The following is a 57,671-nucleotide window of genomic DNA, read 5'->3' on the forward strand; positions in this document are numbered from 1 at the left end:
TCCACCGCCGGCAGGTACGCACTCAGCCATGCCATCCCGTCATCCGTGTGCTCCACCACTACCCGCCGCCGCACCACCGCGGCCTCATGCCGCTCCGCGAGGGTCACCGACCGGTGCATCTCGATCAGCCGCCTGAGCGCGCGCCGGAACGAGCCCACCGGGAGCTCCTCGGCGAGCGCGACCGCGTCACCGACCAACGCGTCACGGACGTCGGGTTCGCACTCGTCCAGCCGGTCCACCAGGTACTCCGCGTGCGCGACCGTCATCCTCGCCCTGCTCAACGACTCCAGCGCGTCCGGGTACCGGTGCACCAGCGCCTCCGCACGCCGGATCAACTCCCCGGCGGCGTGCTCGGTGATCCGCATCCCCGCCGCGATCTCGAGACGGATGCCCCGCTCCACCACCTCGGTCAGCTCACGCCCGTACCTGGCCGCATCCTCCAGCGCCTCGCGGCGGGCACGGTCCACGGTAATGAAGTACTCCGCCGCGAACATCGTCACCACATCACCCGTCTCGCGCACACGGTCCATCGCATCCGACACCGGAGTACCGGAAACGCCTTCGGCTGCGATCGACATACCCCGACTTTAGAACATAGGTACGACATTCAGGCCAGCACGAACAGCAAATGTGGAGAGCGACCGAATGGCATCGATGTGGAGGAGGCAAGAGGGAACACCCATGCACGGCCCTTCCGGATCTGCATCCGCGAGCTCTGATGCCGACCGTGTGCCCGCCTTGGCCCCGACGCGGCGCTTCACACCCGCCGATGCACCAGCGTGCGCGCGGACGGCAACGCCGCCACGGGCGCGAAACCCTCCTCCTGGAACATCGACACCGTGCCGGTCGAGAATCCGGGCGGCAGCTTTCCGCCGCGCAGCGCGGTGTCGATCGGATACCCCTCGAGCGCGGTCGCACCGTGCGCAATCGCGTGAGCAACACCGGCGCTGAGCAGCGTCGCTCCGACCCCCTGCCGCCGGCGCCGCGGTGGCACGAGGATGCAGTAGATCGACCACACGAGCGGATCATCGAGCGGCTCGGGGCTGTTCGCCACGACGAGCTTCGTCGCGAGCACGTGATGCAAGCGCACACGCGGCTCGACGCCGCACCAGCCGACGGGCTCGCCGCCGTCGAGGGCGATCAGTCCGCGTGGCGGATCGAGAGTCTCGACCTGCTCGCGCAGCAGCTCGCGACGCGACTCTCGTGTTGTCGTACGCTGCTCGGAGTTGGCGAGCACGTGGAACTGGCACCAGCAGTTGCGCGCGCCCGCCTCGCTCTGGAACACCGCTTCGACGGCCGGCCACCCGGCCTCAGCCGCCGGCACCACCGTGATCGCCATGTCCGAAAGGTAGCGATCCCCACTGACATCGGGCACGCGCCCGCGCGCACCGAGCCGGCCCCGGCGAGCGCACACCCCGCGGCATCCGTCAATTGCTCTTGCGCATCGCCCGCACGCCGACCCACAGTCCGAGAACCGCGAGCACGACGGCGGCGACCCAGCCCCACAGGATCTCGACCGCGCCGAGATCGCCCGCGAACAGCGCGCGCTCGGCCTGCACGACCCAGTTCACGGGGTTGACGGTCGCGACCGCCTGCATCCACGCCGGGCCGTCATCGAGCGGCAGGAGCATGCCCGACAGGATGAGCAACGGGAAGATCAGCGTCTGCTGCACACCCCAGAACAGCCACTCGCGATCCTTGGTCTTGAGCGCGAGCGTGTACGACAGCGCACCGAGGCCGACACCGAACACCGCGAGCAGCGCGAGTCCGGCGACGAGTCCCGCCCAATTGATCGTGAAGCCGAACGGCCACGCGATCAGCACGATGATGAGCGCCTGCACGACGATCGGGGCGATCTCTTTGAGAGCGCGCCCGATGAGCAGCGACGACCGCGAAAGCGGAGCGACGAGCGTGCGCTCGTGCGAGCCCGTCATCATCTCGTATTGCAGGTTCGAGCCGGTCGCGCCCGTCCCGAACAGCACGATCATCACGAGCACGCCCGGCACGAACCACTGCAGCGTCTCGCCCACCGGGGCTCCGGACTGGCCGATCAGCAACGGCCCGAACAGGCCGAGGAACACGAGCGGCTGCACAAGGCTGAAGATGAGCGAGAACGGATCCCGCACGACGGGCTTGAGCTCGCGCGTCAGCACGTTCCACGTGTCGCGGGCGGGGTTGGCGCGCACGACTGTGTCCGGGCGCGGATTGGTCTGCATGGTGGTCATCGGTTCGCTCCCGTCGCGGTCTTCGCTTCGTCGGTGCTTCGTCTCGTCGCTGGCGCTCCTCGCTCAGCATCCGGGGTCTCGCCCTCGTCGTCTTCGGCCGGCTCGCCCTCGCCCGCCTCGCGCAGCGTGCGGCCGGTGAGCGCGAGGAACACGTCGTCGAGCGTCGGCGGAACGCCGGTCGCCGTCCGCACCGAGAGGCCGGCGGCATCGAGAGCCCGCACTGCGGTGGGCAAGAGGGCATCGCCGTCGGGAGCGGTGAGAGTCACGGAAGCGCCGTCCCGCCGCACCTCGCGATCGGTGAGCCCCTGGATCACGGCGACGGCGGATGCGGCATCCGTCTCGTCTGCGAACCCGAACGTGAGCAGGTCGCCCGCGAGGTTCGCCTTGAGCTGCGCCGCGGTGTCGTCGGCGATGACGCGGCCTTTGTCCATGACCATGACGCGCTCGGCGTAGCGGTCGGCCTCCTCGAGGTAGTGGGTCGTGAGGAAGACCGTGGTGCCGTAGGTCGCGCGCAGGTCGAGAATGTGCTGCCACAGGTTCGCGCGGCTCTGCGGGTCGAGGCCCGTCGACGGCTCATCGAGGAACAGCAGCGGGGGCGCGTGCATGAGGCCGAGGGCGATGTCGAGGCGGCGCTTCTGTCCGCCGCTGAGCTGCTGCACCGTGCGCGTCGCGAACGGTGCGAGGTCGAGCGACTCGATGAGCTCGTCGGCGCGGCGTGCCGATTCGGCGCGCGAGAGTCCGTAGAAGGCGCCCTGGCTGAGGAGCTCGTCGCGCGTGCGCTGGGCGAAGCTGCCGCTCGTGAGCTGCCCGACGTAGCCGATGCGCGCCCGCACGTCGGCGGGGTCGCGCAGGATGTCGAAGCCCACGACGCGCGCGGTGCCCGAGGTCGGTGGGATGAGGGTCGTGAGCATGCGCAGGCTCGTGGACTTGCCTGCGCCATTGGGTCCGAGGAACGCGACGAGGGCACCTCGTTCAACGTGAAAGGTCAGGTCGGTGACCGCTTCGACGGTCTTCTTCTTTACCGTGAAGCGTTTGGTGAGGCCATCCGCTTCGATGATTTCGTTCGCCATGGGTCGAGGGTAGGAACCATTGCGGACAGGTTCCGTCCGCGATGTACGGCAATCTTGAGGCATGTCGGATACGACCTCGCGAGCGCTATCGCTGCTCAATCTGCTGCAGACCCATCGCCATTGGCCGGGGTCGGAGCTCGCCGAGCGGCTCGGCGTGACCGAGCGCACGGTGCGTCGCGACGTCGAGCGGCTGCGCGAGCTGGGGTACCGCATCGAGTCGACGCCCGGTGCTGCCGGAGGCTATCGACTCGAGGCCGGGAGTGCCGTGCCTCCTCTCCTGCTCACCGACGAGGAGGCGGTCGCGATGGCGATCGGCCTGCGCGTCGCCGCGTCGCAACGGCTCGTGGACGGACCCGACACCACGCTGACGGCACTCGCGAAGCTCGAGCAGGTCCTGCCGGGGCCGCTGCGCCGACGCGTGAACGCGTTGGCCGAGGCGGTGCGGCCCGCCGGCATCCGTTCCGGCTCGCCCGTATCGAGCGAGGTGCTCGGCGAGCTCGCCCTCGCGTGCCGCGACCACGAGCGCGTGCGCTTCACTTACACGGCGCTTTCGGGCGAGGTGACGCGGCGCCGGGTCGAGCCGCACGTGCTCGCGCCCGCCGACCGCCACTGGTACCTGCTGTGCTGGGACCTCGAGCGCGACGACTGGCGCACGTTCCGCGTCGACCGCCTGTCGGACGTCGAGCACACGCGCGTACTCTTCACGCCGCGGGAGCTGACGCCCGAGGAGATCGAGGAGTTCATCCTCGTCGCGCGGTCGTGGGCTCCGCAGAACATTGAGGCGGATGCCGTGATGGAGATGCCCCTCGACGAAATGCGCGCGTACTTCGGGCAGTGGGGTCAAGGCGCCACCGCCGACGGCGAAGGTCGCACGCGGTGGCCGATGGGCGGCGGTGACTTCCGCGAGGCGATGTACGCGCTGTCGTGGATCCCGGCGGGGGTGGAGTACACGACGTCCATGCCCTCGCCAGCGCGGGAGGAGTTGCGAGAGACGTTGGAGCGGATGCTGCGCGCGCTCGCCGCGCCGCCGCCCCCGCCGCGCCCTGCCGGTCGCTGAGCTTGCCGAAGCGTCGCAGTGTCCCGGTCGCTGAGCCTGTCGAAGCGTCGCAGTGTCCCGGTCGCTGAGCCTGTCGAAGCGTCGCCCGTTCCCCGGTCGCTGAACGAGCGAACCGAGACGAAGCGTAATCCGCCCGCTACCCCGTGTTTCGGATCGGTGAAACCTCGTGACGCACAGGGAAAACTTCAGTTACACATGGCGAACCGAAAGACCAATCGGGTTACCTTGAAGTCATCGCGGCGACCGGGCGGCTCCCGGACCTCCGGCTCATACCCAGGGGTGTCGCGGGTTCGACTCCCGCCGTCGCGTCGGAAAAATGTCCTGCGCGGCACTCATCCTGCTCTCGCGACTGGCTCTGAAACCTGCTCAACTTTGGTCATCAACCGCTCGAGGTAAGTTGCCGCTGCCCCACGGGACAGGACGTTGTGCCACTTCTGGTTTGAGTACGTCCGAAGGCACGAACTGCAACTGGTCTCCGGTCCGCACTCACAGCCAGCCGCGATGTCCATACCTCGCCGGAGAACAGACTCCATGTTCTCCGCGATCAACACGGCATACCCTGCTCCACCAGGCACCGTGTCCATCAGGACAAGTTCAGGCGTCCCGTGTGCAAGGCCGCCTACGACAGTCCCGTCAACGTTGTCCCGCGCGATCTGCAGTGACTCCGTCACACCCTGCAGTAGCGCATATAGGACAGAATGTGCCACCGCCTGGCGCGCAATCGTCGTCGCCCCCGGCCACGGTACCCCGAGCGCGACACGAACGACGTCGGTCTCGTAACGGTGCCCGAGCATCCACGGGTGGAAGTGACCACCGCACGGCTTCTGTGTACGTACGTTGACGTGAGACCTGGGCGCCTCTCCAAGTGCGGTGACGCCGGCACCGCACCACTCGCAAAGCCGGTATCCCAGCTCGCCGGGGCCGAGATTGAGCCGCACAAGGCGTGCTCGCTCCTGGACCTCGCACTCGACCGGAGCTCCTCCGAGGGTAAGCGTGCGCCTCGACGTGCTCTTGCCCGGCTCGGCCACGTGCGTTTCACCCCGCCAGGCGGTTCGTGGCGGTGCATCGCCTGGCTTGCCCGGATGGGGGGAAGTAATGAATCCGAACCGCGGCTCCATGTACTTGCGGCGCGGGCCGTCCGGCGTCACGCCGCAATCAGGGCAGCCGCCGAGATCCTCGCCAAGCTTTTCCCAATACCGGCCACAGTTGTCGCAGGTCGCGAAATAGAAGGGCTGCCACTCTCGATTGTGGCGCGTTGCAACGCCCGCTGATGTCCATAGTTGGCCGCCCGCCACGATGGCAGCGCCAGGCGCATACTCGAATATCGCCTGGGAGAGATCGCGCGCGAGATCCAGCTCGGATGCCGAGCCCGGTGCACCCAGCGGCGGCTTCATCTCGACGGTATCGACGGGGAAGCCGTACTTCGGAATCAGGTTGTGATTAGCGAGATACCCGAGGAGCGGTGTGGCCCGGATCGTGTCGAGGATTCGCCCGTATCTGTCGCCGAGCGAGCCCTTTCTCGCCTTGTACGCGGCGAGCGACTCATCCTCGTAGAACTTCGTCTCTTCGCGGTACTCCTGCTGCACGGAGTCCAGGAGGCTCGTCAAGCTCGCGGACCACCCGTCCCATCGAGTTCGCTCCGTCCCGCGGATCGATACAGGAAGAACTGCCTGGATCGCCGACTCGACGCTCTCGTCGTGTCTTTCCGCGAATGCGGCGAAGAGGTCCGCGCCCGTTGGTTGACCTGCGGGAGCGTCAAAGAAGTCACCGACGGTGCGATAGATCGTTCCGGTTGTGGCGAGTTGCTCGCGGAAGAACTGGGCGAGCGCGATCGAGTAAATATGACGCTCGGCGATCCGGTCATTGTCGATCGGCACCACGGGAGGGCGAACCGTCCCACTGATCAACTGCTCAGGGCGCGCGAATGCCGCAAGGTCATGTGGCCTGCGCTGAGCGTAAGTCACCGCTAGCGCCGCGTTGTCGGACCGACGACCGGCACGACCGGCGCGCTGCACATAATTCGAGACTGTCGGCGGAACGTTGCGAAGAACGACGGACTGCAACTCGCCCACATCGACTCCGAGTTCGAACGTCGTCGAACACGACAGCACGTTGACCCGACCATCGATGAAGTCCTGCTGGATCTCGGCCGCCCGCTCGGTGCTCCACTGGGCGGTGTGCTCCATCGCGGACAACGGGATCGGATCGAGCTCGCGGTAGATGCTGCGGTAGTGATCGTCGTCGCTCTCGTCCCTCGGCCGCCAGCGCACCAGTGACCCGGCACATCGATACGTGGGACACACCCCGCGCACGTTTTCAGCCGTCAACGCCCGGCACACCGTGCAACGCCACGCGCCGCCCTCGTCAGCCACGAGTCTCGCCTCGAGTGCCCGCGGGTTCAGCCTGAGCAGCTCCCCCATGACAGAGTCATGGGTTCTCTCGAACCACAGCGCTGTCGTGGCCGAATGGTGAGTCAGAGCGTCGAAGATGCCCTCGAGAAAGCCCTCCGCCTCGGCTGGATCGCCGCCTGCGGCTCCGAGTACGCGCGCCAGGTAGTCGGACCGGGCGTTGCGACCACGAGTCGGCACCCAACTGAGCACCTTGCGCTTCTGATCAGCGCCGTGCTTGCGAACGTAGATAGGCCCCAATCGCGGTTCGAAGATCTCGTCCTTGAGGTTGACGTACTCGAGGCCCGCTACGGCTCCTTGGTGCCGCAACGAGTCGAGGAGCACTTGACAGATCGCGCGCACCTCGTCAGCACCGAATCCCGCCGCGGTGAGCGGGGGCATCGGCGGCAGTCCGCCGAAGTCCCTCATCCGCCAGGAGACGAGCCCCACCCCCTCCAAGGACATGCGGCGGTCAACGCCGATGAGCTCGGCCTGCAGCCACGTCTCGGCCGTACGTTGACGCGTGAGTGCGGTGTCCGTCGGCGCGAAGACGCCAGCTTGCGAGGCCTCGTTACTAATGAGCGCCGCGACGTCCTCGACAGCGGCAGGCTGCCCTTCGAACTGACCTCTCTGGACAGCCCTGAAGATAAGCCGTCGCTGCAGCAGGCGGCCATATGAGTTCTCCAGGTAGGGAGCGAAGAAGGCTGCTTGCTGGCGGCTATCGCTGAACGCCAGGAGCTTCCGTCCACCCCCAGGTAGAAGCGCCTCATGCTCGGACTGTGCCGGCAACTGCGGGTACAGCGCAGTCACGAGGACGGCCACAGCGGCATCGTTGCCCGACTCGAACCGGCGGATGAGGCGAGGCCGGTTTCCTCCGCAGTGCCCGCATTTGCGAGGACTCTCCGCCGATCGACTGATCTGCACAACGGTGCGGGTGGGAGTTCCGGCGCACTCGGCGTTCGCACATGGCCGACCGACGTCCTGGCTCAGCCCACCGCATCTCGGGCAAAGGGCCAATGACGCCCCCGATCCGGCGTTGGGCGGCGACGGCTCGTCCAGGAGCACGACATCCTCGTCGTACTCCGCTGAGGCGTCCGGTTCGAGCGAGAGCCAAACGACGCGCTGGTCGTCGCCGCTTTTGGGCGACAGCCTCCGAGACCTGCCTGTGATCTCCACCGTTCCCACGATGTGAACGGCGCCGCAAAGCTGACATGCTGCCATCTCGAATGCCTGCCAATCGCAGGTCGCGCAGCGTTCATGGCGGCTCAGTGTGACATGTGGTCCGTCAGGCGACAGACACACGAATGCCCCCTCCGTTGCCCGGGCGAGGAGGTGGTATTTTGCCGAGAGAACCGGCTCACCGTCTGGCGTACGCTGGCTAGCCCCCCACGCCACGAGGCGCGTGATCTCCTCGACAGAGGGCGGCGCGACCGGATCGAGACGTTGTGCAAGATCGCCGATAGTGCGCGCACGGTCGCCAGCAATGGATCGAATGCTGGTCAGTCGCTGCTCGCCGACGAGGGCGGTCGCGATGTCATCCGCTGGGCTTCCGTGCGCGCGCGCGGCCGCCAGCAGTGCATCCGGATCGGTGAGTGAGAGTTCGTCACTTGTGAAATGTCCCCATGTCGGGGTCCCGGTCACGTCCACGCGACGAGCAGAGATCACGTCGGCAGGGCCGTCTTCTCCAGTGGCGAAAGGGAGGCCAAACAACGCCTCCGCGAACCGTGCCGCCCGCGCGATGTCGTTGCCGACTGTGGCGCTGGTCGCGATCGCTTGAAGCGCCGACCCATGGCCCACACGCTCGCGAAGCCGGCGAAGAAGAAAGCCGACCTCGGCCCCCGATGCTCCGTCGTAGACGTGTGCTTCGTCGACCACGATGAATTGCCATGTGCTGGTTCCGCGTGGCGCAGCGAAGAGCTCCATGTCCTGCGGGCGAAGCAAGAGGTATTCCAGCATCGCGTAGTTGGTGAGGAGGAGATGCGGCGACGTCGCGCGCATCTGCTCTCGGCTGAGAAGCTCGTTCGGCAACATGGGTTGACCTGGGAACTGCTTGCCGAACTTCTTGCGCGCGTTCTCCGTCGTCTGCTCTGTGTCGCCGGTGTAACGTCCGAACGTGATCTGCGGCGTCTGCGCGAGCAACGAACGAAGCCGCTTCAGTTGATCATTCGCGAGGGCGTTCATCGGGTAGAGGAGGATCGCTCGGACACCGGCACCGAGAGTTCCCGCCTCGTGCTCACGTAGGAGACGATCCAGAATGGGTAAGAGGAAGCTCTCGGTCTTGCCAGAGCCCGTACCGGTTGCGACGACGCAATTGCGCCCTGCGTGAATCGCGCGGATCGACTCTTCCTGGTGCGAGTAGAGGGGACGGTCGAGTGGAAATGCTGGCGACTCGAGCGACGCGAAGCTCGAGCACAGGATGCCTTCGGCGATGAGGTGCGCGGGTGATGCACCCTTCATGAAGGGAGGCGTCGCCTCCAAGTACGGTCCTTTGACGAGTTGCTGTGTCGCTTCTGCATCGATCGCGCGATGCAACGCAGCCGCAATGGATGGGTCATTCGGCGTCACGAGCGAGCGCAGGTAGCGCCGGTACGCGTTCGAGACCGTCGCCGCCATGGCGACAGGATCAATGGCTGTTGTCATCCTCACTCCACCTCGTAATCCAGAGTTCCGCGAGTCCGAGATCCTGTTGAACAATGGCCGGCGCCGCATCGGCCAACCGCATATATGCCGCACGAAGCCTTTCGAAGGCGCGAGCGGATGCGGCGCCGCCCCTCGCCGCGGTGCGCGCTACGAGCGCACACGCGAGCGACAGCACAGGCAGGCTCATCCAGCCGTTCTCACTTGCGCGCTTGTCCATGGGGTCGGTCGCAACAACGCCTCGATCCGCTTCGAGCGCAGCCCGCGCCTCGGAGATGAGTGTCCGCGAAACGGCAATCACCGCGTCCAACCCGCGATCACGTCGGTGGTCGAACAGCTGCTTGCTCGCCTGCGCGCGAGAATCCTTGTCGAGGAGCCCTCGCGGCAGCAGGTTGGCAACCGCCATGATGGCGTCGATCCGATCCTGCGGCATGGGATCGAGCGCTCGTTCCGTCGGGCCGAAACGTCCGACTGTCGCGAACGGATCCTCACCGTGGTCGAGGATGGAGAGCGCGGAATCCCCGACGAACTCGATCAGATTCTGACGGAATTGTTCTCGGCCACCGCCGCCGTGTTCATCGCTGTCGGCCACGATGCCTAGCGCAGGGCTGAAAGCCCACAGCAGGTCAGACGATGCCCACGACTCACACGGCACAGTGACCACGTCCGCCTCGACAAACAGTCTGAAAAGGTCGTTCGCGTCAGCGCGAGAGTGGAGCACCGCGTCCACGACGTGTACTCGGTTCGAACGCACCGCCTCGGCCAGATTCGAGCGAAGCCGATCGACGTCATGCGCCTTGGCGAACTTCGGCACGAGCGTATAAATCTTCAGGGCGGTGCTCAGAGACGTGAGCGCAGACGGACATCCACCTCGACCCGACAGCCAGGTCCGAAACCCGGCCTCAGCGTCGTCGTCCGGCTCGACCGGCGTGCCCCACTCCGCGATGAACGCGTTTCGGGTCGACCAGTCTGGAAGTTCGGGCGCCTCGAACGGCACCCACGGATTGGCGACGTATGCGACAAACGTCGCCGCACCTTCGCCGAGGAGGGACTCTGGCAGACGCGCGCTCGTCTCGCCCTCCGTGAAGTCGATCTTTATCGGCTCCTTCCATGGCGCGTACCGGGGATATGCCAGTGCCATGAGCCCCTCGACCGACTGCGAGTCCTCAAGCACGAGAATGCCGTCGCTTACGCGCACACCTGACGCGAGCTGTCGCGGCCGCACATAGGCGACAGGAATCGAGCGGTCTTCGGCAACGAGCCGAAGCTGCGCGAACCGGTGCCGCTCCAGCGTGTCGCTCAGTCGCGCGAGCGAGAACGTTCGAGAGTCCCCGGACGACTGCATCGAGTCGACCACCTGCACGAGTCGGCCTGACACAAGCGCAGCGAGCTGGGTTCGGCCCGTGCGCGACGGCACATCGATGTGCAGTGTTGCATCTCGCAGCAGTTCGAGGTCGAGTGGAATCGGGCCGCCCGACTTGGAACGTGAGATCGATCCCCCGGCACTCACAGCCATCGAGGGGAGTCGCACGGTGACGTCAAGCATTCCGGTGCGAGTGCGAAGTGTCGTGGTGCGGCGCCAATGCTTTGCGTCGAACAGAAGGCGCGACTCCGTCTGGCCACCCTCGCCGTACCGGATTCGTACCTCGGCGCCATCGAGTCCTTGCCCGTCTGCGCGCATCCAACGGAATGGTGTGGATGAGATCGCGGTAGCGCCCTGCGCGACCGCCGCCCTGAGCACCGCGCCGCGTCCCAATGGGCCGCGGACTGAAAGGACGAAATCGCCGATGACCGGGTGGATTGTCTTTGCCCACGGGTCGACGACGCGAGCCTCCGCCGCGACCGTGAACTCGCTCGTCGCAATCTCGGCGCCATCGTCACGAGCGATCGACACGTGCCATGTGAGCGTTCCTTCCCCGCTGCTGCCTGGGAGCTCCAGACGCGGCGGTTCGAATAGCACCGGCCTCCCGTCGCGCGTCGCGATAAAGGGGACACGATCCCCCTCGACCAACCTCGGGCGTCGAATCGTCGACACGTACCGCGCACGTGCTGCTTCGACCAGCGATAGCCGCTGCGCCCCGACAAGGTCGACTGCCGCAAAGGTCCACCCCTGCCAACCGCTCGGTGTGGCTGCTTCTTCGATGACGACGACTGGCGCGTCGGAAGTAAGCCGTTCGGCGACGGGCGCACCCGACTCATTCGGAAAGGCCACCCAGACTCGGCCCCGCGGAAGCGTGTTGCGCGGCGGGATGAGTACTTGGGAGTCGGCGTCGAAGACGAGGAGCGGATCCTCGACGTCGACCACCTCGAGATCCCACGTCTGCCCCGACGGCATCACCTGCACGACGGCCCTCCTCACGGGGGCACGGAGGCTCACAAACTTTGGCTCCACCGGGTCACCTGGCCAAGGCGCGTAAGAATGGACCCGCTCGCCCATCCCGTCGGCCGACACGAACCACTCGACGTCGGTCTCGGTGACGGCTTCAAGCGGCGGCAGCCGCACCTGCACACCACCCTGTGGCGAGAACGAGATGGACGGAACGACGTCAGCCGGTCCGCGGTGCCGTCCTCTCCGCTGCGCGTGCCCTCGCCGTGACCCGAGCGCGTCCGAGATCCGTTCGAGCACCGCCGGAGAGAGTCCCGCGTCGCGTAACCCTCCAGCGTCGAGCTGATCGATCGCGACCAGGCACCGCTCGACGAAGTCCTCCGCAATCTCACCCGTCTCAGTGAGGAAGAGCCATGTCGGCACGTCGATGCCCCGCGTCACCGCAACGCGCTGCGACAGACTCGAGATCCACCCGATGAAGCTGCGAGCATCGCCGGAGGGGTTCAGCTCATCCCACCGTGCCAGAACCGTAGCAAACGCGCCGACGCTGTTGAGAGGTATGCCCGCGTGCAACAGGATCTCGCCGACGTTCCGGCGCGCGGGCAGGGTGAATCGTGACAGCCCAAGCGTCGTAAGCCCGTATCGAAACGACTCCGCCAGCTCGGCTTGCTTGTTCCCATCGCCGCGCGCATCGAAGGCCGCGAAGACGTGATCCCAGTAGGTGCCCGAGTCGTAATCGCGAGCGCCGACCGCGCAGAGACCGGCGAGCAGGACGGCGCGGTATGAGCGTGCAAGGCGCGAGCGCTCATAAGCCGAAGGGCGCCGGATCCAATTCAGCCCGAAGATTCGGAACGCGGCTAGTGCCTCCGCCGTGTCGACGCCGGCTTCGGAGACCAGCGAGCACCCCACCATGCGCCTTCGCCAGTCCCGCTCCCACTGGTCGAAGAGCTCGTTTGTGACGACTACCATGTCGACTCCCCTGCCCCGCGGTCTAGTTTGTCGGACGAGTAGGTGAAGGGGAATTACCGTTCAGTACGACCACTCCCATCCCGTCGGGCCGCCACCAGGCGCGAGCACCACCACTCCGCTGGTCGCCGCGACGTCGAGCACAATCCACCCCGACACACTCTGGCCAGGCCCGATCTGCGACGGAAGCTGTTGCCCAGCGTCGACGCACGACCACGCGTTTCCGACAGGGGCGTTCAGGCGCTTGCCCTCGACGTCATACGCCTGCCAGTCGTACTCGGTGAACGAGAGCCACGGGAAGTCGTCGTCCGCCAGCTCAGGGGTCGTCTCGATGTTCAGGTGGATCCCGAGATAGTGACCGTTTGCAGGCGCCTCGGAGAAGCTGCTTGTGCACTCGAAGTCGAGCACGATGTCGGTGACGGCGAAGCGCGACGTGATGACATCGGTCGCAAGCGAGGATGTGCCGGCGAGCTGACCGACCTCCTTCACGAGGTTCCCGCGCGGGCTTGTGACCGATTCGCCGAACTCGGACTGCTCGATCGTCTCGACGGGTTCGGGCGTCGGCTCAACGACCTGCACGGGCTTCGTGTCCGGCGTCTTGCCCGAGTCGGCGGGCTGCGACGGAGAGCACGCGGTCAAGGCGATGCCAAGGGCTGCGGATGCCGCAACGATGGGAACGATCTTCTTCATGGTGGACTCCAATCGGGTCAAGAGCGAACGGGCGGGGCGGCCCCCAAAATCGCCCCGCCCGTTGCAGCGGTCTGGCACCGCCACGACCTGATCTTGGACACAGCCAGGAGCGCGTGCGCCACCGACCCCGATAACCTGCCTTATCGTCAGCAACGGGCACGCGATGTCGTCGCTGTCCACTACATTGACGCCGTGTCCACCGAGCCCTCGTTGCTTATCGACCTCGCCGGCGTCGCCCGGCTGGCCGACGTCAAGCGCCCCGTGGCATCGGTGTGGCGCACGAGGTTCGCGAGCTCGACCGACCCGTTCCCTGCTCCCGTCTCCGAGCGGGCCGGGCGTGCCTTCTTCGACGCGCTCGAGGTTGCGCAGTGGCTCGTCCGAACCGATCACGGGAACAACCCGGATGCGGTGGCTGACGCCGCGGCAGCGGCCGCTCCCGACGGGTTCGACCGCGCCGACCTTTCGCATGTCGCGGCCGTCGACGCGCTCCTCGCGCTGGCAGCGGCCAGCGGGACCCCGATCGCCGAAATGCAGGAGGGTGTCCAGACTCATGTGGCCGAGATCGATCCGTCGGACGTCTTCCTCGCGACAGAAGTCGCGGCTGCATCCCCCGAGTGGCACGCGTGGGCGGATCAGCTCGCCGACGCTGCGTACTCCCCCCTCGAAGCATCCCGACTTCTGGAGCGCGGCCATCTCACGACTCGGTCACGAGCCGGCTCGTCGGGCCCTCTGCACGGCGATGCGGAGGCGCTCACGGCGCGACTCGTGGCTGCCCTGTTCGAGGACGGCTTCGCCGAGCTCTCCGTCGCTGGAGAGATCCACCCGAGGCTCGCCGAGTTGATGTTCTCGGGTGTCGGGCAGGACGCCGATCTGCTCGTCTCTGATGACCACCTCGGCCGATGGATCCGGCGGCGACTGCTCTGCGACGGGATCGTCCTTCCCTTCCCCGTGCCCGAGCCCGACGGACCGCGCCTGTCGGTGCTTCGCCTGCCGACCGCGACGGCGACTTCCACGGCTGCGATCCTTCACATGGTCGACGAGTTGGCTCTCGACCTCAGACGCGAGGATCGAGCCGTCGTCATCGCTCCGTCGTGGGCGCTCACCGACGGCATCGTGGGAGCGGATGCTGGGCTGCGCGCAGAAGTGCTCCGGTCGGGCTTCGTGCGAGCGATCGTGAAGCTGCCCGCCGGACTGGTCGCCTCGGCGCCTCGGGAATCGCTGACACTGTGGGTCCTGGGCCGGGAGATCGGTGACGTGCCGGTTGCCGAGCGATTCACCGCGGTTGCCGACCTGTCCGACGTCGCCCCGACCGACGCGGCTGTGACCGACCTGATCAGCGATGTGCTGGCAGCGCTCGGCAGTGCCCGCGATGTCCGCGCTCATGCGTTCCGCTTCACCCGCCTGGTGCGGACGACCTCGCTCCTCGCCGCGGAAGGCGCGCTCACCTCCATCGTCCACCCGCGGGCCTCGGAGCCGAACCGCCGGGAGCTGCCCGTGCTTCTCGACCACGCCCGAGTGGCGCTCGGCGACGATGCACCCCGGCTCGAGCCGGTGCCGACGAATGAGCCGCCGCTTGCGCCCGTGCCGCTCGAACAGCTTCTCGACGCACGGCATGTCCGCCTTCTCCCTGGTACGCGTATCGGCGCCGCAGAGCTCGGCACGGAAGGTCTGGTCGTCATCCAGTCGGATGACCTCGAACGGCCGGGTCATATCGGCGAACGCCGCATCGATCCGCTGGTGTTCGCATCGTCATATCCGAACGCGCAACTCACCGCCCCTGGCGACGTGGTGTTCCGGACGGCGCCGACCGCGCGCGCATGGGTCGATCCCGACGGGGCGAAGGTCGTCTGCGCGCCGGCCCGGATCCTGCGTGTCGATGCGGCAGACCCCGGCGGACTCGTCCCCGAGGTGGTCGCCGCTGACATCGATCGCTCTCCCGCCGGCCCCGGTTCCTGGCGGCGTTGGCGCCTGCGCCGCGTCGCCGCCAAGCACGCCTCTCCGCTTCGCAGGTCACTCGAAGATCTCGCAGCTCGGCGGCAGAACCTCGAGATGCGCATCACGGCCCTCGACGCCTACGCCGACCTCCTCGTCTCCGCCGTCGCCTCCGGCACGGTGACACTCGCCGAACACTCCGTCGATGCCGCGGCCGCGGCATCCGATTCGATATGAAGGACAACATGCCTCGAACGCCGAAAGCCGCCCCGCAGGCGCCGTCGACCATGAAGGAGCTCAAAGACACGCTCTGGAAGGCCGCCGACAAACTGCGCGGTTCCATGGACGCCTCGCAGTACAAGGACGTCATCCTCGGACTGGTCTTCCTCAAGTACGTGTCCGACGCGTTCGACGAGCGCCGCGCCGGCATCCGCGCGGAGCTCACCGCCGAGGGGTATGACGAAGACCAGATCGCCGAGCTCATCGACGACACCGACGAGTACACCGGCCGTGGAGTGTTCTGGGTGCCCGCTAACGCCCGGTGGAACTTCCTTGCCGAGAATGCGAAGGGATTGGGGCCGTCGATGGATGCCCCCGAGAAGTCGATCGGTGCGCTGATCGACGAGGCGATGGATGCTGTCATGCAGGCCAACCCGCAGCTGTCGGGCACGCTGCCGCGCATCTACAACCGCGACAACGTCGACCAGCGGCGCCTGGGCGAGCTCGTCGACCTGTTCAACTCGGCCCGGTTCGCCGCGCAGGGTCAGGGCGGGTCGGACGGACGCCGCGCGCGCGACCTGCTCGGGGAGGTGTACGAGTACTTTCTCGAGAAGTTCGCGGCGGCCGAAGGCAAGCGGGGCGGAGAGTTCTACACGCCGGCCGGCGTCGTCCGCGTGCTGGTGGAGGTGCTCCAGCCCACTCGCGGACGCGTATACGACCCATGTTGCGGGTCGGGTGGCATGTTCGTGCAGGCCGAGAAGTTCATCGACGCCCACCACGGCGAGGGCAGCGACATCTCCGTCTACGGCCAGGAGCTCAACGAGCGCACGTGGCGCATGGCGAAGATGAACCTCGCCATCCACGGCCTCTCCGGCAATCTCGGACCCCGCTGGGGCGACACGTTCGCGCGCGATCTGCACCCCGATCTGCAGGCCGACTTCGTGATGGCGAACCCGCCCTTCAACATCAAGGACTGGGCGCGCAGCGAGTCCGACCCGCGGTGGCGGTTCGGCGTGCCCCCGGCGAACAACGCCAACTACGCCTGGATTCAGCACATCCTCTCCAAACTCGCCCCCGGCGGACAGGCTGGCGTGGTCATGGCCAACGGATCGATGTCGTCGAACTCCGGCGGCGAGGGGCAGATCCGCGCCGAGATCGTCGAAGCCGATCTCGTCTCGTGCATGGTCGCGCTGCCCACCCAGCTGTTCCGCTCCACCGCCATTCCGGTGTGCGTGTGGTTCTTCGCGAAGGACAAGGGCGACCGCGCCGGCCAGGTGCTGTTCATCGACGCCCGCAACCTCGGCCACATGGTCGACCGCGCCGAACGCGCCCTGAGCGACGACGACATCGCGAAGATCGCCGGCACCTTCCACGCGTGGCGAGGAATCGAATCGGATGCCTCGACCGGCGAATACGCGGACGTTCCCGGCTTCTGCTACTCGGCGACGCTCGCCGAGATCAAGGCCGCCGACTACGCGCTCACGCCTGGTCGCTACGTCGGTGCACCCGAGGCCGAAGACGACGGTGAGCCCATCGAGGAGAAGCTCATGCGCCTCCGCGCCGAGCTGGAGAAGCAGTTCGCCGAGTCGGCCAGACTCGCCGAGGTCGTCCGTGAGCAGCTCGGGAGGGTCGATGTCTAGGGATCGATGGCAACGGTGCCGCCTCGGTGATGTCACGCTGAGCTTCAACTCGCGGCGCCGCCCGGTGAAGAGCGTGGACCGAACGGCGGGTCCCTACCCGTACTACGGGGCGTCAGGGGTAATCGACTACGTTGATGACTTCCTGTTCGAGGGGTTGCATCTTCTAGTCGCCGAAGACGGGGAGAACCTTCGGTCGCGCAACACGCCTGTGGCGTTCCTCGCCGACGGGCGTTTCTGGGTCAGTAACCATGCGCACGTTCTCCGCGGAAATGATTGTGCGGACACGCGCTACCTGGCGTACGCGCTTGAGCAACTTGATCTGTCTGGATATCTGACCGGCTCGACCCAACCCAAGCTAACGAAGGCTGCGCTCGACGCCATTCAGCTGGATTTGCCCCCACAGCACGAGCAACAGGCGATCGCCGAGGTGCTGGGCGCCCTCGACGACAAGATCGCCGCCAACACCGCCCTCGCGTCAAGGTGCGATGAATTGGTTCGGGCGGAGTACCTCAGCGTCGTAGGTGAGCGCACTCCGGTGGGCAAAGTCGCGGAGTCTCCCCGATCTGGAGTCGATCCTTCTGGCGTGGACCCGCAGACTCCCTACGTCGGACTGGAACATCTTGATCGGCGCGAGATGTGGCTGGCGAGGAACGGCACCGCCGATGAGGTGTCGAGTGCCAAGTCGCGGTTTGAGCCGGGGGATGTGTTATTCGGGAAGCTTCGGCCGTACTTCCACAAGGTCGCCTCAGCCCCGGGGATCGGTATCTGCTCGACGGACATCCTCGTGGTTCGTGCTCTAGACACCCGGATGGCGACTGTTCTCTTGGCGGCCCTGTCGAGCGACGCGGTGATTGAGGCGGTAGTCGCCGCCAGCGAAGGGACCCGCATGCCGCGGACGAGCTGGAAGGACTTGGCGAGAGTGGAGATCACCTGGCCGGTTGCGGCCGATGCCGGGCGTCTCGCGCAACGGCTCGACGCGATTCGAGATGCGGCGATCGCTCATCTGGCTGAGAACCGCACGCTAGCAGAGACCCGCGACGCGCTCCTCCCACACCTGATGTCGGGCCAACTCCGCGTCCGCGACGCAGAGAAGATTGCGGCGGATGCCGGCGCATGATTGCGTTGCCGCTCGGACGGGATACATTCACATGACTGCACTGTCGCATGCACCAGGGGGATCCATCGCATGACCACGTCGGTCGCGCCGTCTTCGGCGCCCTCACCCGCACCTCGACGACGCAAGACGGCATCGCGTCTGGGGTGGGCGGTCCTCATCGTTCTGCTCGTCGTCGCAGCGGTTCTTGGAGGGTGGGCTTACGAGCGGTTCTTCGGCGCGACCGCCCACACGAGCGACACGCAGATCTACCAGTCGGTGCAGCGCGAAGAGAAGGTGTCTCTGCTGGCGCTCGGCATCCAGGGCATCGAAAAGAAGACTGCCGACGGCAAGATTCTTGGCGTGCCGGCACCCGCGGCCGACAGGACGACACTGATCCAGTACCAATTCACCGCGCGAGTGGGCATCGACGGCGAGAAAGTCACGATCGTCGCGGGCGACGCGGAGAATGCCTACGTCATCTCCATCCCAGAGTTCATCTTCATCGGGTACGACGACCCCCACTTCGAGGACGCCATCGAGAGCAACGGCCCGCTCAGCTTCCTCACCGAAGAGGTCGAGGTGACGCAGATGATCAACACCATCCTCAGCGACGAGAACCAGCAGGCCTACATCGAGGATCACGAGCAGACGCTTCGTGACCAGGCGCAGGCGTACTACACCGGCATCATCGCCAGCATCGACCCCGACGCGACGGTCACCTTCGAGTTCGCGCAGTGATACCCGGCACGACCGGAGGAAGGCATCTTCACCATGGCCAATGACCTTGAGGAACTCGGCGCACTGAGCGGCGAGCCCGGCGGCGACATCGAGCTCGTGGTCGACGGCGAGGGTCTGGCTGTCCTCGGCCAACCCGCCGCCGTCGAGCGCTTCGCCGCGTCGACAGGGCTTCCATCGCGCGAACTCGACCTGCGACGACTGACCTCGTCCGTTTCAACGGGCGGAGCGGCGTTGCAGGCGGCTTCGGAGATCTCCGCCAATGCGGGGCGATGGATGAAGCTCACGGAGGAATCCGCGCGCGCCGCGCAGATCGCATCGCGCGGCGCGAAGAACGCGAGGTTTGTAGAGCGTGGAAACGACCTCGTTCAAGCCACGACGCGTGGGGCGAACGGTCAGTTCACGAAGAACCTGCAGTTCCTCAAGCCTGGCAGCGCAGGCGCCTTGCTCACTAACCCTGCGCTCCTCGCCGGCGTCGGCGGCATCATGGCGCAGTATGCGATGCAGCAGACGATGGAGGAGATCACCGACTACCTCGCGAAGATCGATGCGAAGGTCGACGATATCCTCCGCGCGCAGAAAGACGCCGTGCTCGCCGACATGATCGGCGTCGAACTGATGCTCGACGAGGCGATGGTCGTGCGCTCGGAGGTCGGCCGGGTCTCAGAGGTGACGTGGTCGAAGGTGCAGGGCTCGGCGTCGACCATCGCTCGCACCCAGGCGTATGCGCTGCGCCAGCTGGACGGTCTCGCAGAGAAGCTCGAGCGTGAGACGAAGGTGAGTGAGCTCGCCGATCTGTCGAAGCAGGCGCAGGACACCGTGGTCGAGTGGCTCGCCGTACTCGCCCGATGCTTCCAGTTGCAGGAGGGGCTCGGCGTCTTGGAACTCGATCGCGTGCTCGACGCATCGCCCGAAGAGCTGGACCGCCATCGGGTCGCTCTGCAGACGGCGCGGCAGCGTCGACGGGAACTCATCGCGACGACCACGACGCAGCTCGTGGCGCGAATGGACGCGGCCGCGAGCCGAGCGAACGCGAAGGTGCTGCTGAACCCGGTGTCGGCGAAGGTCGTGGTGCACGCGAGCAATCACGTGGCCGCCGGCGTCGGTGACCTGCATGCGACGCTCGGAGTTGCCGACGAGCGTGCTGCGCTGGAGGCACGCCGCTGGTCGGCGGCCGCCGCAGAGGCTCGCGATGACGTCGTGGAGGCGAGCAAGGAGGGCCTGCAGACCGTGGGTCGCTTCGGAAACGAAGCCGTGGAGAACGCCCGAATGGCGACGGGCAAGCTTGCGGAGAAACTCGCGGTGCGCCTACAGCGCACCAGCTCGACGCAGGCGACCGAGGCGGAGGAGCCGGAGCACTGACGTGAGCACACTCTCCGAAGCCGATTGGGAGCAGGACGCGCTCGAGACTCTGGCGGAGCCGCTGGGGTGGCGCACGCTGCCGGGCGAGAAGATCGCGCCCGGCTCCGGGGAGCGCGATACGTGGGACGACCTGCTCATCCGTCCGCGGCTGCTCGACGCGCTGCGGCAACTCAACCCCGGTGTGCCCGGGCACTTCCTTCAGCAGGCGGCATCCGAGATCGCGTCGGCGAAGTCACAGGATGCGATCACCGAGAACCACCGCATCCACGAGTACCTCGTCGGCGGATATCCGCTGAGCTACATCGACTCAGACGGCGTGGAGCAGAATCCGCGGCTGCGCCTTCTGGGCTCGGATCCGATCGACAACGACTGGCTCGCGGTCAACCAGGTCACGCTGCGGCAGGGTGACCTGCACCGCCGGTTCGACATCGTCCTCTACGTCAACGGCATGCCCGTGAGCATCGTGGAACTCAAGCGCGCCGGCTCCGCCTCCGCCGGCGTCGCCGATGCCCACAAGCAGCTGCAGACCTACCTGCGCGAGTTCCCGATGGCTTTCCGGTTCTGCGTGTTCACTCTCGCCAGCGACGGTCTCGACGCGAAGTACGGCACGCCGTTCACTCCGGTCAACCACTTCGCACCTTGGAATGTCGACGACGACGGCGTGCCCCTGACCCAGCCGCGCGTCGAGAACGGAGTCTCGGTCGAACCCATCGACGATGCGCTCAACGGGCTCTACAACCAGGAGCGTTTCCTGCAGCTGGTGCGCAACTTCACCGCATTCGACGAGAACTCGGATGGACTCGCCAAGCGCATCGCCAAGCCGCACCAGTACTTCGCCGTGACGAAGGCCGTCGGCTCCACCGTGCAGGCGGTCGAGACCAACGGCAAGGCCGGCGTCGTGTGGCACACGCAGGGGTCCGGCAAGTCGATGGAGATGGAGCTGTACGCGAACCTCGTGTCGCGGCATCCGAAGCTCAAGAACCCCACCGTGATCGTCGTGACCGACCGCACCGAGCTCGACGGCCAGCTTTTCCAGACCTTCGAACAGAGCCTTCTTCTCGCCGAGAAGCCGGTGCAGGTGCGCGAGCGTGCACAGCTGCGCGACGAGCTGACCAATCGGGTCACCGGCGGCATCTACTTCACAACGCTGCAGAAGTTCGGACTTACCGAGGGGGAGAAGCAGTCGGGCACGCAGCATCCGCTTCTCACCGACCGCCGCAATGTGATCGTCGTCGTCGACGAGGCGCACCGTAGCCACTACGACGACCTCAACGGCTACGCGCGTCACCTGCGCGACGCGCTGCCGAATGCGACGCTCATCGCCTTCACCGGCACCCCGATCTCGTTCGCCGAGCGCGACACCCGTGCGGTCTTCGGCGACTACATCGACATCTACGACCTCACTCGGGCGGTGGAGGACGGCGCGACGGTCCCCGTGTACTTCGAGCCGCGACTCATCAAAGTGTCGTTCGCCGACGACGCCACCGAGGAGGACATCGACCGCGCTGCCGACGAGTACACCATCGGCCTCGACGACACCGAGCGTGCCCGCCTCGAGGCATCCGTCGCGGTCGTCAACGCCGTCTACGGCGCGCCGGAGCGCATCGAGACGCTCGCCGCCGACCTGGTGCAGCACTGGGAGGAGCGGCGCGAGCGCATGAAGCCGTTCCTCGAATCACCGGGCAAGGCGCTCATCGTCGGGGGCACACGGGAGATCTGCGCGCGGCTCTACTCCGCGATCATCGCGCTGCGACCCGAGTGGCACTCGGACGCGCTCGACGCCGGCCGCATCAAGGTGGTGTACTCCGGTTCCGCGTCTGATCAACCGCCGATCAGCGACCACGTGCGTCGCGAGTCGGAGAACAAGGCGATCAAGGCGCGCCTGAAGGATCCCGACGACGAACTCGAGCTGGTGATCGTCAAAGACATGATGCTCACCGGTTTCGACGCGCCGCCCCTGCACACGCTGTACCTGGATCGTCCGCTCAAGGGCGCGCTGCTCATGCAGACTCTCGCGCGCGTGAACCGCACGTTCCGGGGCAAGCAGGACGGTCTGCTCGTGGCGTACGCCCCACTGGCCGACAACCTCGCCAAAGCCCTGTCGGAGTACACGACCACCGACCAGGAAAACAAGCCGATCGGCCGTGACGTCGACGAGGCCGTCGCGATCGCAACCGAGCTCGTCGCCGAGATTCGCGAGATGCTCGCCGAGTGCGACTGGCGCACGCTGGTGCGCGAGGGTGGTTCGCGCGCGTGGCGCACCGCGGCGACGACCGTGACGAACTTCCTGCGCGATCCCACGAACCCTCTCAACGCGGAGGAACTCGGCGCTGATCGTCTGTCGATGCGATACCGCACCGCGACGGCGCGGCTCGCACGAGCGTGGGCACTCGCTTCCGGGCGGGTGGGCCTGGCCGAGTTGCACGACGAGATCGCCTTTTACGAAGAGGTGCGGGTGTGGATGGCGAAGTTCGACGCCGCCGAACGGCAGTCGCGCGACGAGCCGATCCCGGAGGAGATCTCGCGCCTGCTCGCCTCACTTGTCGCCGACTCCATCGCGCCGGGCGGCGTGGTAGACATCTACGACGCTGCGGGCCTCCCCCGGCTCGCGCTCGACGACCTCGGCCCAGACTTCCTGGCCAAAGCGCAAGCCGCCCCGAATCCGCATCTGGCGATCGAGGCGCTGCGCAAGTCTCTGACGGATGCCGGCGCAAAGGCGACCCGCGGAAACCTCGTGCGTCAGCGCGCGTTCTCGGAGCGCATCGCCGAGATCATGAACCGCTACACCAACCAGCAGCTGACGGCGGCCGAGGTGATCGCGGAGCTCGTCGAGATGGCGAAGGACGTCGCGGCAGAAGCGTCCCGCGGCGACCACTTCACGCCCCCGCTCTCGAGCGACGAGCTCGCGTTCTACGATGCGGTCGCCACGAACGAGTCGGCGCTCGACCTGCAGGGCGAGGACGTGCTCGCGCAGATCGCCCGTGAGCTCGTGGCCGTGATGCGCCGCGACGTGCGCACCGACTGGACCGTGCGCGACGACGTCCGGGCCAAGCTGCGGTCCTCCATCAAACGGCTCCTGGTGAAGTACAAGTACCCACCCGACAAGCAGCCCGAGGCCATCAAGCTCGTCATGGAGCAGATGGAGGCGATGGCGCCGCGGTATGCAGAGGAACGGGCACCACGCGGCTGACCGCGGGCCGCGATGACGATGGGGGATGTTCGATGGTGCGCATGATTCCGCCCTACCCGCGCGAGGGGGCGAACTCCTCGGAGCGCAGGATCTTCGACGCGCTCGAGGGCATCCAGGAGCGCGACGACTGGATCGCGATCCACTCGCTCGGAATCGGGCGCCACGCCTCGGCATTCCAGGGCGAGGCGGACTTCATCGTCCTCGTGCCCGGCAGAGGCATTCTCGTCATAGAGGCGAAGTCGCCGGCGTTCGTCGAGTACAAAGCGGGCGACTGGTACCTCGATCGCGTCCCCCAGCCGCAGAAGGACCCGCTCAAGCAGGTGGACGGCGTTCGGCGCAGCATCCGACGTCACCTCCGCGACCGCGACCTCCTCGCCGGTGACGAACCGATCGCTCGACTGGTCTGGTTCACCTCCATCAGCCGTCACCAGTTCGAGAACAAGACGCCGGGCGATCTGCAGTTCTTCGAGTGGGAGCTAGGGTGGCGCGACGACCTCAGCAAGCCGGCGTGGCTCGTCGAGAAGACCCTGGACGAATATCACCAGTGGTATGCGACCGTCGATGAGGTCGCATCGAACCCGTCGGGGTTCACGGCGGAGCACGCTGCGGCTGTCGCGGATGCCCTCGTCTCGGACTTCGTCGCGAAGCAGACGCCCGAAGAGCGCGTTCGCGAGCGCCGCGCGACCGAGATCAAGCTGCTGGCGTCGCAGGAGGTGGTCCTCGAGCTCATCGAGACGAACGACCACGTGTACTTCGAGGGGCCGGCGGGAACCGGAAAGTCGTACCTCATCTGTCAGTCCGCGCGACGGTTCAACCGCGAGGGACGAACGACGCTCGTCACGTGTTGGAACGTGCTCATGGCCGACGAGCTCCAGCAGTTCGTCGGCAGCTTGCCCAACGTGGACGTCGCCGACCTCAACTCGATCATGCTGCGGCTCGTCGGCATGCCGGCGAACCCTCCGGATGCTCAGACGGAGTGGTACACGCAGGAGCTTCCGAAGCGGGCGCTTGAGGTGCTGCGCGATAAGCCCCACCTCGGCGGCTACGAGGCCATCTGTGTGGACGAGTTCCAGGACATCGCGGGCAACATCCATCTGCTCGAGGTGCTGTTCGCGCTCGCCGGTACGGGTCACCCAGCGGGGACGAGGCTCGTCTTCGCCGGCGACACGCGTCAGCAGATCATGCGCCGAGCAGCCGAGCATGTCGAGCCGTTCGCGATCGCCAAGAGCCTTGTCCCCGACCTCGTCCATGTCCGCGTGCGCCGAAACTGCCGGACGGTACCTGGACTGACCTCCGCGGTCGAATCGACGCTCGGGCAGAAGCTCGGCTACACACGTCACCGCGTGGCGAAGAGCGTGCCGGGTGGGCTCACCAAGATCGATATCGTCGGCGGCAACGAGACGGGAGCCCTCGCATCCGCCCTGCGCGGTCTGCTGCAAGAACACGCGCCGGAGGACATCGTGGTGCTCAGCCCCTTCGCTGCCAAGCGGTCACTCGTGGGGCGACTCCTCGCGCGGCCGGAGAAGTCCCAAGACGAACGCTGGCTGCGGAAGCAGCTTCAGGCCGAGGGCCTTCCGGGCCGGATCCGGTGGCGTTCGATCTTCAAGTTCAAGGGGCTGGAGGCGGACGCGGTCGTCCTCACCGACCTTGACGACGACGCGAAGGACTTCATCGCCTCGCAGGGACTCGAGTGGAAGGATCTTCTGTACGTGGCGTTGACCCGCGCGAAGTATCGGTGTGTCGTGTTGAAGGCCGAAGCACGCGCTTCGCGCGGCGAGATGTAGAGGAGCCTCGCTTTGGCGATACCCAAGTGGCACGAGTTCATGGCGCCCATCCTGCGGGTGATGAGTGACGGGAGGACGCGCGACCGCAGCGAAATCACCGCCGCAGCCGCCGATGACGTTCAACTCACGGAGACGGAGCGTGAGGTCACTCTCACGACCGGGCAGCCGATGTATGCGAATCGAGTGGGATGGGCAATATCGCACCTCTCCAAGGCAGGCGCACTCGCCCGCCCCGAGCGTGGGCGCTACGTCATAACTGATGACGGGCGGGCGTTGCTCGCGAAGTATCCGGCCGTAACCCGTGCCGACGTTGAAGCCGTCACGGGGTACCGCCGGAAACGGTCAATCACCGAGACCACGGCGAAAGTCACGGAGGAGGTGGAGTCGCTCGACCCATCCGAGCTCATCGATCAGGGCATCCGCCAGATTCAGGAGGAGGTCGCCGCAGAGCTCCTTACGCGGCTTATGGCGAAGCCCCCCACATTCTTCGAGCAGACCGTCGTCGACTTGCTCGTCGCAATGGGGTATGGGGGCGCCGAAGGTCAGGCCAGGGTCACCTCAGCGACCGGCGACGGCGGCATCGACGGAGTCATCGACCAGGACACCCTCGGGCTCAACCGTGTCTACATCCAGGCGAAGCGGTACGCCCCGGACAACTCCGTCGGGCGCCCAGAGGTCCAGGGCTTCGTCGGCGCCCTGAGCGGCAAGGCAGACGGAGGGGTCTTCATCACGACCGGGCGATTCAGCCCGGGCGCACGTCAGTACGCCGAGGCGGTGCCGACGCGAATCATTCTCATCGACGGCGAACGGCTGGCTTCGCTGATGATCCGATTCGGCGTCGGCGTCCAAGCGAAGCAGACTGTGCAGATCGTGGAGATCGACGAGGACTACTTCGACTAGCGCATGCCTTCTCTCATCGCCTGGCTCGATGCGTCGAGCGAAGAACAGCGCCGTGTGCGCGACATCATCCGACTCTTCTCAGAACGCGAGAGCCGTGACGAGCTCGGCTTGGGACAGCTTCGCGACGCGATCGCGGACGCGCTCTTTCCCGGAACATCGACGCTGCTGACGCGTGCGCGCTACCTGCTCTTCGTCCCGTGGGTGTACCGCAAAGCATCCGGCCGCCCGAACCCCGTGGCCGAGGCGGATCGCTTCGAGCGCGACGTCATCCACGCCGTGCGGGCTTCCGACGACTACGCGGGGCTCCTCGGCATGCAGGCCGGCGAAGCGCTGAAGAACCTCCCGTCGGCTGTCTACTGGACGATGCTGCGGCACTACGGCATCCTCGCCGACCCCACTCTCTCGCGTGAAGATGCTCTCCGCCTCGACGGGCTGAGCATCGCGCCCGACGATCTCGGCGACTCCCCGAGCGAGCGGTTTCACGTCTGGTCGCGAACCCTGCCTCCGCCTCCCGACGGCTTCCCGAAGTCGATCCCCGACGGGTTCGCGCTCACGATCGATGAGGCGGCATGGCTGCGCGACCGCATCCTCGACGGGGCACCGGATACGCTGCTCGAGCACCTCGTCGTCGAGCGGCCTGCCGGTGAGAGTCCGTCGCCGTGGGCCGACCCGGCGGCGATCCGGGTCACGGGCGACGCACGCCGGCGTCTTGACGACGCGCGCTCCTTCTCCGCGCTCATGCACGGCGCCCAGCTGCTCTACAACCTGATGCTCGCCGAGGAGTACGAAGCCGCGGGGTATGACCGCCTCAACGACCCCGCGCAAGGATTCCGCGAGCGCCTCGATCGATGGGCAGACGAGCTGCCCGCCATGGTGAACCTCGAGACGTGGGACCTCGACGCACTGCTCGCACATGTCGAGCTGACGAGACACTCCCCGATCAACATCAACTCCCGCCGCTTCGTTCGCGGCTGGCGCGACCTGCTCATCGACGTCGGCCCGCACCGCGTCTCTGACAGCGCCCTCACCCGAACGTTCATGGCGAGGCGCGAACGGCAGCACAAAGGACCCCAGGCGCGCCTGGGCAACCGTGCGCGGCTGGCGGCGTGGGGCGGAAGCTCGGGCGCCGGTGCCCTCGTGTACCGGTGGCCGCAGGTGCGCACCATCGTCCTCGACATCCATGACGGGCTCGACCGAGGTCAGGAGCGGACGGATGCTTGAGCCGCAGTCACGCGCCGCTCTCACTGAGCAGCTTCGGCCGCCGACCGGATTCGAGTTGTCGCATGCGGTCGGAACGACATTCACGCTCGATCTCGCGACGGCCCTGTCCGTACCGCTGTCGTTCGCGTCACACCGTCTTGCCGCCGACGCAGACACTCTCGGCGTTCTCGACGCGATCCGTCGCGCAGCCGATCGCGTCGACGTGTTCGCGCAAGCCGGCGAGATTTCCATGGGCGCACGCTCAGATCTCGTGGCCTTCCTCGAGCCGATGATCCACCCCGTCGCGACACGGCGTGGGCTCTTCCACCCGAAGGTCTGGTTCTTGGAGTTCCGCGACGGCGAGCGCACTGCGTACCGATTCCTCTGCGCGAGCCGAAACCTCACCGCTGACCGCAGCTGGGACGTCATCGTCCGCCTCGATGGCGCCCCGGCGCCTGCCGAACGAGCCAACGCCGCAGCTGAGACGAATCGACCGCTCGCTGAGCTGCTGCTGATGCTTCCCACACTCGGCGTCCCCGCGCTCGCCGCCGAGCGACGGTCTCGTATCGAGCGCTTCGCCGAGCGTTGGCGAAGGGTCGAGTGGGAGCGTCCGGACGCCATGCGCAGCATCCGGTTCCACGTCTTCGGGCTGGGTGCTGGGCCCCTCCCTGACTTTCGAGGTCAGCGAGCGTTCATCGTGTCGCCGTTCCTGTCAGACGACGGGCTGCGGATCCTCCGCGCCGGCGTGCGCACCGAGACCCACCTGCTCTCGCGCGTCGAGAGCCTGGACCGTCTCCGGCCTGAGTCGATCGACGCGGCGCTCACGACGTACGTTCTCGACGATGCCGCGACCTATAGCTTCGAGGACGAATCCGCTCCTGGTCAGGCCGCACCGGTCCCCAGCGGTGATCGGCTGGTCGGGCTGCACGCGAAGGCCCTCGTAGTCGATCGAGCAGACGGTGCTCACGTCTTCCTCGGCTCGGCCAACGCCACGGGCGCAGCGCTTCACAACAACATCGAAGTCATGACGGAGTTCGTCGGACCGGTTCCGAAGGTGGGCGTGAAGGCGACGCTCGATGCCCTCGGCGAGCTGAAGGAGGAGTACCCCGCCACGGGAGGCGCTCAGCCGAGCGAGAAGGAAGAAGCGGAGCGCCGGCTCGAGGACTTCCTTCGACGCTTGGCGCGCGCTCGATTCTCCGCCCGCGTGCTTTCCAGTGACGCCTACTCCTTGCGAGTGTGGTCGGACGACGTGTCCGAGCTTGGGCGACTGCTCGACGACACGACGTCCGTACGCTGGAACCTCCTCACGCGACCGGACCTCGGGGGAACTGCGGCGAGTTTGAGCGAGCCGGACGGTGAGCTGATCGCCGACATCCCTCTCGCGGATATCACGCCGTTCCTCGTGCTCATCGCGCGCGACAAGCACGGCAACGAACGCCGGACCATCGTCGTCGCAAGGCTGCTCGACGACGTGGAGAGTCGGCGCGACGCCGTGATCGCCCGTCAGCTTACGGATCGAGCCGCATTTGTCCGTTTGCTCACGCTCCTCCTCGAACTAGCCGGTTTCTCAATGCTTCCCCTTCACGGATCGGGTGGTCCCGCCTTCTTCGGGACAACGGCGGCAGACACCGGCACCGGGCTCTTCGAAGCGCTCGTGCGGGCACTTGGAGAGCGCCACACGGGGCTGACGGATGCGAGGCGCATCATCGACTACCTGCGGGAGTACGGCGAGGACTCGATCCTTCCTGAAGGATTCGAGGAGCTGTGGCATCAGGTGTGGGCAGCACACCGCGAGCTGACGGGGCAGGAAGCGTGAGCACCGTCGACGTCGCCGCCGTGATGGCCGGCCTCAAGGGGTTTCAGCGGGACACGGTCGACCACGTCATGGATCGGTTGTACGGCACGAGTTCGGCGGGTGCATCCGGTCGATTCCTCGTCGCGGACGAGACCGGACTCGGAAAGAGCATCGTCGCGCGGGGCGTCATCGCGCGCGCCATCGAGCACCTGCAGGACGTGGATCATGTCGAGCGCATCGACATCGTGTACGTGTGCAGCAACGTCGACCTTGCGACGCAGAATCTCCGCCGTCTGAACGTGACGGGTGACGAACACATCGGCATGACGACGCGACTCACGCTGCTCGCGAAGGAGAGCCGTCGGCTCGCCGAACAGGCGCGTGGCGGTGGCAAGAAGGTGAACCTCGTCTCGTTCACGCCCGGCACGTCATTCAGCGAGGGAGGCTGGAGGCAGGGATCCGCCCCCGAGCGGGCGATGTTGACGGTGATCCTTGACAAGATCGCCAACCGCACCGACTCGGATCGTCGGGTCACACGCTTGCTGATGCACGGCACCGTCAAGACACCCGAGCGATTCGACCGGTGGTACGTACGCCCGCTTCAGCGCGAGCTCGCGGGCGATCCGGACCCGCGTATCGTCACCGCCTTCACCCGCATGATCGAGAACGACGGCTCGCTCGAGCGATTCATCGCCCTCCGCGACGAGGTACGGCGCAAACGATCCGTGCCGGCCGACCTCTGGCATGCCAATCACGACCTGATCGCCGAATTCCGGCAGTCCCTCGCCAAGGCCGGCGTGGACACGCTCGAGCCCGACCTGATCATCCTCGACGAGTTCCAGCGGTTCCGGCATCTGCTCAACCCTGAATCCGGCGACGCTGCCGAACTCGCGCACGCGTTGTTCGAGCATCCGGATGCGAAGGTCCTGTTGCTCTCGGCGACCCCGTACAAGCCGTTCACGAACAGCGATGACGTCGACGACGACCACTATGAGGACTTCCTCGCGACGGTGCGCTTTCTCGCCGGAGGCGCACCTGGCGCGGAGCGGGACGTCGCGGACACCTTGGCGTCGTACCGCCAGGCCCTGGTGGTCGGCGGCGACGCGGATGCCGCGGCCCGGCGCGTACGCGACGCGCTGACGCCGCTCATGACGCGGTCGGAGCGGCCCCCGATAGCCGAGCGCGAGGACCTCGTGGCGGTGCGCCACTTGGCGACCGCGTCGCCGACCGCTGCCGATCTGCGGGAGTGGGCCTCGCTTCGGGAACTGGGCCGCGCGGTCGGCGCACCGATCGACATCGAGTACTGGAAGTCGATCCCGTACTTCGCGAGCTTCATGGACGGTTACAAGTCTGCCGACCGCGTGAAGCAGAGGCTAGCGGGGCCGGATGCGGCGGACGTGCGCGCGCTGCTCGCATCGACTCGTTCCCTCAGCCCTGCCCGGATCACGGCGTTCGAGCCGCTCGACCTCGGCAACGGGCATCTGCGGGCGCTGGCAGACGAAACCCTTGGGCGTGACTGGTGGAAGCTGCTGTGGGTCCCAGCGACGATGCCGTACCTCGAGCCTGGACCGGTGTATGCACCACTGTCAGACGGATCCGTCACGAAGCATGTCGTGTTCTCCGCGTGGACGGGCGTGCCGACCGCGATCGCTGCCCTTCTGAGCTACGAGGCCGACCGCCTGGCGGCAGGCGACCGGTCACTCCTGCGCGAGAACACGCCAGAGGCTCGAAAGGCTGTCGGTGCGCGACTTCAATACCGCCTGGCGGAAGGACGGGCCGCGGCGATGTCGACCCTCGCGCTCTTCTGGCCTCACCCGACGCTGGCGCAGCTCGGGGATCCGCTCGCGGCTGCCCGCGATCTCGGTCAACGGGTGCCACAAGCCGACATCCTCGTCCGCGTCGAACGCTCACTCGACAGCGGCCCGGAAACGGATCAGGTCGCGGACGCGGTGTTCGCCTACCCTGGGATGCTGCCGGATGATCTGCACTCTTCGTCTGCAGAGCAGCTCGTCGAGCTTCGCCGCGAAGAAGGTCGCTTCGGCGGCCTCCTCGAACATGTCCGTGCCGCGCTCGAAGTCCGTGGCGACGGCGTACGGCTGCACCCGGATCTGGCCCGAGTCGCAGCACACTCCCCCGGAAATATCGCATGGCGCGCCCTACGGGGCGTTGCGGGGCCGCGCGTGACTCCGGCAGGGCTGTGGGCCGCAGCGTTCGAGCTGGTGCGCGGCATCCGAACGCTCTTCAACCGCACTGAGTCGATCGCACTCCTCGTGACTCTCTACGGAGACGATCGCCCCTTCTGGCGCAGTGTGCTCGACTACTGCGCCGACGGGAACCTGCAGGCGGTCCTGGACGAGTATCTCTATCAGCTCTTGAGCGAGACGGGCGGAGACGAGACGGACGATGCTGGGCTGGCCGCGATCGCGCGTCGCGCAGTCGACGCAATGGAGCTCCGACCGGCGCGGTATGTCGCACGCGACAACTCACCAGAGCGTGAGGAGATCCCCATGATGGCGCGGTTCGCCCTGCGTTACGGCGGAAAGTACGCGGCGGAGGCCGACGATGCGACGGGTGTGCGTCAAGGAGAGGTGCGTGCCGCCTTCAACAGCCCCTTCGCACCCTTCGTCCTCGCGTCGACGAGCGTCGGCCAGGAGGGTATCGACTTCCATTGGTGGAGTCACTCCGTCGTGCATTGGAACCTCCCTTCGAACCCTGTCGACTTCGAGCAGCGGGAGGGGCGCGTCAATCGCTTCGCGGGTCACGCCGTGCGCAAGAACGTCGCACAGTCGCACTGGCCCGACGTCCTGGTCTCCGATGACGCGCAGCCATGGCGGATCGCGTTCGAAGCAGCAGCCGGCTCAGCTACTGAACTCGGGGAGTTCGCGCCGTGGTGGCTTTACCCAGGGCCGGCGCGAATCCACCGAGTCCTTGCGCACTACCCCTTGAGTCGAGACATCGACAAGTACGAGCGGCTCCGCGGCGCGCTCACGCTCTACCGGCTGACCCTCGGGCAGCCACGACAGGAAGACATGGTCGAGATGCTCGCGAAGCGTGGAATCGACGGAGATTCAGTCCCGACGATCGATCTGCGGCCGCCTCGCCGCGCGAATGTCGGTGTCTCCACGCTGTGGAAGAGTATGGATCGTGGTGATGGGGCACCGATGTCGGGCGATTCGTTGACCCATTCGTCTGGCAAGTGATGCAGCAAGGAGTGCCCATGCCCGAGTTCGACGCGCTTGACCACATCGAGGAAGCGCTCGATGCACTGAGCGAAGGCCTTGGCCCTGTGGTCGCCGCACGATTCGGCGAACTCGCACCGAATGTCACCCAGTGGACCGACATTCTCAAGCACAAAGACCGCCAGGCGGGCCGCAACTTCAGCAATTACAACCCTCGCGATCTGTCGCTCATCCTCCGTGCGTTCACGGAGTCATTCGGGTCAATGGGCTACCCGTTCGCAGCCACACTGGACCGCCAAGCTCAAAACTGGGCGAGCGAGTTGCGGAACGTGCGCAACAAATGGGCGCACCGCGAAGATTTCACGATCGCCGAAACTTACCGTGCTCTGGACTCGGCCGAGATGCTTCTGCGCGCCGTCGGCGCTTCGTCACAGGCTGACCGCATCCGCGCACTCAAGGCGCCCGCGCTCGTGGCAATGGCGACCGAATCGGGAGTCCCAGTCAGCACGTCGAACTCGACAGAATCGAGCGCAGTTCCTGACGGCGAATCGGTGGACCGCACGGCAAGCCCAGCGAGCGCAAGCACCGCGGTGTCCTCCGCAGCGGCCCTCGCTGATGCGAACGCCGCCACCAACGCGGTCGCGACGATCACCGTCAGCACCCTTCCGGACTTGAGCTTCGCCCACGCTCGCAATTCGATCGCAGTCGTCGACGAAGTCGTCGTCGATTACCGCGGCCCGGAGCTGCGAGGCGCCTCGGTGGAGGTCGAGGCCCTCTGCGCGGTCGGATCGCTCGGCGACCCGAAAGTCGTCATCGTCGATCTCGATGGAACCACGCCGACGACGCTGCGCAACGCCGACCTCGTCCTCGATTCTGCCCGGATGCTGGCGGTCGAACATCCGATGCCAGGGGTAGTGCGTGTCACGCTGCGGGACCCGACCGGCGCGACGATCGCTCAGCATGACACCGACGTGACCATACTCGCCGCGAATCAATGGCGGGCGAATCCGCCCCAACTCAGCCTCGAGCTGCTCGCGGCGTTCGTGCAGCCACAGTCTCCCGCGATCGCGCCGCTTCTCCGCGAGGCATCCGACCGTCTCCAGCAACTGACAGGAAGCTCGGCGCTCGACGGCTACCAGCAGGGTTCTCGTGAGCGCGTGGACGCGATCGTCGAGGCGATCTACGAAAGCATGCGGGCGCGCGACATCCGCTACGCCGAACCTCCGGCGAGCTGGGGACTCGACGGGCAGAAGGTCCGCACGCCGGCCGAGGTGCTCGAAGGACGGCTAGGTACGTGCCTCGACCTCACGCTGACACTCGCAGCCGCACTGGAAGAAGCCGGAATCAACGCGACCCTGTGGCTGATCGAAGGACACATCTTCCTCGGCTATTGGCGGGAAGACGCGAGCCTCGACGGCCCCGCTCAGATGGATGTCGCGGAAGTCGTCAATTACGTCGGCATCGGCCAGATCGGTCTCGTGGAGACGGTCCTGCTCACGGGCGGAGCCACGTCCAGGCCCTTCGCCGACGCGCGACGCGAGCCGCATGTCACCACGCTCGCGGGCGACATCTCGTCGATTCGCGGCGTAGCAGACGTCATGCAGGCCCGCCTCGCCGACATCTATCCGCTGCCCAGTCGGACGGTGACCGAATCGGGCGACGTGCACATCTCGGAGTACGCGGTAAAGCAGGCACCCACAGCGTTGGGCTACGCGCCGTCGGCAGAAGCCGTTGCCGGGAGCCCCGCGCGTGCCGTCCCGCCACGCGTAGCCCAGTGGAAGAACGCCCTGCTCGACCTGAGCCTGCGCAACCGGCTCATCAACTACGGCGACAAGTCCGGCTATCCCCTCGCGGTCCCCCAGCCTTCGCTGGCGACTTTCGAAGACATGGTCAACAACGGGACGGCGATCACGCTCGTACCGAGTGATCACATCCCCACCGTCGAGCGCAATCGCGGCATCAGGTTCGGCCACGACCTCCCCGAGCCGACGCGGGCGGGAATGCTCACCGAACGCAAGCAGGTCTACGTCGGGGTCACCGAAGCGACCTACACCGCGCGACTCCGCGCGCTTGCATACAAGGCGCGGACGATCGTCGAAGAGACGGGGGCGAACAACCTCTACCTCGCGTTCGGCATGCTGCGTTGGACGTTCAACGACCGCGAGCTGCGATCGCCGCTCGTTCTCGTTCCGGTCGCTCTCGACGCCTCGGGAGGCGGTAGGACGTTCAAGCTGAGCCTCGACGAAGCCGGTGAGTCGACCCCGAACTATTGCCTCCTGGAGAAGCTTCGCCTGAGCTTCGGTCTTGACATCCCCGGGCTCGCCAATCCCGCGAAGGACGACTCCGGTATCGATCTCGCCGCGGCGTTCACCGCGACCCGTCGCGCGCTTGCGGCGGCTCGACTCCCGTTCACCGTGGAGGACACGGTCGACCTGTCGATCCTGCAATTCGCGAAGTACCGATTGTGGAAGGACCTCGACGAGAACTGGACCGACCTGTCGCAGAACTCGCTCGTGAAGCATCTCATCGAGTCGCCGACGGCCGAATACGTCGACCCTTTCCCCGCCCCGACGAACGTCGACCTCGATGCACTGAGCAACGCGGTTCCGGTTCCCGCCGACTCCTCGCAGCTCGAGGCGGTCGCCGAAGCGGACGCCCTTCGCACCTTCGTGCTCGAAGGCCCGCCGGGAACCGGCAAGTCGCAGACGATCACCAACCTGCTCGCGCACTCGCTCGCCAACGGCAAGCGCGTCCTGTTCGTCGCCGAGAAGCGGGCGGCCCTCGACGTCGTGAAGGAACGACTCGACGCCGTCGGCCTGGGTCCGTTCTCGCTCGACCTTCACGACAAGGGCGCTCGTCCGAGCGCGGTCCGCGCACAGATCCGTGCCGCGATCGACGCGATCGCACGACCCGACACGGCGGCGCTCAAGGCCGACGCCGAAGCGGCGACGACCAGTCGCGGCTCGCTCCGCCGTTACGCGCAGCGTCTCCACGAGCCGAACGCCGCCGGGCTGTCTCTGTACACGGCGCGAGCGCAGCTCCTCGCCTCCGCCGACGACGTCGACTCCCTCGAGGTCCCCGCCGCGCTCGTCGCGACCGGGACAGAGGAGCAGTTCCGCTATCTCCGCGACCTGCTGCGAACGCTCCCCGAGATGGCCGATCTCGCCCATCCTTCGCGCCTCCACCCGTGGGGCTTCGTGTCGACCCGGGAGGGTTCCCCGCTCGACACCGCCGCGATCCACGCAGCCGCGCAGGAGTTCGATTCGGCGCTCGCCGAGTTGCGGATGCGGCAACCCGACCCCAGCCTGCTCGCGATCATGGCGGCCCCGAGCCAACTCGACCGTTGGGCGACGCTGGCGGCGGCGCAGCGGCATCCGCTCGACGCCATCGATGCGCTGTACGCGCGCACGCTGTCCGGCGAGGTACCCGCACTGCAACACCGTCTGAACACAAGCAACACGGATCGCCCGTGGTTCGCGTCGGTCGGGCCGGAGGTTCTCGACGGTGACGTGAAGGCGACGCATCAGGCCGCGCTCGCGGCGGATGCATCGGGGTTCTTCGGGCGCCGCAAGCGCCAGCGTGCGGTGCTCCTGCAGTACGGCCCTGCGCTTCACGTCGACGCGCGCACATTCCCTGCACGTCAGGTGACGAGCCTGACCGGAGAGGTCGCGCAGACCGCGGAGGAGATCGACTCGCTCCGCACGGCGCTCCTGAGCCTTCCGATCCCGCTCGTGTCGCCCCAGTGGAACCCGTACCTCCGCGAGGGGATCGATCCGGCGCGGAAGTCGCTCGACGAGGGCGTCCGGCTGGGGTCGGCGCTCTCCTCGACCGACGGCGATCCCGCAATCCGAGATGGACTTCGCCGGTACTACGCCGGCAGCGGTCCCGACAGTGAGCTGAGCGGCGCACTCACCCGGCTCGCGACGGCGTGGCGCGCTCTCGCGGCCGCGAGCGGCCTCGCAGAGCCCACGGGGGATCACAGGGATGCCTTCTCGACCTGGGCGGGTGAATCCGACATCTTCTCCACGTGGGAGTCGACGGCCGGCACTCGCAATGTCACCACGACCGCCCCGGTCACCCTCGACCGGTGGTTGGCCTTCCGCCGCCATCTCGAGCCGCTCATCCGGTTCGGGATGACCTCGGCGCACGACGCGCTGCTGACCGGCACGATCCCCGCCGACCTGGCCTCGCTCGCCCTCGACAAGGGGATCGCCCACGCCTCGATGCTCGAACGCGCGGACTGCCAGGCGATGACAGCGTTCGACGTATCGGCGCACAATCGCACGATCGACCGCTTCACCACGAGCGCGGCGGCGATCCGGCAGGGACTCCCCCGATGGATCCCGGCCGAGATCATCGCCCGCCGGCGGATCGACCCGTCCTACGAGGGCGGCATGATGGGCGAGCTCAAGCGGCAGCTCGCACGTCAACGCGGCGGCATGACAGTGCGCGCGCTCTTCGAGAACTACGGCGACCTCATCATCCAGATCGCCCCGTGTGTTCTGATGGGCCCCGAGTCGGTCGCACGCTTCCTCCCCGCGAAGGCGAAGCTCTTCGACATCGTGGTCTTCGACGAGGCGTCGCAGATCCGGGTCGCGGATGCCGTCGGCGCGATGGGCCGCGGCACCTCGGTCGTCGTCGTCGGCGACAGCAAGCAGATGCCGCCGACGAGCTTCGCAGAGGTGGGAACCGACATCGACTCGGACCCCTCGTCGGTCGCAGACGTCGTGGCCGACGAGGAGTCGATCCTCACGGAGTGCGTTCAGGCGCGGGTTCCGCGCAAGTGGCTGTCATGGCATTACCGCAGTCAGGACGAGGCGCTCATCGCGTTCAGCAACCACGCGTACTACGACAGCAGGCTCTCATCGTTCCCCGCGCCGTGGCCGTCGGCTGAAGAAGCCGAGGCGGACCACGGCATCTCCCTGGTACGGGTGGCGGGACACTTCAATCGGTCGGGTCGAGGTCGCGATCTCCGCACCAACACCATCGAGGCGGATGCGATCGTCCAGGAAGTCGCCCGAAGGTTCGCCGCATCCCCACATGAGACGCCGTCGATCGGAATCATCACCTTCAACGCGCAGCAGCGGACCCTCATCGAGACGCTGCTGCGGGAGCATCCGGACGAGCGGCTCGCGGCCGCACTCGACGCACGAGACGGCCTGTTCGTGAAGAACCTCGAGAATGTGCAGGGTGACGAGCGCGACACGATCCTCTTCTCGGTCGCGTTCAGCGCGAACGAGCGCGGCGTCGTCCCGCTCAACTTCGGACCGCTCTCCCGCGCCGGCGGTGAGCGACGGCTCAACGTCGCCATCACCCGCGCACGCCGCCAGGTGATTCTCTTCGCGAGCTTCGACCCCTCGGAGCTTCGCGCCGAAGAGACCTCCTCGATCGGCGTCAAGCACCTGAAGAGCTACCTGGAGCTCGCGGCCACTGGTGTCGAGTCCGTGACCGACGACGCCCACCGTGAACGCGTGATCGATCGTCACCGTGACGAGATCGCCGACGAACTGCGGGCGTCGGGCTTCGCTGTGTCCACGGACGTCGGTCTGTCGGATTTCCGAGTCGACATCTCGATCGCGGATGCCGCCGATCCGGGGCAGCCGCTGGTCGCGGTGCTTCTCGACGGCGAAGGATGGCGATCCCGGCGCACGGTGGCGGATCGCGACGGGCTTCCCGTCGAGGTACTCAAGGGCCTGATGAAATGGCCCGCAGTCGAACGCGTGTGGCTTCCCGAGTGGTTACAGCAGCGTGAGCAGACCCTGGCACGTCTGAAAGCGGCCGTGGTGAGGGCCGGCGCGGAGCATCGGCTCCGCAAATTCGAAGCAGACGATGCCGCCAACCCGGTTTCAGATGGCTCGGCCATTCGGACGGCTGTGGTCGCGCGGCCCCACGCCGACGCCGGGGCCGGCGTCGTTCGTTCTGCGGGAGAGAGCGTGCCGCAACGTCCGCAGCAGACCGAACTGCGCCATCGGCACCTTCGGCAGTACGTCGAGTGGGAACCCAAGCGATTCGGGACGACCGACACGCTCGACCGTCTGCCACATCAGGCCGCAGCCGATAAGGTCCGCGCCGTGTTGCGCGAGATCATCCAGAAGGAAGGGCCCATCCACAAGATGCGGCTGGCGCGCCTCGCCGCGGAGGCTTTCGGGCTGAGCCGTGTCAATGCGGCACGCGCTGACGCGATCCTTCGTTGCCTACCGTCGGCGTATCTGCGAACGACGGACAAGTCATGCGCGTGGCCCACCGGGATCGATCCTGTGGAATGGCGAGAAGTCCGCCGCAGCCAACCAGGTGATGGTAGAAACCTCGATCACGTGCCGCTGGACGAGATCGCGAACGCGATGGCGGTGGTCGCCGAGCTTGGCGGAGGCATGGGTGAGGAAGAGATCAAACGGCAGGCGCTCGCTCTGTTCGGAGGCAAGCGCCTCACCGAGGGCGTGTCGTCCCGCCTCACGGCAGGGCTGCAACGCGGACTCAACACGGGCCGCATCGAGCGGGATGGCCGAGGGCTGATCCGAAGCGTCGACCTCAGCTGACGCTGAATTGCGCGAATGCGGCCGCGGCTGGTCACACGCCGGCAGGAACCCCCAGCCTCCCATCCACCATCTCCACAACCCGGTCACAGTGCTCCAGCACATCCCGGTCGTGCGTCACCATCACGACAGCAACCCCCGACGCGTGCGCCTTGTCGGCAAGCAGCTGCACGACCTCGTGACTCCGCCGACGATCCAGCGCCGCGGTCGGCTCGTCCACCAGAAGGAGGCTCGGCGAGTTCACCAGCGCTCGGGCGATCCCGACCCGCTGGCGCTCGCCACCCGACAGCTCCGAAGGCCGGTGACCCGCGCGGTGCGCCATGTCGACCGACGCGAGCAGGGCCTCGGCATCGACGTGCCGGTTACCGGCGAGCCGCCCCGCCAGCCGCAGCTGATCCGCTGCGGTCAGAGCCGGCAGCAGGTTACCCGACTGGAACACGAACCCGATGTTGTGCAGCCGGAACCGCGTCCGTGCCCGACGCGACAGCGACCCCAGGTCGGTCCCGTGCACCTTCACAACACCCGAATCCGGCCGCCCCAGAGCCCCCGCGATCGCGAGCAGCGACGACTTCCCCGACCCCGAGGGCCCGACGATCGCCACGAACTCCCCCGGCATCACCGTCAACGACACCGAGTCGAGCGCGCGCACGCGCGAGTCCCCGTCGCCGAGCTCCAGCACGGCATCCGTCACCTCGAGCGCGGGCGCCACATCAAAGTCATTCATCGCTGTCCTCCCAGGGCACGAGCGGGGTCGACCCGCGTGATCCGAACCACCGCCACCGCGGCACCGAGCAGACCGAGCACGATTGTCAGAACGGATGCCACGGCGATCGGCTCAAACTCGAGATCGAACGGCATCGCATCCGGCATGATCGCGCCCATTCCGACACCGGCCGCGACGCCGAGCGCCGTGAACCCGATGAGCAGGATCGCCGCCTGCGCGAGGCTGTCGCGCAGGAGGTACCGGCTCGACGCGCCGACCGCGCGGAGCACCGCGATGTCGTGCGTGCGCTGGATCGTCCACACCGTGAAGAACGCCCCGACGACGAGCGCGCAGATCACGTAGAGGAAAACCTGGATCATGCTGAGCGTCAGCGTCTCGGCCTCATAGCCCGGCGATGCGTTGAACGCCTCGGTCAGCGTCATAGTCGTGGTGCCGGCATGCGCATCGACCGCCTCGAAATCGACCGAAGCACCGTCAGCGGCCTTCAGCGCCACGACACTTGAATACCCGAAGTCGAGCGCATCGATCTGCTCCTGCGTCGGTGCCCCCGGCTGCGACTGACCCGCGGCGGTGAGTCGCCACGTGTCGATCGGCAGGTACGCGACGTCGACGTGGCCGAACGTCGCCTGGCCCTCGGTGAACCCGACCACGGTCAGCTCGACGTCGAGGCGATCGAGCGTGATGACGGTTCCGACCGAGATGCCGGCGTCGCGCAGCGGCTCCGACACGACGATTCCGTCGACGGCGCCGAGCCCGTCGCCCGACGACACCTCCGGCGACAGGAACCCGGAAGGCTCGACACCGAACAGCGTGAGGTCGATCTGCGTGTCGTCGTCGGTCACGCCGTTGACGATGTTCACGCCCATGGGCTCCGCCTCGGCGACACCGTCGGCGTCCTGCCACACGGCGAGCTGCTCATCGTCGACGACCGACCGGCTGAACGCGTTGTCGGTCATCGTCCCCTCGTCGAACGCGAACACCGTCGCGGGCATCGCCTTCAGACCCGAGACGCCGTCATTGACGAGGCCCGACGACAGGCCGGACAGCATGACCACGAGCACCGAGATCAACGCGATCACGATGCCCATCAGAGTGAAGCGGCCGCGGGCGAACCGCAGCTCACGCAGGGCAAGGAACATGAGCACCTTCGGGGAGTGGATTGCTCCGACAGAGTGTCGGAAAGATACCGACAGTGTGTCACCAAACGCGCCGAACTCCAAATCGAAAGGGTGCGGATGCCGCAGGCCGAAGGTCCTCCTCACGACGAGCGCGCGGTCCTACTCTGATCGCCAAGCGAGCGTGCGGGGCGCCCGCGGTGAGGGGACGCAATGGACTACGACGTGCAGATCACCCAGGCCCCGCGCCGCGACATCGCAGTGGTGCGCACTCGCACGACCTTCGACGAGATACCGGCGTTCATGGGGTCGGCTTTCGCGCAGGTGGTCGGTGCTCTCGGGCCGCGCGGACTGCTCGGCGACGGACCCGCGATCGGCCGGTACTCCGAGATCGACCCGACCGCCGGGACCCTCATGGTGTCCGCCGGCTTCGTCGTTCCCGCGGCGATCGAGCCGGCCGGCGCGGTCGTGCCCGACGAGCTGCCCGAGGCCGAGGTCGCGACAACCGAACACATGGGCGCGTACCCGGACGTGTCAAAGGCATACGACGCGATCGCCTCGGCCATGGCGCTGCACGGACGCGAGATCGACGAGTCCACGATGTGGGAGGAGTACTGGAGCCCACCCGGAACGCCCGACGACCAGACGCGCACGGTGATCTTCTGCCCGTTGAAGCCGACAGCCTGACTCCCCGCGAGGCGACCCCCTACGAGACCAACCCCCTACGAGACCAACCCCTCCGTCAGCATCCGGTACACGTCATCGGCGACCACCCGGTGATCGGTTCCATGCGACACGAGCCGGATGCCGGCTCCGAGAACACCCTCGAGCAGCACCGCCGCGCGTTGCGGCTCCTCCACGCCGAGATCGCCGAGCACTCGAAGCACGGGTCGCAGCAGCGCGTCGTGCAGTGTCATGAGGTCTTCGAGCCGGCTCGGGCTCAGGTCGGCCTCCCGCAGCACGCCCGCGAGAGCGTGCTTGCCCTCGGCGGTCATCGCCATCGTCGCGTCGACGAATGCCCGCAACTGCGGCAGCCCCGGCTCGATGCCCGCGAGGGCGTCCTCGATCTCGGCGTCCCACCGCTCGATCGCGTCGATCGCGATCGCGACGAGCAGGTCGTCCTTCGTGGCGAAGTAGTCGTAGAAGCTCGACCGCGACATTCCTGCGCGCTCGCACACGCTGCGGGGTGTGACACCGGCGAGCCCCGCGGCGAGCAGCACCTCTTCGCCCGCGCGCACGAGCGCGGCGCGCTGCATGGCGCGGTGCTCGGCGACGGTGGGGGCGGAGATCTTCGGCATCCGGCCATTATCCTCGCGATCCACCCCGACCGGCCACCTTCCCGACAACCTGTCGGGAAAACGGTGTATCGTGTCCCTTCGTGAATCCCGCGACCGATCGATACCACCGCCTGCGCTGGTGGGGCCTCGCGGCGATCTCGCTCGGGGTCGCCCTCATCATCATGGACGCGACCATCGTGTCGGTCGCGATGCCCGAGATCATCTCGTCCCTCGACCTCACGACGACCCAGGTGCAGTGGGTGCAGGAGGTCTACACCCTCGTGTTCGCCGCCCTGCTGATGGTGTGGGGCACGATGAGCGACCGCATCGGGCGGCGACGCCTGCTCATCATCGGTCTCGCGATCTTCGTCGGGTCGAGCATCCTGTGCGCGTTCGCCCCCACCGGCACGTGGCTGATCGCGGCGCGCGCCCTGCAGGGCATCGGCGGATCGATGATCCTCCCGACCACCCTCGCGCTCCTGAACGCGACCTTCCGCGGCAGCGAGCGCAGCATCGCGTTCGCCGTGTGGGGCTCGACGATCGGCTCGATGGCCGCGGTCGGCCCGGTCCTCGGCGGATGGCTCACGAGCGCCTTCTCGTGGCACTGGGCCTTCTGGATCAACGTGCCGTTCGGCATCCTCGTCATCGTCGGGCTGCTCGTGTGCGTCGCGGAGTCGCGTCAGCACGACACGGCGCGCTTCACCGACTGGCTGGGGGCCGCGGCATCCGTCCTCGGCTTCGGCATGCTCGTCTTCGCACTCATCGAGGGCCGCGCCTACGGGTGGTGGATGGCGACGGATGACGCGCCGATCAGCCTCGGCGGGTTCAGCGTCATCCCCGTGCTCTTCGTCGCCGCCGTCGTCGTGCTGGGTGCGCTCGTGTTCTGGGAGCGGTCGCGCGTGGCATCCGGAAAGTCGGTCCTGCTCGACGTCACGCTGTTCCGCATCCCCAGCTTCAGCAACGGCAACGTCACGGCGCTCACGGTCTCGCTCGGCGAGTTCGGGCTCATCCTGTCGCTGCCGCTGTGGTTCCAGTACGTGCTCGGGATGGACGCGCTCCAGGCAGGACTCGCCCTGCTGCCGCTCGCCGTCGGCTCGTTCCTCGCGAGCGGCTCCATCCACTCGCTGTCGAAACACCTCTCACCCGTGCAGCTCGTGCGACTCGGCATCGTGCTCGAGATCGTGTCGCTCGCGGTCATGGCGCTGCTCATCCGCCCCGACTCGACCCTGTGGGTCACCGGCGTGCCGCTGTTCTTCTACGGAATGGGCGTCGGGTTCGCGACGGCGCAGCTCACGCAGCTCATCCTCGCGGACGTGCCGCTCGACAAGTCGGGACAGGCGTCGTCGACCCAGTCGACCGCTCGCCAGGTCGGCTCGGCGCTCGGCATCGCGATCCTCGGGACCGCCCTGTTCACGACTCTCCGCGCCGGCACCGAAGCCCGCCTCACCGAGGAGATCTCGGCGAACCCGGGCATCGGCGACCTCGTCGACGCCGTCTCCGACTCGGCGGGCGCGCTCATCGCCCAGCTCTCCGAGAACCCGATGACGGCGGCGATCGCGGATGCCGCGCGCGAAGCTCTCACGCAGGGCGTCGCGGTCGCCGCGTGGGTCGGCATCGGCGCCCTCGTGGTGGGCCTGCTGACGACGATTCCGCTCGGCCGCGGCGAGCGGAAGCCTGCCGCCGCGGATGAGACACCCGCGCTCGAAGCGGAGGCCTGACCCCCGGACCGCGGGACCTTCGGCCCCTCCTCCCCCTCCCGGCCCGTCCATGGTGGAGGTGAGCCGAAGGAGGCACGCATGTCCACGTACCCACCCCCGACGGGAGCGCCGGAGTACATGGCTCCACCGCTTCCGCCCGCTCCGCCCGCCCCACCGCCGCCGCGGTCGTTCATCGCGACCTGGATGTTCGCGTGGCTGCTGGGCTTCCTCGGAGTCGACCGCTTCTATCTCGGGAAGATCGGCACCGGGGTCCTCAAGCTGCTCACGATCGGAGGGCTCGGGATCTGGTGGCTCATCGACTTGATCCTCACGCTCGCCGGCGTGCAGCGTGACAAGGAAGGTCGACTTCTGCCGGACTTCGAAGAGCACAAGATGATCGCGTGGATCATCACGGCGGCCGGCTTCGGCCTGTGGCTGCTGACCACGGCGATCTCGCGGGTGTTCGTGCTCCTGCCGGACCAGATCTGGCCGATGATGCCGTGGTGGATGGGCCAATGACCACGTCCACTCACCTCTCGACAGCCGAGTGCTGGGAGCTCCTCGAGCGCGAGCGTGTCGGCAGACTCGCCGTGCTCGAGGAAGGCGTCGGACCCGACATCTTCCCGGTCAACTTCGTCGCCTACCAGGGCGCGATCTACATCCGCAGCGCGCCCGACGTCAAAGTCGTCCGCCTCGCCGCGCAGCCGGCGGCGGCGTTCGAGGTCGACGGGCACGACAAGTACGGCTGGTGGAGCGTCGTCGTGAGAGGCACGGCCGCCCGGGTGACCGACGCGGTCGAGATCGAGCGGAGCGGCATCCGCCACGTCGTCACGGCCAGTCCCCGTTACAAGCAGCACGTCCTCAAGATCACGCCGCGCACCACGGCGGGCCGGCGCTTCGCCGACCGTTCCGGGATCGCGATCCCCCATGCCGACCCGACGCCGACGGCCCCGATCGAACTCCCGGACCCGAGCCAGGTGACGGATGCCGCATCCGAGCAGACCCGCTCGACGCGGCCCGTCGAGATCCCGTCGCATCCGCCGCTCCCGGAAGGCACGGCGCCGTACACGCCCTCCGGCTGAGACGCTCGCTGTGGCGTCTTCCGCTTCCCCCGCCATAATGTGGACACGGAGGAAGAAAGGAAGGCGGCCATGGCCGCGGACGACAGCCTCGCCTTTCCGGACGGCCCCCGCCTCGAACTCGACGAGGCCTTGACGGCCCTCCTCGCCCAGGCGGAGAAGGTCCGAGGCACACAGGGGCGCCTACGCGCGCTTCTGGCCGCGACCCAGTCCGTCGTCGAGGAGATCGACCTCTCGACTGTGCTGCGTCGCATCGTCGAGGCGGCGACCACGCTCGTCGACGCGGAGTACGGCGCGCTGGGTGTCATCGCGCCCGAGCGCGACGCACTCGAGGAGTTCATCTTCGTCGGGCTGGACGAACACCAGGCAGCCAAGATCGGTCACCTTCCGTTCGGCCACGGGCTCCTGGGAGCCCTCATCGCCGACCCGCGACCGATCAGATTGACGGATGTCGCGAACGACGAGCGCTCCGCCGGCTTCCCCGCGCACCACCCGTCCATGTCGAGCTTCCTCGGCGTACCGATCCGTGTGCGCGGCGAGGTCTTCGGCAACCTCTACCTCACCAATCGCCGCGACGGCGCCGACTTCACCGACGAGGACGAGCAGCTCGTCGCAGCGCTCGCCACGACGGCGGGATTCGCGATCGACAACGCCCGACTCCTCGACCTCGCCCGCACGCGCGAGAGGTGGATGACGGCCGCGGCCGAGCTCTCCGCAGCGCTGCTCGCCTCGCCGACGGACACGGCCTTCGACCTCATCGCGAGCCGCATCTTCGAACTGCCCGGAGTCGACAAGGTCACGGTGCTGCTGACCGACGAGGACTCGGGCCGACTGCGCATCGTGGCGGCACGCGGCGACGACGAGGCGCAGCTTCGCGGGCTCGTCGTCGACGCCGAGGACGTGTGCGCGGGCACCGTGCTCGAAGACGCCGAGGCGCGCATCATCACACATCGGGCGGATGCCGAGCCAGATGTGCTCCTGATCGCCGACGAGACCGGCACCGGTCCCGCCCTCGTCGCTCCGATGCGCACGCACGCTCGGCTGTGGGGCATCGTGTGCATCGCGCGCGAGCCCTCCGGCCGTCGTCTGACGCAGTCCGAGATCGCGAGCGCCGCCGATTTCGTCTCACGCGCCGGCATCGCCCTCGAGCTGGCCGTCGCCCGCGAGGAGTCGCAGCGCGCGATGCTCGCCGACGACCGCAGCCGCATCGCGCGCGACCTGCACGACCACGTGATCCAGCAGCTGTTCGGCACGGGACTCTCGCTGCAGGCGGTCGCCGCGTCACTGCCGCCGGGCCCCGAGGCGCAGCGACTGAGTGAGTCCGTCGAGCAGCTCGACGACGCGATCGCGCAGATCCGCACCGTGGTCTTCGCACTCTCACGACGCGACGAGACCGCGATCCGCCACCGCATCCTCGACGTCGTCGCCGAGATGTCGGGATCGATGCGGCGACCCGCTGCGATCCGCTTCTCCGGTCCCGTCGACCACCTCATCGTGGGCGACCTCTTCGACGATGTCGTGGGCGTGACGCGCGAGCTGCTCAGCAACGCGATCCGCCATGCGCACGCCGACCGGATCTCGATCGAGCTCGCCGTCGATCAGGGCGACGTCGTCGTGACCGTCGACGACGACGGAGTCGGCATCGGCGACACGCCTCGCCGCAGCGGGCTCGACAACCTGGGCCACAAGGCGCAGCGACGCGGCGGAACCTTCACGCTCGAATCCCCCGGCGAGGGCACCCGTGCGATCTGGCGCGTCCCTCTGCCGAGCACCGCCACCCCGCGAAAGGACGACCCCGCGTGATCGATGTCTTTCTCGTAGACGACCATGAGATCGTGCGTCGCGGGCTGGCCGACCTCATCCGCTCGCAGGCCGACCTCGAGGTCATCGGCGAAGCCGGCACCGCGCGGCAGGCGATCGGTCGCATCGAGGCGACGCGGCCCGATGTCGCCGTGCTCGATGTGCGCCTGCCGGACGGCAGCGGCATCGACCTGTGCCGCGACATCCGCTCACGCGTCCCCGACGTGAAGTGCCTCATGCTGACCGCGTACGACGACGACACCGCCGTGAGCGCGTCGGTCATGGCCGGCGCCGCGGGCTACGTGCTCAAGACGATCGGCGGAGACCGCCTGGTCGACTCCATCCGCGCCGTCGCCGCGGGCCGGTCGCTCATGGACGAGAGCGTCGTCCGGCGCGCGACGCAGCAGATCCGCGATCGCGCCGACGACGAGGATCCCCGCCTCGGCTCGCTCGGGCTCCGGGAGCGCCAGATCCTGCACCTCATCGCGGAGGGGCTCACCAACCGCCAGATCGGCGAGCGGATCGGCATCGCCGAGAAGACCGTCAAGAACTACGTGTCGTCGCTGCTGACGAAGCTCGGCCTCGAGCGGCGCACGCAGGCCGCGGTGTTCGAGCTCGAGCACCGCGACCCGCCGCGACCGTCCGGCTCGCGCGCGCCGTAGCGCGGCATCCGATTCAGACGATGTCTTCGTAGCGCTCCACGCCGGCTTCGTTCGGAACGACGATGACCGGGCACTCGGCGTGCCACAGGATCTCCTGCGCGACCGAGCCGAGGATGCTCCCGGCGAGCATGCCGCGGTGGTGGGTTCCGATGACGAGCATCGACGAGCGACCCGAGTAGCGCAGCAGCGCAGCCGAGCGGCTGTCGCGGATGAGCTCGGTCTGGATCGACAACGTCGAGCTGCGCTCGAGCACCCACGTGAGCGCCTCGTCGAGCACGGCGCGGTGCGCCGCCATGACGGTCTCGGGCGTCTCGACGAGTGCCGTGCTGCCGTAGAACGCGGGCGTGGGCATGAGCCACGCGTGCACGAGTCGCAGAGGCGCGCCGGTGCGGCGAGCCTCCCTCGTCGCGAACGCGAGCGCCGCGTCGGACGAGTGGTCGTCGGCGATGCCGACCGTGATCGGCTCGTCCTCCTCGACCCACCCTGCGGGAACGAGCGCGACCGGAACGCGGGCGCGCGTGCTCAGCCGCAACGGGATCGCGCCGGCGACCGCGGCGCGGATCGGACGGCCCGGGGTCACTCCCACCACGAGCAGGTCCGCCTCGTCGGCGAACTCGGCCAGCTCGTCGGCGATGCCGCCCTCGAGCCGATGCAGCTCGACCTCGAGGCCGGGCACGCGCTCGCGCAGGTACTCCTCGGCGTCGCCCAGCACATCCAGGGCCGCCGCTCGATCCTTGTCCGATCGCGACACGACGTTGACGACATCGACGGCGGCGTTCTCTCGCGCCGCGCGCGCGGCGACCCATGCCAGAGCCGATACGGATGCCGGGCTGCCGTCGTAGCCGATGACGATGCGTTCCATCAGTGGCCTCCCTCGCTGCTTCCATCGCGAGGCTACGTCCGACGTACCCCTGCGAAGTGGGCCGTTGGTCCCGTCGCACGGCGAACCCGACGGGACCATCGGCCCGGCATCCGTCCCGTTCCGACGGTGGAATTGCCTCGAGACGAAGGAGTGACATGAACAACATCGCACCTCGCTTCACCGGCAAGACCGTCATCATCACCGGCGCGGGCTCGGGAATCGGCCGGGCCACCGTCGAGCGGCTCGCGGCCGAGGAGTGCCGCGTCGTCGCGGTCGACGTGTCGGAGGAGCGCCTCGCGAACCTCGCGGAGGAGGTCGACGGCGACATCGTCACCGTCACCGCCGACATCGCCGATCCCGCGGCGATCGCACCGATCGTGGAGGCCGCCGGCGACCGCATCGACGGGCTGGCCAATGTGGCCGGCATCATGGACGGCTTCGAACCGACGGCAGACATCTCGGATGCCACGTGGGACCGCGTCATGGCCGTCAACGTGACCGGCATGATGAGGCTCATCCGCGCCGTGCTCCCCGCGATGATCGCGCAGGGTCACGGAAGCATCGTCAACGTCGGGTCGGAGGCGGGCCAACGCGGATCCGCCGCCGGCACGCCGTACACCACCTCGAAGCACGCCGTGAACGGCCTCACGGTCAGCACGGCGTTCTACTACACCCCGAAGGGCGTGCGCTGCAACGCCGTCGCGCCCGGGCCGGTCGCCACGAACATCGAGGCGCCCTTCCACTCCGAGTGGGGAGCCACCCGCATCGGACCCTTCCTGCAGACGAACGTTCCCGCCGTCGCGCAGCCTGAGCAGCTCGCCGCTGCGATCACGTGGCTGCTGAGCGACGAGGCATCGAACGTGTCGGGCGCCATCATCCCCGTCGACGGCGGATGGGCGGCGATCTGACGACTGCCCGCCAAAGGAGCACACCATGAACAAGACACCCGCCGACACGGTCCTGATCGTGTACGAGTCGATGTTCGGCGGAACCCGGCGCATCGCCGAGGCGATCGCCGACGGCATCCGCGCGACGCATGACGTGACGGTCACGCCGGTCACCGAAGCGGGGCCCGTCGCCGACGACGTCGCCCTGCTCATCGTCGGCGGCCCGACCCACGCGCACAGCCTCAGTCGCGCGGCGACGCGCGCCGAGGCGGTGCAGTGGGTGCTGCGGGATCAGCTCGAGCTCGAGCTCGAGACCCGGCTCGGGGATCCCGGCATCCGCGACTGGCTCAAGAAGCACGAGCCGCGTGTCGCGCGCCACGTCGCATTCGACACGCGTGCGGACATGCCGCGGATCTTCACCGGCTCCGCCGCCGCCGTGATCGACAAGCGCCTGACGAGGCTCGGGTCGGAGCGGCTCGCCGAGCCGATGAGCTTTCTCGTCGACCGCAAGAGCCACCTGCTGCCGGGTGAAGTCGAGCGCGCGCGGGGCTGGGGCATCCGGCTCGCCGCGCTGCTCGCGCCCGCCGCCGCACGGTGACGTAACAGCCGATACGACGACGCCCGGCACCCTCAGGTGCCGGGCATCGTCACGCGACCACGTGGCTCACGCGGCCGGAACGCGAGCGCCCAGCTCCGCGAGCCGCATCCACGTCTCGACGACCGTGTCGGGGTTCAGCGAGATGGACCGGATGCCGCGCGCCACGAGCCACTCGGCGAAGTCGGGGTGGTCCGACGGCCCCTGACCGCAGATGCCGATGTACTTGTCACGGCGGTTGCACGCGTCGATCGCCAGCTCGAGAACGGCGAGCACGGCGGGGTCGCGCTCGTCGAACGATCCGGCGACGAGGTCGGAGTCGCGGTCGACACCGAGCACGAGCTGCGTCATGTCGTTCGACCCGATCGAGAACCCGTCGAAGTGGTCGAGGAACCGGTCGGCGAGCAGCGCGTTCGACGGGATCTCGCACATCATGATGACCTTCAGCCCGTTCTCACCCCGCCGCAGACCGTTCGCGGCGAGCGCGCGCTCGACAGCCTCGGCTTCGGTGAGGGTCCGCACGAACGGGATCATGATCTGCAGGTTGTCGAGCCCCATGTCGTCGCGCACATACTTCAAGGCTTCGCATTCCATCGCGAAGGAGTCGGCGAACGCCTCCGTCACGTAGCGCGACGCGCCACGCCAGCCGAGCATCGGGTTCTCCTCGTTCGGCTCGTAGCGGTCTCCGCCCAGCAGGTGCGCGTACTCGTTCGTCTTGAAGTCGCTCGTGCGCACGATGACCGGCTTGGGCGCGAAGGCCGCGGCGATCGTCGAGACGCCTTCCGCGAGCCGCTTGACGAAGTACTCGCGCGGCGAGCCGTACGCCTTCGTCCGTGCCTCGATCGCCGCGAGCAGCCGATCGTCCAGACCCGCCCCTCCGGCCGAAGCATCCAGCAGCGCCTGCGGGTGGACGCCGACGTACTCGTTGATGATGAACTCGAGCCGCGCGAGCCCGACTCCCTCGTTGGGGAGCGCGGAGAACGCGAACGCCTGGTCGGGCGTGCCGACGTTCATCATGAGGTCGACGCCGACCGGCGGCATCCGGTCCACCCGCGTCTTCTCGTGGGTGAACTCGGCGCGGCCCGCGTACACGTGCCCCACATCGCCTTCGGCACAGCTCACGGTGACGAGGTCGCCGTCGACGAGGTCGGTCGTGGCTGTCGCCGTGCCCACGACGGCCGGGATGCCGAGTTCGCGCGCGACGATCGCCGCATGGCACGTGCGCCCGCCGCGATCGGTCACGATGGCGGCCGCCTTCTTCATGATCGGCTCCCAGTCGGGGTCGGTCATGTCGGCGACGAGCACATCCCCTGTCTCGACGCGGTCCATCTGCGCGATCGACGACAGCACGCGCACGCGACCGACGCCGATCCGCTGCCCGATCGCACGTCCGGAGGCGAGCACCTCGCCGTGGTCGTGCATGACGAAGCGGTCGAGCACGGCACCGTCTTCACGCGAGACGACCGTCTCGGGTCGCGCCTGCAGGATGTACAGGCGACCGTCGATGCCGTCGCGCGCCCATTCGATGTCCATCGGGCGGCCGTAGTGCTCCTCGATCACGAGCGCGTGCCGGGCGAGCTCCGTCACCTCGGCGTCGGTGATGCTGAAGCGCTCGCGATCGGCATCCGGAACGTCCTCGAACACCGTGCTGTGCTCGACGGTGTGCTGCCCGGCGAACCGAAGGGCCGTCGCCTTCTGGCCGAGCCGCCTCCGCAGGATGGCGGCGCGTCCCGCCCGCAGTCCGGGCTTGTAGACGAGGAACTCGTCGGGGTTGACCGCCCCCTGCACGACCGCTTCGCCCAATCCGTATGCGCTCGTCACGAGGACGGCGTCGCGGAAGCCCGACTCGGTGTCGACGGTGAAGATGACGCCGGATGCTCCGATGTCGGAGCGCACCATGCGCTGCACCGACGCCGAGAGGGCGACATCCGAGTGCGCGAAGCCCTGGTGCACGCGGTACGCGATGGCGCGGTCGTTGTAGAGCGATGCGAACACCTTCTTGATCGCCTCCAGGATGTTCTCGATGCCCGCGATGTGCAGGTAGGTCTCCTGCTGGCCGGCGAACGAGGCATCCGGCAGATCCTCCGCCGTCGCCGACGAACGCACCGCCCAGGTCACCGTGTCGGGGGCGCTCTCGTGCGCGATGAGGTCGGCGTAGGCCGCGCGGATGTCGCGCTCGAGGTCTTCGGTGAGCGGCTGCTCGAGGATCCACCCGCGGATGGCCGCGCCGACCTCGGCAAGGCGCGCGACATCCGAGACGTCGAGCTCCGCGAGCGCCTGCTCGATCCGGTCAGCGAGCCCGTTCACAGCGAGGAAGCGGCGGTAGGCGGACGCCGTCGTGGCGAAGCCTCCCGGAACGACCACACCGGTGCCCTCGAGCTGGGTGATCATCTCGCCCAGCGACGCGTTCTTCCCACCCACCTGCGGCAGATCGGCCATCGTGATGGCCGCGAGCGAGATCACGTTTCCCATGCGGTCCTCCTCGATCCGGTACACCTCCACGCTCGCGGAATCGCGCGCCCGAGGGTGGGCCGTTGGTCCCGGCGGATCCGGGTCGAGGCGGGGGTCGTCTACTCCGGGCTGTGCGAGCGGGCGAACTCACCCATCGCCTCGAGCGTCGGCACATCGACGCGGAGGCGGATGCTGCCGCCGCCGGCGCCGGCGCCGTTCACCACCACCGCGCCGCCGAGCTCCTCGATGAGGGGCGCCATCGTGCGGGCGATCCGCTCGGGGAGGTAGCCCACGCGGCGGCCGTTCGAGAACACCGCGAGGCTCGACCTGCGCCGAACCTGCTCGTGACGCACGACGTAGAGCCGGCTCCGCAGGTGCCGCCGCTCCGGGTCGTTCACGACGAAGTGGGTGCGCTCCAGGGCTACGCGTCGCGACGGAAGGTGCCGCAGATCGGGCAGCTTCTCGTGCCGGCGCACGCGTCCGACGACGAGATGGAGGAAGTGCTCCCACGATTCGGGCATATGTCGAACGCTACGCGGTGGACATGTGCGGCCCTCCCAGGTTCGGTCCGCGGGCGGGTAACAGATGCCCTCCCCTGGTGCAAGGGCCACACGCACAGGCGCCATCCCCTGTTAGGCACGAAGCATGAAGCTCTTGATCTACGCGGGAGGCGAGTACCTCACCGGGGACGACATCGCCCTCGCCCTCGTCGACTACAGCCAAGCGCTGGCCTCGGTGGGGACGGCCGAGAGCGTCGAGATCCCGATCCGCGAGAAGGACGGATCTGCCGGCACCGCCGTGTTCCTCGTCGGGCCGTCGAGTCAGATCGTCGCCAAGAGCACGCACGAGGACGGCCAGGATGAGCTCGTGGACGACGCCGTGGTCGACCATCTGCGGGCCCGCATGCGCCGCCTGCGCCCGCCGCCCGCCGAACCGGGTCGCATGATCGACTGGGACATGGACGCACTGTGACGGGGCGGATGCCGCAGCCGCCGCATCCGTCGCTATCCACTCCCAGCCCGCCTGTCAACGGCCTGCCCGCGCGCACCGCACGGCCCCAGGATCGAGGCGATGGTCCCGCAACCGAGCGGGATGCGCGTCGAAAGGCGGCATCATGGCCCACTTCACACCGGAAGATGAAGGAGCGCGGATCGGCGAGGCCGCCGTGTTCTGGTCGTGGATCGCGGTGCTCGCCGTCGGGCTCGCGTACATGATCATCCTCCCCCTCACGGGGCGGTGATCGCGTGCGCCCGCTCAGAGACAACGCCCTCAGCATCCTGTTCGGCGCCCTCTTCCTCGTCACGCTCGTCGGCCAGTCGATCGCCGGCTTCCTCGAGCACAACGAGGAACTGCAGGAGCACGGACAGGCGTTCGTGTCGTTCGGCTCGTTCGTCACCTCGTCGGAGTTCATCGTCGACATCGCCGAGAACTGGCAGTCCGAGTTCCTCCAGTTCTTCCTCTTCATCGCCGCCACGATCTGGCTCGTTCAGCGCGGCTCGCCCGAGTCGAAGAAGCCCGGCGACGAAGGCGCCGGCAGCGACGAGGAGCAGATGGTCGGCGAGCACTCACGCGAGGACTCGCCGTCGTGGGCCCGCGCTCGCGGGTTCCGGCAGGTCGTGTTCTCGAACTCGCTCCTGCTCGTGATGGGCACGGTGTTCGTGCTGTCGTGGCTCGCGCAGTCGCTCGCGGGCACCGTCGTGATGAACTCCGAGAACGCGCAGCACGGCCAGCCGCCGATCACGTGGCTCGAGTACCTCGGCACACCGGACTTCTGGTCGCGCACGCTCCAGAACTGGCAGTCCGAGTTCCTCGCGGTCGGCGCGATGATCGCGCTGTCGATCTACCTGCGCCAGCGCGGTTCGAGCGAGTCGAAGCCGGTCGGCCTGCCGCACCACACGACTTCGGTCGAGTCCGACTGACAGGCGGCGGCGGCACGGAAGAGGCCCGGCGCACTCGGCGCCGGGCCCGCGGCATCCGTCACTTCTCGCTGAGTTTGTCCTTGATGGCGCCCTCGGCCTTGTCGACGATGTTCGGCTTGCCGTCCGTGCCGTAGAACCGCGGGTCGGGCGTCGTCGGCGGCGGCATGGGCACGGCCGTCTCGGGTCCGTCGAGGTAGGTGAACTCGGCCTTGCCGTCGGGCGTCGGCCCCGAGGCCCACGAGCCCTCCGCTGCGGCGGCTCCGTCCGAGAAGTTGATGTACTCGTACGCGACATCGCGACGCTCGCGCGCAAGCGGGAAGTTGCTCGGCACCGGAAGGTCTTCGACGCCCTCTTCGCGCAGCTCCTGCGCCGCGCGGATCCACTGGTTCTGGTGCATCGTGTCCCTCGCGAGCAGGAACGACAGCAGGTCGCGCACGCCGTCGTCGTCGGTCATGTTGTAGATGCGGGCGACCTGCACACGGCCCTGCATCTCGGCGTTCGCGTTCGCGGTGAAGTCGGCGAGCAGGTTGCCGCTCGCGGTGATGTACGACCCCTGCCACGGGTTGCCGTTGCTGTCGACGGGCCGCACGCCCGCGCCGGCGACGATCGCCGCCTGCACGTCCATGCCGCCGAGCACCGCACCCACGACGGGGTCGGCCGCCGCGGCCACCTCGGACTGCTCGACGGGAGCCTTCTCGAGCAGCTGCGCGATCATGATCGCGAGCATCTCGACGTGCCCGAACTCCTCCGCGCCGATGCCGTACAGCAGGTCGCGGTACTTGCCCGGGATGTGGCAGTTCCACGCCTGGAACCCGTACTGCATCGCGACCGTGATCTCGCCGTACTGGCCCCCGAGCACCTCCTGCATACGCCGCGCGAAGATCGCGTCGGGCTTGGCGGGGCTCGCCTTGTATTGGAGCTCCTGCTTGTGGAAGAACATGTGGTCTCCTTCTTCGTCCCTGGAAGGGACCACTGTGCGGGCGCATCGACGCGTCGCGCGCAGGGGTTCCGCGCATCCGGTCTCTCGCGTACCCTGCTCCGCCTGCGGCCGGCACCGCCTACGACCCGAAGAACGCCACGCCGAGGTCGGGGTGGTCGACGAACACGCCGTCGAGGCCCGCGTCGCGGATGACGCCCCACTCCCCCTCGTAGTCCCCGAACGCGGCCCTGCCGCCCTGGCCGCGGAACTGGGCGATGAGGAACGCGTTCTCGGGACGCACCGTCCACGTGAAGACGCGCAGCCCGCGCTCGCGCGCCTCGCGCACGAGCGGGGCCGGGCCCGACGTGCGCCCCCAGCGATCGGGTGCGAGGATGAGCCGCTTGTCGACGCTGATCCCGTCCACGCGGCCGACGAGCGCGTCGAGGCCTGCCGGACTCACCTCGCGCTTGTAGGTCGGCGCGTGCCGGCCGAGCCGTGCGACGAGGTCGTACGGCTTTCCGCTCGCCTCGATGAGGTAGATGTACGAACCGCGGATGCCGCGCTCCCGCAGCCGGTCGAGGATCGTCGCCTCGAACGCCTCGATCACGAGCGGATGCCGCCCGTCCGCCCACCCCGCATCGCGCAGCTCGTTCACGATGAGCTCCGCGAGGTCCCACCCGAGCGCCTCCATGTAGGTGGCGTGCTTGATCTCGAGCACGACCGCGATCTCGCGTCCCTGCTCGAGCGACGCGGCGCGGACGAGGTCGAGCACATCGCGCAGCCGCAGCACGGGCTGACGGTCGTCGAACGACGCACTCACGGTGCGCAGCTCCGGAAGCCGCTCGCGGCACCGCAGTGTCGCGAGCTCATCCCACGTGAAGTCCTCGGTGAACCAGCCCGTGAGCGAGACGCCGTCGACCGACTTCGTCGTGCGCCGATCCGCGAACTCGGGGCGGGCCGCGACGTCCGTCGTTCCGGAGATCTCGTTCTCGTGCCGCACGACGAGCACGCCGTCCTTCGACACGACGATGTCGGGCTCGACGGCATCGACGCCCATCGCGAGCGCGAGGTCGTACGACGAGCGCGAGTGCTCCGGACGATACCCGGGCGCACCGCGATGTCCGATCACGAGCGGACGCCGACGAGGCACGGTCCCAGGCTACAAGCGGGCCATCGCGGGGCGGCGGGCACCGCATCCGGTCTTGGGCTTCTCACAGCCATGCCGGGCCTCAGCCCGCCTCGCGTCCGATATCGTTGATCAACAGCGCTCAGCTGTCCTTTCCCGACTTTGGAGTGTGAGAGCAGTGGCCCTCAACAACCCCGCATTCAACAACCCGGCGTTCCAGGACCAGCGCGCCGTTCAGTCGTACCCCGGCGGACCACAGGCGGCGACCATCGGCGGTCAGACCCAGTTCTCGTCGGCACAGCACGCAGCGACGGATGCCGCAGCCAACGCCCAGCTCGAAGGCGCCTTCGCGGCACCCCCGGCCGGTGCGATCGAGACGGGTCGCATGACGGTGGAGGACACCGTCTGGAAGACGCTCGGTCTGTTCGCGATCCTGCTCGTGACCGCCGTCGTCGGCTGGATCTGGACGATGGCCGGCGTCACCCCGGCGAACCCGAGCCCGACGATCCTGCCGTGGATCATCGGCGCGTTCGGCGGCTTCATCCTCGCGATGGCCGTGATCTTCACGTCGCGCAAGAAGGTGCGCCCCGGGCTCATCTTCGCGTACGCGGCCTTCGAAGGTCTCTTCGTCGGCGGCATCTCGGCCTTCTTCGAGATGATCTGGCCGGGCATCGTCTTCCAGGCGACGCTCGCGACTCTGACGGTCGTCGGCGTCACCCTCGCGCTCTTCGCGAGCGGCAAGGTCCGCGCGTCGAAGCGCGCGACGAAGATCTTCATGATCGCGATGATCGGCTACCTCGTGTTCTCGCTGATCAACGTCGGCCTCATGATCTTCAACGTGCCGATCGCCGGTGGGGCCTTCGGCCTCCTGAGCAACAAGGTCATGGGCATCCCGCTCGGCCTGATCATCGGCGTGCTCGTCGTGATCATGGCGGCGTACTCGCTCGTGCTCGACTTCGACCAGGTGCAGCAGGGCGTGCGCAACGGCGCCCCCCGTCAGTACGGCTGGCTGGGCGGCTTCGGCATCATGGTCACGGTCGTCTGGCTGTACATCGAGATCCTGCGCATCCTCGCCATCGCACGCGGCGACGGCTGACGCACGTTTCTTCACGAGGGGTCGCCCGGTCGGGCGGCCCCTCGTTCCGTTCTGCCCCGCCCCTGACCCCCGTTCTTGCCCCTCGCCTCTTCGCCGAGTGCACGACTTGCCGTCGAGTGCACGAGTTGGGGGCGCGGCGAAGTCGTGCACTCGGCGCGACGTCGTGCACTCGACGCCGGGGGGGTGGGGTGGGTGGGCTGGCAGGTCTCGCGCAACCCCTGGCCGCTGCATCCGGCACTCGCTAGCGTGACGAAGATGGCAGGCAGAGCGGAGACCTTCGTCGAGGCGAACGGACACGAGGTGCGCGTGTCGCACCCCGACAAGATCGTGTTCCCCGAGCCCGGACTCACGAAGCTCGACCTCGTCGAGTACTACCTCGCCGTCGCCGACGGCGCGCTGCGCGGCGCGGGTGGTCGGCCCATGGTGCTCAAGCGCTTCGTGAAGGGCATCGACAAGGAGGCCTTCTTCCAGAAGCGCGTGCCTGAGAACCACCCCGACTTCATCGACACCGTCACGCTCCACTACCGGCGCGGCACGTC

39 protein-coding genes, 1 tRNA gene and 1 pseudogene (1 of these 41 running past the window's edge) are annotated in these 57,671 nt (G+C 67.6%); 27 read left to right on the forward strand and 14 right to left on the reverse strand.

Annotation, left to right across the window (positions count from 1 at the left end):
* The 4 genes and pseudogenes from VFF97_RS06110 to VFF97_RS06125 all read right to left on the reverse strand — a co-directional run.
* Nucleotides 1-578 (reverse strand): annotated as a pseudogene (locus VFF97_RS06110) (HNH endonuclease); the annotation flags it as partial.
* A gap of 179 nt (nt 579-757) precedes the next feature.
* Nucleotides 758-1,339: a GNAT family N-acetyltransferase gene (locus VFF97_RS06115; RefSeq protein ID WP_325032603.1), complete on the reverse strand. Its 582-nt coding sequence runs from the start codon at nt 1,337-1,339 to the stop codon at nt 758-760.
* 88 nt (nt 1,340-1,427) lie between these two features.
* Nucleotides 1,428-2,225: an ABC transporter permease gene (locus VFF97_RS06120; RefSeq protein WP_325032604.1), complete on the reverse strand. Its 798-nt coding sequence runs from the start codon at nt 2,223-2,225 to the stop codon at nt 1,428-1,430.
* A complete protein-coding gene (locus tag VFF97_RS06125; protein WP_325032605.1) occupies nt 2,222-3,295 on the reverse strand; it encodes an ATP-binding cassette domain-containing protein in 1,074 nt (357 codons plus the stop codon). Before VFF97_RS06125 ends, VFF97_RS06120 begins: the two co-directional genes overlap by 4 nt.
* Nucleotides 3,296-3,356: 61 nt before the next feature.
* Between VFF97_RS06125 and VFF97_RS06130 the strand changes: the two genes are divergently transcribed.
* Nucleotides 3,357-4,352, forward strand: coding sequence for a YafY family protein (locus VFF97_RS06130; RefSeq protein ID WP_325032606.1), 996 nt, complete (start codon nt 3,357-3,359; stop codon nt 4,350-4,352).
* Nucleotides 4,353-4,587: 235 nt separating this feature from the next.
* Nucleotides 4,588-4,661 (forward strand) — tRNA-Met (locus tag VFF97_RS06135).
* 23 nt (nt 4,662-4,684) lie between these two features.
* On the opposite strand, the gene VFF97_RS06140 is transcribed toward VFF97_RS06135, so the two are convergent.
* Entirely contained in the window at nt 4,685-9,352 is a 4,668-nt protein-coding gene (locus tag VFF97_RS06140) for a DEAD/DEAH box helicase (protein WP_325032607.1), read from the reverse strand.
* Nucleotides 9,353-9,362: 10 nt separating this feature from the next.
* Nucleotides 9,363-12,671 (reverse strand): hypothetical protein, encoded by a 3,309-nt coding sequence (locus VFF97_RS06145; RefSeq protein ID WP_325032608.1) that lies wholly within the window; start codon nt 12,669-12,671, stop codon nt 9,363-9,365.
* A gap of 189 nt (nt 12,672-12,860) precedes the next feature.
* On the opposite strand from VFF97_RS06145, the gene VFF97_RS06150 reads away from it, so the two are divergent.
* The 12 genes from VFF97_RS06150 to VFF97_RS06205 all read left to right on the forward strand — a co-directional run bounded on the left by VFF97_RS06150 (nt 12,861) and on the right by VFF97_RS06205 (nt 38,926).
* Nucleotides 12,861-15,527 (forward strand): hypothetical protein, encoded by a 2,667-nt coding sequence (locus tag VFF97_RS06150; RefSeq protein WP_325032609.1) that lies wholly within the window; start codon nt 12,861-12,863, stop codon nt 15,525-15,527.
* Between the two features lie 8 nt (nt 15,528-15,535).
* A complete protein-coding gene (locus tag VFF97_RS06155) occupies nt 15,536-17,149 on the forward strand; it encodes a class I SAM-dependent DNA methyltransferase (protein WP_325032610.1) in 1,614 nt (537 codons plus the stop codon).
* A complete protein-coding gene (locus tag VFF97_RS06160) occupies nt 17,142-18,266 on the forward strand; it encodes a restriction endonuclease subunit S (RefSeq protein WP_325032611.1) in 1,125 nt (374 codons plus the stop codon). Before VFF97_RS06155 ends, VFF97_RS06160 begins: the two co-directional genes overlap by 8 nt.
* Before the next feature lie 69 nt (nt 18,267-18,335).
* Nucleotides 18,336-18,983 carry a hypothetical protein gene (locus VFF97_RS06165; RefSeq protein WP_325032612.1) on the forward strand — a complete coding sequence of 216 codons (648 nt, stop codon included), beginning with the start codon at nt 18,336-18,338 and terminating at the stop codon, nt 18,981-18,983.
* Between the two features lie 33 nt (nt 18,984-19,016).
* Entirely contained in the window at nt 19,017-20,342 is a 1,326-nt protein-coding gene (locus tag VFF97_RS06170) for a hypothetical protein (RefSeq protein WP_325032613.1), read from the forward strand.
* Nucleotide 20,343: 1 nt separating this feature from the next.
* Nucleotides 20,344-23,532 (forward strand): type I restriction endonuclease subunit R, encoded by a 3,189-nt coding sequence (locus VFF97_RS06175; protein WP_325032614.1) that lies wholly within the window; start codon nt 20,344-20,346, stop codon nt 23,530-23,532.
* A gap of 32 nt (nt 23,533-23,564) precedes the next feature.
* Nucleotides 23,565-25,316, forward strand: coding sequence for a nuclease-related domain-containing DEAD/DEAH box helicase (locus VFF97_RS06180; RefSeq protein ID WP_325032615.1), 1,752 nt, complete (start codon nt 23,565-23,567; stop codon nt 25,314-25,316).
* Nucleotides 25,317-25,328: 12 nt separating this feature from the next.
* Nucleotides 25,329-26,216 carry a restriction endonuclease gene (locus VFF97_RS06185; protein WP_325032616.1) on the forward strand — a complete coding sequence of 296 codons (888 nt, stop codon included), beginning with the start codon at nt 25,329-25,331 and terminating at the stop codon, nt 26,214-26,216.
* 3 nt (nt 26,217-26,219) lie between these two features.
* Nucleotides 26,220-27,437, forward strand: a complete 1,218-nt coding sequence (locus VFF97_RS06190; RefSeq protein WP_325032617.1) for a DUF6361 family protein — start codon at nt 26,220-26,222, stop codon at nt 27,435-27,437.
* A complete protein-coding gene (locus VFF97_RS06195; protein ID WP_325032618.1) occupies nt 27,430-29,232 on the forward strand; it encodes a phospholipase D family protein in 1,803 nt (600 codons plus the stop codon). The genes VFF97_RS06190 and VFF97_RS06195 overlap by 8 nt, the downstream gene beginning before the upstream one ends.
* The gene (locus VFF97_RS06200) at nt 29,229-32,411 is read left to right on the forward strand and encodes a helicase-related protein (RefSeq protein WP_325032619.1); all 3,183 of its coding nucleotides are present in this window, start codon (nt 29,229-29,231) and stop codon (nt 32,409-32,411) included. Before VFF97_RS06195 ends, VFF97_RS06200 begins: the two co-directional genes overlap by 4 nt.
* Nucleotides 32,412-32,428: 17 nt before the next feature.
* The gene (locus VFF97_RS06205; protein ID WP_325032620.1) at nt 32,429-38,926 is read left to right on the forward strand and encodes a DUF3320 domain-containing protein; all 6,498 of its coding nucleotides are present in this window, start codon (nt 32,429-32,431) and stop codon (nt 38,924-38,926) included.
* Nucleotides 38,927-38,957: 31 nt separating this feature from the next.
* Here the strand turns inward: VFF97_RS06205 and VFF97_RS06210 are convergent, their stop codons facing one another.
* Together VFF97_RS06210 and VFF97_RS06215 are read right to left on the reverse strand one after the other, a co-directional pair.
* Complete coding sequence (locus VFF97_RS06210) at nt 38,958-39,647, reverse strand: ABC transporter ATP-binding protein (protein ID WP_414684231.1); 690 nt, start codon at nt 39,645-39,647, stop codon at nt 38,958-38,960.
* On the reverse strand, nt 39,644-40,786 hold the full coding sequence (locus VFF97_RS06215) for an ABC transporter permease (RefSeq protein WP_325032622.1): 1,143 nt from the start codon (nt 40,784-40,786) through the stop codon (nt 39,644-39,646). The genes VFF97_RS06210 and VFF97_RS06215 overlap by 4 nt, the downstream gene beginning before the upstream one ends.
* 189 nt (nt 40,787-40,975) lie before the next feature.
* Here VFF97_RS06215 and VFF97_RS06220 point away from each other — a divergent pair, with 189 nt between their 5' ends.
* The gene (locus tag VFF97_RS06220) at nt 40,976-41,449 is read left to right on the forward strand and encodes a GyrI-like domain-containing protein (RefSeq protein ID WP_325032623.1); all 474 of its coding nucleotides are present in this window, start codon (nt 40,976-40,978) and stop codon (nt 41,447-41,449) included.
* Between the two features lie 35 nt (nt 41,450-41,484).
* Here VFF97_RS06220 and VFF97_RS06225 read toward each other — a convergent pair whose 3' ends face one another.
* Nucleotides 41,485-42,060, reverse strand: coding sequence for a TetR/AcrR family transcriptional regulator (locus VFF97_RS06225; RefSeq protein ID WP_325032624.1), 576 nt, complete (start codon nt 42,058-42,060; stop codon nt 41,485-41,487).
* A gap of 80 nt (nt 42,061-42,140) precedes the next feature.
* Here VFF97_RS06225 and VFF97_RS06230 point away from each other — a divergent pair, with 80 nt between their 5' ends.
* The 5 genes from VFF97_RS06230 (at nt 42,141) to VFF97_RS06250 (ending at nt 47,277) form a co-directional block, all read left to right on the forward strand.
* On the forward strand, nt 42,141-43,757 hold the full coding sequence (locus tag VFF97_RS06230; RefSeq protein ID WP_325032625.1) for an MFS transporter: 1,617 nt from the start codon (nt 42,141-42,143) through the stop codon (nt 43,755-43,757).
* A gap of 78 nt (nt 43,758-43,835) precedes the next feature.
* Nucleotides 43,836-44,255 carry a TM2 domain-containing protein gene (locus VFF97_RS06235; protein WP_325032626.1) on the forward strand — a complete coding sequence of 140 codons (420 nt, stop codon included), beginning with the start codon at nt 43,836-43,838 and terminating at the stop codon, nt 44,253-44,255.
* Nucleotides 44,252-44,818: a pyridoxamine 5'-phosphate oxidase family protein gene (locus tag VFF97_RS06240; RefSeq protein ID WP_325032627.1), complete on the forward strand. Its 567-nt coding sequence runs from the start codon at nt 44,252-44,254 to the stop codon at nt 44,816-44,818. Before VFF97_RS06235 ends, VFF97_RS06240 begins: the two co-directional genes overlap by 4 nt.
* Nucleotides 44,819-44,887: 69 nt before the next feature.
* Complete coding sequence (locus VFF97_RS06245) at nt 44,888-46,618, forward strand: GAF domain-containing protein (protein ID WP_325032628.1); 1,731 nt, start codon at nt 44,888-44,890, stop codon at nt 46,616-46,618.
* Nucleotides 46,615-47,277 carry a response regulator transcription factor gene (locus VFF97_RS06250; RefSeq protein ID WP_325032629.1) on the forward strand — a complete coding sequence of 221 codons (663 nt, stop codon included), beginning with the start codon at nt 46,615-46,617 and terminating at the stop codon, nt 47,275-47,277. Before VFF97_RS06245 ends, VFF97_RS06250 begins: the two co-directional genes overlap by 4 nt.
* Nucleotides 47,278-47,290: 13 nt before the next feature.
* Here VFF97_RS06250 and VFF97_RS06255 read toward each other — a convergent pair whose 3' ends face one another.
* The gene (locus tag VFF97_RS06255) at nt 47,291-48,139 is read right to left on the reverse strand and encodes a universal stress protein (protein WP_325032630.1); all 849 of its coding nucleotides are present in this window, start codon (nt 48,137-48,139) and stop codon (nt 47,291-47,293) included.
* Nucleotides 48,140-48,294: 155 nt separating this feature from the next.
* Here VFF97_RS06255 and VFF97_RS06260 point away from each other — a divergent pair, with 155 nt between their 5' ends.
* Both VFF97_RS06260 and VFF97_RS06265 read left to right on the forward strand, forming a co-directional pair.
* Nucleotides 48,295-49,047 (forward strand): SDR family NAD(P)-dependent oxidoreductase, encoded by a 753-nt coding sequence (locus tag VFF97_RS06260; protein ID WP_325032631.1) that lies wholly within the window; start codon nt 48,295-48,297, stop codon nt 49,045-49,047.
* 25 nt (nt 49,048-49,072) lie between these two features.
* On the forward strand, nt 49,073-49,624 hold the full coding sequence (locus VFF97_RS06265; RefSeq protein ID WP_325032632.1) for a hypothetical protein: 552 nt from the start codon (nt 49,073-49,075) through the stop codon (nt 49,622-49,624).
* A gap of 66 nt (nt 49,625-49,690) precedes the next feature.
* On the opposite strand, the gene ppsA is transcribed toward VFF97_RS06265, so the two are convergent.
* Together ppsA and VFF97_RS06275 are read right to left on the reverse strand one after the other, a co-directional pair.
* Nucleotides 49,691-52,093, reverse strand: coding sequence for a phosphoenolpyruvate synthase (ppsA, locus tag VFF97_RS06270; RefSeq protein ID WP_325032633.1), 2,403 nt, complete (start codon nt 52,091-52,093; stop codon nt 49,691-49,693).
* 98 nt (nt 52,094-52,191) lie between these two features.
* The gene (locus tag VFF97_RS06275; protein WP_325032634.1) at nt 52,192-52,593 is read right to left on the reverse strand and encodes a hypothetical protein; all 402 of its coding nucleotides are present in this window, start codon (nt 52,591-52,593) and stop codon (nt 52,192-52,194) included.
* A 124-nt stretch (nt 52,594-52,717) separates the two neighbouring features.
* On the opposite strand from VFF97_RS06275, the gene VFF97_RS06280 reads away from it, so the two are divergent.
* The 3 genes from VFF97_RS06280 (at nt 52,718) to VFF97_RS06290 (ending at nt 53,991) form a co-directional block, all read left to right on the forward strand.
* Nucleotides 52,718-53,044 (forward strand): hypothetical protein, encoded by a 327-nt coding sequence (locus VFF97_RS06280; RefSeq protein ID WP_325032635.1) that lies wholly within the window; start codon nt 52,718-52,720, stop codon nt 53,042-53,044.
* A 142-nt stretch (nt 53,045-53,186) separates the two neighbouring features.
* The gene (locus VFF97_RS06285; RefSeq protein WP_325032636.1) at nt 53,187-53,312 is read left to right on the forward strand and encodes a hypothetical protein; all 126 of its coding nucleotides are present in this window, start codon (nt 53,187-53,189) and stop codon (nt 53,310-53,312) included.
* 4 nt (nt 53,313-53,316) lie between these two features.
* A complete protein-coding gene (locus VFF97_RS06290; protein WP_325032637.1) occupies nt 53,317-53,991 on the forward strand; it encodes a DUF6766 family protein in 675 nt (224 codons plus the stop codon).
* A gap of 58 nt (nt 53,992-54,049) precedes the next feature.
* Here the strand turns inward: VFF97_RS06290 and VFF97_RS06295 are convergent, their stop codons facing one another.
* Nucleotides 54,050-54,931 (reverse strand): manganese catalase family protein, encoded by an 882-nt coding sequence (locus VFF97_RS06295; protein WP_325032638.1) that lies wholly within the window; start codon nt 54,929-54,931, stop codon nt 54,050-54,052.
* A 118-nt stretch (nt 54,932-55,049) separates the two neighbouring features.
* Nucleotides 55,050-56,060: a glycerophosphodiester phosphodiesterase family protein gene (locus tag VFF97_RS06300; protein ID WP_325032639.1), complete on the reverse strand. Its 1,011-nt coding sequence runs from the start codon at nt 56,058-56,060 to the stop codon at nt 55,050-55,052.
* 154 nt (nt 56,061-56,214) lie between these two features.
* On the opposite strand from VFF97_RS06300, the gene VFF97_RS06305 reads away from it, so the two are divergent.
* The gene (locus tag VFF97_RS06305) at nt 56,215-57,132 is read left to right on the forward strand and encodes a Bax inhibitor-1/YccA family protein (RefSeq protein ID WP_325032640.1); all 918 of its coding nucleotides are present in this window, start codon (nt 56,215-56,217) and stop codon (nt 57,130-57,132) included.
* A gap of 255 nt (nt 57,133-57,387) precedes the next feature.
* A protein-coding gene (ligD, locus tag VFF97_RS06310) for a non-homologous end-joining DNA ligase (RefSeq protein ID WP_325032641.1) crosses the window boundary here: on the forward strand, nt 57,388-57,671 show its start. It continues 970 nt past the right edge of the window; 284 of the gene's 1,254 nt are visible here — the first part of the coding sequence; it begins with the start codon at nt 57,388-57,390; its stop codon lies beyond the right edge, outside the window.

This window comes from Microbacterium sp. (assembly GCF_035687345.1).
GTDB lineage: Bacteria > Actinomycetota > Actinomycetes > Actinomycetales > Microbacteriaceae > Microbacterium.

Excerpts from the sequence above, each read along its gene's own strand:
- VFF97_RS06115 (WP_325032603.1), bottom strand. The coding sequence starts at position 1,339 with ATGGCGATCACGGTGGTGCCGGCGGCTGAGGCCGGGTGGCCGGCCGTC.
- VFF97_RS06120 (WP_325032604.1), bottom strand. The coding sequence starts at position 2,225 with ATGACCACCATGCAGACCAATCCGCGCCCGGACACAGTCGTGCGCGCC.
- VFF97_RS06125 (WP_325032605.1), bottom strand. The coding sequence starts at position 3,295 with ATGGCGAACGAAATCATCGAAGCGGATGGCCTCACCAAACGCTTCACG.
- VFF97_RS06130 (WP_325032606.1), top strand. The coding sequence starts at position 3,357 with ATGTCGGATACGACCTCGCGAGCGCTATCGCTGCTCAATCTGCTGCAG.
- VFF97_RS06140 (WP_325032607.1), bottom strand. The coding sequence starts at position 9,352 with ATGGCGGCGACGGTCTCGAACGCGTACCGGCGCTACCTGCGCTCGCTC.
- VFF97_RS06145 (WP_325032608.1), bottom strand. The coding sequence starts at position 12,671 with ATGGTAGTCGTCACAAACGAGCTCTTCGACCAGTGGGAGCGGGACTGG.
- VFF97_RS06155 (WP_325032610.1), top strand. The coding sequence starts at position 15,536 with ATGCCTCGAACGCCGAAAGCCGCCCCGCAGGCGCCGTCGACCATGAAG.
- VFF97_RS06160 (WP_325032611.1), top strand. The coding sequence starts at position 17,142 with ATGTCTAGGGATCGATGGCAACGGTGCCGCCTCGGTGATGTCACGCTG.
- VFF97_RS06165 (WP_325032612.1), top strand. The coding sequence starts at position 18,336 with ATGACCACGTCGGTCGCGCCGTCTTCGGCGCCCTCACCCGCACCTCGA.
- VFF97_RS06170 (WP_325032613.1), top strand. The coding sequence starts at position 19,017 with ATGGCCAATGACCTTGAGGAACTCGGCGCACTGAGCGGCGAGCCCGGC.
- VFF97_RS06180 (WP_325032615.1), top strand. The coding sequence starts at position 23,565 with ATGGTGCGCATGATTCCGCCCTACCCGCGCGAGGGGGCGAACTCCTCG.
- VFF97_RS06190 (WP_325032617.1), top strand. The coding sequence starts at position 26,220 with ATGCCTTCTCTCATCGCCTGGCTCGATGCGTCGAGCGAAGAACAGCGC.
- VFF97_RS06195 (WP_325032618.1), top strand. The coding sequence starts at position 27,430 with ATGCTTGAGCCGCAGTCACGCGCCGCTCTCACTGAGCAGCTTCGGCCG.
- VFF97_RS06205 (WP_325032620.1), top strand. The coding sequence starts at position 32,429 with ATGCCCGAGTTCGACGCGCTTGACCACATCGAGGAAGCGCTCGATGCA.
- VFF97_RS06210 (WP_414684231.1), bottom strand. The coding sequence starts at position 39,647 with ATGAATGACTTTGATGTGGCGCCCGCGCTCGAGGTGACGGATGCCGTG.
- VFF97_RS06215 (WP_325032622.1), bottom strand. The coding sequence starts at position 40,786 with ATGTTCCTTGCCCTGCGTGAGCTGCGGTTCGCCCGCGGCCGCTTCACT.
- VFF97_RS06220 (WP_325032623.1), top strand. The coding sequence starts at position 40,976 with ATGGACTACGACGTGCAGATCACCCAGGCCCCGCGCCGCGACATCGCA.
- VFF97_RS06225 (WP_325032624.1), bottom strand. The coding sequence starts at position 42,060 with ATGCCGAAGATCTCCGCCCCCACCGTCGCCGAGCACCGCGCCATGCAG.
- VFF97_RS06235 (WP_325032626.1), top strand. The coding sequence starts at position 43,836 with ATGTCCACGTACCCACCCCCGACGGGAGCGCCGGAGTACATGGCTCCA.
- VFF97_RS06240 (WP_325032627.1), top strand. The coding sequence starts at position 44,252 with ATGACCACGTCCACTCACCTCTCGACAGCCGAGTGCTGGGAGCTCCTC.
- VFF97_RS06245 (WP_325032628.1), top strand. The coding sequence starts at position 44,888 with ATGGCCGCGGACGACAGCCTCGCCTTTCCGGACGGCCCCCGCCTCGAA.
- VFF97_RS06255 (WP_325032630.1), bottom strand. The coding sequence starts at position 48,139 with ATGGAACGCATCGTCATCGGCTACGACGGCAGCCCGGCATCCGTATCG.
- VFF97_RS06260 (WP_325032631.1), top strand. The coding sequence starts at position 48,295 with ATGAACAACATCGCACCTCGCTTCACCGGCAAGACCGTCATCATCACC.
- VFF97_RS06265 (WP_325032632.1), top strand. The coding sequence starts at position 49,073 with ATGAACAAGACACCCGCCGACACGGTCCTGATCGTGTACGAGTCGATG.
- ppsA (WP_325032633.1), bottom strand. The coding sequence starts at position 52,093 with ATGGGAAACGTGATCTCGCTCGCGGCCATCACGATGGCCGATCTGCCG.
- VFF97_RS06275 (WP_325032634.1), bottom strand. The coding sequence starts at position 52,593 with ATGCCCGAATCGTGGGAGCACTTCCTCCATCTCGTCGTCGGACGCGTG.
- VFF97_RS06280 (WP_325032635.1), top strand. The coding sequence starts at position 52,718 with ATGAAGCTCTTGATCTACGCGGGAGGCGAGTACCTCACCGGGGACGAC.
- VFF97_RS06285 (WP_325032636.1), top strand. The coding sequence starts at position 53,187 with ATGGCCCACTTCACACCGGAAGATGAAGGAGCGCGGATCGGCGAGGCC.
- VFF97_RS06295 (WP_325032638.1), bottom strand. The coding sequence starts at position 54,931 with ATGTTCTTCCACAAGCAGGAGCTCCAATACAAGGCGAGCCCCGCCAAG.